Source organism: Paenibacillus sp. JMULE4 (genome assembly GCF_013337105.1).
GTDB lineage: Bacteria > Bacillota > Bacilli > Paenibacillales > NBRC-103111 > Paenibacillus_G > Paenibacillus_G naphthalenovorans.
On sequence record NZ_SGWF01000012.1, the window covers coordinates 346,029 to 392,282 of the forward strand.

The window sequence follows — 46,254 nt, forward strand, 5'->3', positions numbered from 1 at the left end:
TTCTGATCGGCGCTGCGAATCGGCCGGGCTGTCGGGGCGACGACAAAAGATCCGGTGCCTGTCGTTACTTTCACGATGCCGGGACGGATCGCGCCAAGCCCGACCGCCGCGCACTGCTGATCCCCGCCTGCCATTACAACCGGCGTTCCCGCCTGCAGGCCGAACCGGTCCGCCGCCGCGTTCGTTACATTGCCGGCAATGGTACCCGTCGGATAAGCTTCCGGCATCTTGTGAAGATCCACATTCATCGCCTCGGCAATGGTCCGATCCCAGGCGAACTCGTGAATATTGAACAGCATCGTGCGGGACGCCTGGGTCCAGTCGGTCTTAAATTCGCCGGTCAAGGCGTGGACAAGATAATCGTGGACCGTTAGGAAGCAGGCCGTCCGGGCGTATATCTCCGGTTTATGATTCCGGAACCACATGATTTTGGGCAGTGAAAAGTACGGATCGATCTTGAGTCCCGTCCGCTCATAAATCATCTTTTGTCCCAAGCGTTCTTCAATTTGTTTGCTTTCCTCGATCGGACGCTTATCCTGCCACAGAATCGCATGAGCCAAAGGGATGCCGTTCTCGTCAACCGGAACGATCGTCGCCCGCTGCGTGGCAATGGAGATTGCCCGAACCTTGTTCCATAGCTGCGCGGCCGTTTGCCGCAATTCGGCAATCCCCTGCTCGATCGCCAGCAGCCAGGTCGCAGGATCATGGTCAATCACGGTCGGAGCATGAAACACACTCTGATATTCACGATAGGCCATACCAAGGATTTCCCCGGCCTGGTCTATAAGAATGACGCGCCCGCCGGTTGTTCCGATATCCAGGACGAGCACCAATGGACCGTCGGTCATGTGATGGGTCATACGGGTCTCCTCCGCTTATGCTATAGTTCAACGTGCAGGTATTGCCGGAAGCGATGGCTGCAAGGTAAACCGATGATGATAATCATCTGCATACACCGGAGAGCGGACAAAAAGGGTCATGACCTCGTCTGCTCCCGGTTTCATGACCACCATACGTTTATGATTTCAGTAGGGTAAGCCATTCCTTCACTTTGGGATGCTCCAGAACCTCGGGGTTTTTGATCCAGTTGGCTTTCTCCCCGTCAAGCACCTTTTTCACTTCTTCTGCCAGCAAATAAGGCGATTGAGTCAAAGCGTCCGAAGTCGTTCCGGCAATATGCGTGGTCAGCGTTACGTTATCGAGCGCAAGCAGCGGATGATCCGCAGGAATCGGTTCGATATCGAACACATCGAGTCCGGCGCCGGCAATCTTCTTCTCGGACAGCGCTTGAACCAACGCCTCCGTATCGATCAGCCCGGACCGGGCGCAATTGATCAGATAGGCCGTAGGCTTCATCATGGACAGCTCCGCATGGCTGACGAAATGATGGTTTTCCTCGGTCAATCTCGCGTGGATGGAGATAAAATCGGATTCGGCAAACAGCGTTTCCTTCCCGACCAAAGTCACGCCCGGCATATCGACGGATTCCGCTTTGACGTATGGATCATACACCAGGATTTGAACATCGAATCCGGCCAGCTTCTTTGCCACCAGGCGTCCGATATAACCGAAGCCGACGATACCGATTTTTTTGCCTTTCAGCTCCGGAATGTAATCCGAGTTGCTGAACACCTTCCGCCATTCCCCATTCTTGATCGACAGATGCGCACGGGCGATGTTTCTCGACTCGCTCAGCATCAAGCCTATGGTAAAATCCGAAACGGCCTGTGCATTTCTGCCCATGACATGGACGACGATAATCCCGCGCAGCGTAGCCGCTTTCACATCGACGTTCTCCGTTCCCGCCCTTGCCACGCCGATCAGCTTTAAATGATCAAAGGCATCCATCCCGTCGGCAGAGAAGGGTCCGAACAAACCGAGCACCATATCGGCGTCCTTGTTCTCTCGAAACACCGCGGGAACTTCCTCCACCGCCGGCCCCTGCTGCTCGATGACAAGCCGTCTGTTCTGCAGCCGTCCCCAATCGGTTTCCCAATCCGTCGTAACGATTTCATGGTCCCCCAATAAGCGTGCGGCCTCCGTAAACTGCTTGCCGCTGATCATCGCGTCTCCAAAAGTAAGTATCTTCATGTTGCACCCTCCATTATGTTTTTAATTTGGCCACCGCAAGGCGGGAAAGGTTCACGGCTTCAATCGCATGATTTCCTTTATGCAGCACCGTAATCACGTAAAGGCAATCGATAATCGTCATTTGCACGATTCGGCTTACCATGGCGTCCGGCCGGTAGTTGGTCTCATTCGCACTGGTGACCAGCAACTCGTCTGCGATCTGGGCGATCGACGACTTGCTGAAGCCCGTAATGACGATAATGCGGGCTTGTTTTTCTTTAGCCAATTGGAGCACCTTGAGCAGCCCTTCGCTTTCGCCGGAGTGCGATATGGCGACAATGACATCGCCCTCGTTCATATGGGAGGCCGCAATGGCTTCCATATGAAGGTCGATAATCGGCATCACCGTCTCCCCAAGCCTGAGAAATTTGTGAGCCGCATCGCTGGCCATAATCCCCGAAACCCCTTGTCCGAAAAAGAAAAGACGTTTGGCCGCGGCCATCATGGCGCCTGCACGCTCAATGGCTTCATAGTTAATCAATTCCTTGGTTGTATGCAGAGCGACCATGGTTTGATCGATAATTTTATGAAAAATTTGATCGGCGGAATCCGATAAATCGATCTCTTCATAAATGCTGCCGGCCGCGTTATCGTTTGCATTTTCCTGAACCAGCGCCACCTTGAGCTCTTGATAACTGGCATACCCGAGTCTTCGGTAAAACCGGACTACGCTGGGCTCGCTGACTTCGCTCAATTTGGACAGCTCATTCATGGAAAGCAGAAAAGGCTTCTCCGTTTGGGACAAAATGCTGTAAATCTTTTTCTCGGAATTGGTCATCTCCTTTTCAATGGCTTTGACGCGATGCTGAAAAGTAGCCATACCTGCAGTCCTCTCTTTCAGTATAATGTAGTTTTACTACATTTTTGAACTGATATCAATATATTTTTATTACAAAAAAATCCCCGCCAAAAAGGCTTTGACAATAACATTACGGGCAAAATGAAACGGCCTTAGTCCAAAAAAATTCAGGACCAAGGCCGCTTCAAGGATTTTTATTTGTTGTACATTCCCATTCAGATTAAAGCGCGACCGGGTTCAAGCTGCGAACACGCGGGAAAACCTCCCTCGCAAAGCGTTCCAGCTCGGATTCAAGCGGTTGGAACTGCAGCATAAACAGTTCGACGCCAATCTCGTGAAACGCTGCGATCCGCTCGGCTACCTGGTCATATGAACCGACCAGCCCCGCTGCCGTGCCCCCGTTCGTACCTATAGCCGGATACTTGGCAATCGTTTGAAACATGACTGCTTTCTGGTCTGCATGTCCGAAAAGCTGTTCATTCAGAGGCTGGTCGGCCTTGGCATATTCCCAGGCTTTAGCCAGCTCGGCCTGCGCTTCCTCCTCCGTCTCACGCGCAATGACAAAAGCGGACAGCCCAAAGCGGACGGGGACGCCTTCCCGTTTCCGCCCGGCAACGGAACGGATGAGCCTCTCGACATTCTCAAGCGGCTGCCCGTTAATAAACCAGACGTCGCCCAGACCCGCAGCCAAATCTCTCGCCGGCTCCGGCTCTCCTCCCACATAAATGGCAGGACGCTGCCTTGTTTTCGGTTTCGGGTTCAATTCAATTCCATCCACGTGGAAGTACTTGCCTTCAAAGCTGGTTTTTTCCCCGGACAGCAGCGAACGGACAATCGTGAGCCATTCGGTTCCGTAAATATAACGCTCGTCATGTTCGGCAAAAGGAATGCCCGATTGGAGAAGCTCCGGTTTGTACCAGGCATTGACCACATTGATCGAGAACCGTCCGCCGCTGATCTCCTCGATGCCGAGAGCTTGCTTGGCGAGCACCACCGGGTGGAAGAGCGTCGGCTTTATCGCGGCGATAATTTCAATGCTTGAGGTTAATGAGGCCAGACCGGCGGCTGCGGTCCAGGTCTCCAAAATATCAAATTCATGCCCGTACGGATTGACGATATGCTGGGCTATAAGCGTTGAATCGTAGCCGAGCTTTTCGGCGGACAGCACCAGCCGTTTAGCTCTTTCCCAGGAAGCGTCAAAGGGGTCCTCCGGATGCGTCGTAGCCCCCCATGTTCCATAAACCGGTGTCCATACTCCAAACCTAGGACCTGCAATTCGACTCATATTTTACATCCTCCTATCTTCTCATAAGAATAAAAAATCCATTCTCGCAGCGAGAATGGATTTTCCGGCGTACCGGTCAAATCATATTAATTCAATTGGAATAATTTAAATTATAAAATTGATCCGTTTTTTTGTCAATTCCTTATTTTCCTGTTATCAATGATACGACCTTTCCCGCGTTTACATCGATCAAGCCCCGGTCGGTTATTTTCAAATGCGGGCTGACAGGCAGCGAGTGCGTGCTGATCGACATAATCGGATTATAATGGCGGTATCCGAGCGATTCCATCGCTTGGCACAGCCGCTCCACTTCCTTAGCCACCTGCTCCAGCGGGGCCTCGGTCAAGATGCCGCCGACGGACAGCCGGAGATGGGCCAGCACACGGCCGTCCTCCACTACACAGAAGCCTCCGTGGCAACGGATCACCTCATTGGCCGCCAGCATCATGTCCTGCGGATGATGACCGACGACAAGCAGGTTGTGGTTATCGTGGGAGTAAGTCGTCGCCACCGCGCCGCGCTGGATCGTATCTCCGCCGATCAAACCGTACGCCCGATTGCCAGTCTTGCCGTAGCGCTCGAAGGTAGCGATCAGGCCATAGGGGCTTTCCTGCCATAGGAGCTCCCCGCCCCGGATGTCCACCTCCCCGCGGTGCTCCCGGGTGAACGTCGAATCTTTATTGACCATCATCACCCGGCAGGCATACCGGCCGTCGGCCTCCTCCGTGCGGATCGCGAAATCGGCTTCGGTCAGCAGAGGAAGTTTGACGCTTTCGTAATAATGGGCCGGGAATGCCGGCGGAAACTCCTGCTGCCGGTAATCATCGTTAACATCGAACGCTAGCCGCCCGTTCTTGTACACCTGATCAATGGCGAACTCCCGGATATCGGATACGACCAGGAAATCTGCGATCTTCCCTGGGGCGATCGCCCCCCGATCGTGAAGCCGCATCCTCCTGGACGGGGTGAATGTACTCGCGTAAATGGCCCGCTCGGGGCTCATGCCCATACAGATCGCTTTGCGCACCAGATGGTTCAAATGGCCCCGCCGCTGAAGGGAATCGGCCATGACGTCGTCGGTTACAAAGCAAAAATGCTCCGAGACGTCGTTGGCAATCAAAAAGTCCATCACCTCTTCGCTCATCGATTTTTCCTGAATTTCGATAAACATCCCTGCGCCGATACGCGCTTTCAACCCTTCCACGGTCTGATGCGTATGGTCCGAATCGACTCCGGCATAAATGACGCGCTGCAAATCCAGATCCAGCAGCCTCGGGCAGTGCCCCTCAATGATCAAATCGGGATAATGGCTGCGGACATGCTTCAGAATCCGATTCGTCTTGCTGTCGGGAGCGGTCACGACATCGACGTAGTTCATGATTTCGCCCAAGCAAATGATGTTCTCCGATTGCAGCAGCTCGTCCAATTCGGGAATGTCCAGAGAGCCTCCCGACGTTTCCAGCGAAGTTGCAGGAACCGAGCTGGGGACGGCATAGAACATATCGACCATACAGCCTTCACTCGCCCGGATCATCTGCTTCACGCCGTCCATCCCGAATACATTGGCCATCTCATGGGGCTCGGGCACAATGGTCGTGACGCCGTTCGGGAGGAGCCCGTAAGAGAACGTCCGGGGCGTCACCATCGTGCTTTCGATATGAAGATGAATGTCAATCAGTCCCGGAATCAGATAGCGTCCGCTCCCGTCCATCACCTCATCGCTTTCAAGGTCTTCCGCTCCGCGGGGGCCGATGTACAAAAACCTGCCGTCCGCGACAGCCGCGTTTCCCTGAATGAATGATTTAAAATAACTGTTGTAGATATGAATGTTTTGGATCAGCAGATCCGCTCGCATGCCGGGCACCTCCAAGTTCATTATTTAACCAATACCAGCTTGTCCTTAGGGAATTGCAGATGAACCTGCCGCCCGTTGACATAAGGTAAATCCATTTCTTTGTTGACCGTAAAATTCCCGAGCTCCGTTTCAACGATATATTGTGTAGCTTCGTCCCAGGAATGTGCTCACCTTGACGGTTCCCGTCAGGCTGTTCCCGCCGGAGGAGTAAGCCTCGCCAACGCCGTGAAGGACGATATCGTCAGGACGTATGGCGCCTTTCCGGCCGGCATGCTGCGCATACTTCGGATTCAGAGCGACCGTGAATGTATGCCCGTCCCGGTGCTTCAGCTCAATGTCTCCGCCGCGGTCTCTGCGCGCTTCGAAATCGATAAAGTTGGTAAAGCCGGTGAACTTGGCGACAAATTCGGTTTTAGGGTATTTAAATATGGCGGCCGGTGTATCGAGCTGTTCGATTAACCCTTTGTTCATAATGGCCACCTGATCCGAAATCGAAAAGCACTCCTCCTGATCATGCGAAACATAGACGGTAGTAATGCCGAGCTCCTGCTGAATGCGGCGGATTTCCACCCTCATGTTGATCCGGAGATTGGCGTCGAGGTTGCTGAGCGGCTCGTCAAACAGTAGCAGGTCGGGCTCGATCACCAGCGCGCGGGCGATCGCTACCCTCTGCCTCTGCCCTCCCGATAAAGCTTTGGGCATTCGCTTGTCTAGGCCTCCGAGACTGACAATGTCCAATATTTTTTTGACCCGCCGGTCGATGTCTTCCCTGGGAACCTTGCGCATCTGCAGGCCAAAAGCGACATTATCGTAAACGTTCAGGTGCGGGAATAAAGCATAGCTTTGAAACACAAAGCCAAAATTCCGTTTGCTGACCGGAACCCGGGTGTAGTCTTTTCCGTTAAATATGAATCGCCCAGCCCTGGCTTCCAGGAATCCGGCGATCAATCTCAAGGTCGTCGTTTTCCCGCAGCCGCTCGGACCGAGCAGCGACACAAACTGCCCCTTGTCTATGTCCAGACTGAAATTTTGCAATATATTTTGCTGATCGTAAGCGACCGATACGTTGTCCAGCATAAGCAATGCCATGATAATAGCCTCCGTTATTTTTTTGTAAAATAAGATAATCCCATCAATCGCTCGATCACAAACATCAGCATGGCCGTAAAGATCATGAGCAGCACGGAAATCGCCGCGATCGTCGGGTCAAAGTTATTTTCCACATAAGTCAGCATCTGGATCGGCAGCGTGCTGACGCCCGGTCCCGTCATAAAGACGGAAATGTCCACATTGTTGAACGACTCCAAAAACGCAATGAGTACAGCTGCGATAATGCCCGACTTGATATTGGGCAGCACGATGGTGAAAAAGGTGCGGAGAGGCCCCGCTCCAAGACTATGCGCCGCTTCCTCGACGGCAAAATCGAAATTGGACAAGCTGGAAGCGATGACGCGGATCATAAACGGAAGCATAATGACGGTATGCCCCGCGAACAAGGCCGTATAAATCGGCAGTTGATAAGCGACGATCAAATACTTCAACATGATAAAGCCGAGCACAATGCCGGGGATGAGCACCGGCGAAATAAAGACCGCATTCCAGGTGCCCCTGCCTTTGAAGCTAAACCGGCTTAACGCGTACGCCGCGGGAATGCCCAGCAGAAGCGCCAATACGTTGCCGACAAACGAAACAAGCACGGATATCCGGAAGGTCTTCATGAACATCTCGACTTCAAAGATATGTTGATACCATTTGAATGAAAATCCCTGGGGAGGAAATTTCAGAATTGTGCCCGGTTCAAAGGAAGCCACCCCGATAATCAGCAGGGGCCCGAGCAGAAAGATATAGACCAGCAGCGTAAACAAACCCAGTCCGCGATGGTTCTCCCGCACATCAAGCTACCCCTTCGGATTCAATTTATTGGCGACGGCATTCATCAGGGCGATGACAGCCAATGTCACGACAATCATAATCGTGGCGATCACCGATGCCGAATACCAATCATTCAGCGTAATTGCATTTTGGTACAAAAAGGTGGAGACGACAAGCTGCTTGCCTCCGAGCAGGGCAGGCGTCGTATAAGCCGTCAGGCTGCCTACGAACACCAGAATGCTCCCTACGATCAGACCGGGCACGCTCAGCGGCACGACGACTCTGAAAAAGGCTTTCAGCCTGGATGCCCCCAGGCTCTCCGCGGCCTTCAACAAATCGGGATCGATGTTCTCCAGCACGCCGACGAGAGTGATCACAATCAGCGGCAGAAACAGATGAACCATGCCGATCATCATCGCCGCAGGAGTATACAGAATTTCGAGCGGCTGATCAATCATGCCCAGAGCCGACAGAGAACGATTCAGAAGTCCGTTCTTGCCTAGAATGATCATCCAGCTGAACGAGCGGACGACCGGGCTCGTCAGCAGCGGAAAGATGGCCAAAGCCAGCAGCACTGCTTTTGTACGGGGAGACTGCCTGGAGATGTAATACGCCACCGGGAATCCCACAATAACGCACATTGCGGTTGTCACAAGACTCACCCGCAGCGTCGTGAGCAATATTTTGAGAAAATACGGATCCTTGAAAAACTGCATATACCCGCCGAGCGTAAAGCTCCCTTCCGGAAAGAAGGTCGAACCGATCGTCAGCAGGATAGGCATGAGCATAAATACCGCCAAAAACAATAGGCCGGGCAGCAGCAGCAGATAAGTATACTTTTTTTTCATAAAAAGCAATCCCCTGTTCCGTTCCTTGTTTCGCCGGTACTAGATGCTGCGAAGAGCACGGATAAACAGCCGGAAGAAAGCGCCGGTATCGACTTCCAGGCATACATGGACGTTCGGCTGCTTGTGAAGCCGGTTCTGAAAATCGCAGACCGTCTGCCCGTCGCACAAGTCGCTTCGGGTCTCCACATCCACGTAATAATATCCGGTTGTGACCAGGTCGCGGTTTATGGCTACGCCGACGGCCAGCGGATCGTGCATGGCGCAAGCACGCACTCCGTACCGTTCATAGTAACGCTTCATATAATCTGCCGTGCTCTGCCGGACATAAGCACCTAAGGGAGAGCCGGCCAGTTGCCCGATGTGCTCTTCTGTCAGCAGCGCACGGCGTGTGACGTCCAGCCCGACCAGCGTTAATGAACGAAAGCCCGCATGCATAACGATCTTCGCTGCTTCCGGATCGACGTACATGTTGTACTCGGCGGTGGGCGTCACGTTGCCGAAGCTTTGGACTGCTCCTCCCATGAAGATCACCTCCTTCACGCGATGGACCAAGCCCGGATCTTTCCTGACGGCATGGGCCAGATTGGTGAGAGGCCCCGTCATGACCAGCGTAACCTCGCCCGGAAACCGAACCGCACTCGCGATCATGAAATCGGGAGCAAAGCCGTCCGCAGCCGTTTTCTCAAGCTGCATTGCGGATAACGCGCCGCCTAGACCGTCTTCCCCATGCACTCTGTGTTCAAACACGGCCGGCCGGAACAAAGGCCGGTCCGCCCCCCGGATGACGGGAATCCGCTCTGCCGCATCCAGCAGCTCCAAGATTTTGCATGTATTCTCGGTCGCTTTGGCTAAAGAAACGTTTCCGCTCACTGTGGTAATCCCCAGAATATCGAGCTGCCGGCTGCGAACCGCAAGCACAATCCCGAGCGCGTCATCAATACCGGTATCCACATCCAGGATAACTTTCTTTTGCATAACCGTCCCCTTTCTTCCGCATAAGCTCCCGTCAAGAAAAAACAAGGATACACTGGAAAACCGCATATCCTTGTTTATCCGTTCATTCGCCTTATTGCGTGATTTCCCGGTTCCAACGGTCGGTCCAGGCTTTCAAGCGTTCATTGACGAATTTCATATCCAGCATACGCAGTTTCTCCACAACCTCTATACCATAGGTGATTCCTTGTATTTCCTCCGGTTTCAGCTGCAATGTTTTATTCACCGGAGAATCGACAGCCGCTTTGGCCGCCTTCTCCTGAACTTCCTTGCTCAGATGCCAGTTAATGAACTCTTCGGCTAACGGTTTGTTCTTGCTGCCCTTCACTACATTCACGGTGTTGATTACAGCGTAAGCCCCTTCCTGCGGGGCGATGAACTTCGCGTCCGGAACAGCGGCCTTCAGATCTTTCACGTACATCTCCAAAATCGGTCCCGCGACGATTTCGCCTTGGGCGAACATATTCACGAATTCGGACGTCTTGCTGTAATACTTGACTACATGGGGGTTCAGCTCTTTCAGCTTGGCGAACGCCTGCTCTTCATCGAATGAGGAGGAGCCGGCCACATGCGATGCGGCATCAAGAACCATCGGGCCGCTCGTCGAGGTGATCGACGGCAGCGTCAGCTTCTTGGCCAGCTCAGGACTCCATAGATCACTCCAGGATTTCAGCTCCTTGCCCGCCGTTTTCGGATTGTATGCAATGCCCAGTTGGCCGATCGTATACGCCGGACCGTACTCCTCGCCGAGCGGCGCTTTGGCTATATTGTAAATCTGCTCGATATTAGGTATTCTGCTCCGGTCGATCTTCTCGAACAAGCCGGCTTCAATCGCCTGCTGCGCATAGTAATCCGACAAATAAATGAGGTCCACTTGAGAGCTGCCCTGCTTTACTTTGCTCAAACGTTCCGCATTGTTACCGATTTCAACGACGATTCGGGCATGATGCCGTTTTTCGAACGGTTCGTAGACTTCTTTCTTGAAAAAATCCTCCGAGAAGCCCCAGGTGGAAATAACGAGTTTGGTCGGTTCCCCACCGCCCTCCGACGCCGTACCGCTTGGTTCTTGCTTTTCCGTTCCGCACCCGGCCAGAGCCAGTCCCAAAAGAGATACTGAAATCAGGCCGCCAATCCATTTTTTCTTCACATCCTATTCCTCCCCTTGTTTTATGTGGTTAAATAAAAAAAGGAAAGCGCTTCAGCTAGAAAGAATCTTCTAACCAAAGCGCTTTCCCTTCGTAAACAAAGTCAGGCGTTATCCGTTAGTTTCCGTGGGGTAGCTCCCCTTAAGATATATCAAAAAGGGAACGTACCGGATATTCCGTCAGGATTCGGCCAAAATAACATTCGTGATGGCCCACTGGGTGGCAGGATCATAGTCCCGCAGCACCGCCTCAATGTCCAATTCGAATCTTTCCTCCAACCGTTCCCTCATCTTCTTCTTGTAAATGTTCGACATATAAAAGTCAACTTCATACTTCAAATTGGGGGCTTCTCCCTCCAAAGCTTCCGAACGCGGAGACCGGCGATGTTTGGCTTTGAAAGTGATTATATTGCCATCAATCGATACTTTAAGCGAAATCGTACCGAATCCGAACAAACTCTTGGATACTTCGTTATAAAGATGGGCAAGCTTCTTCTTACTTTCATTAGAATCTATCGGAAGCACGCTATCACCTTCTAAACCAGCATATCACCATATTACCTAAATAAGTAAAGTTTGGCAAGCTATTGTTCGGTTTCTTTTGTTTGTTTTTTTGCATTTCGAACATTTTCGTGCGGATGTTATGTCAATTTCCGAATAAGCCGTTTCTTCGCGGAGGTTGCCCGCCGCTCTGCAAATTTCCGGCCTATACCAACCGGTATACTTTTCCTTGCTGCAATAAACGATAGGCGCCAATGTTTTCACTTGGATTCTCCGGACTGTCACGATATGCCGTGTCCGCATAATGGCATAAGAGCGTTTTACGTTGAAAATCCTCCGGCAGCGTCAACAAATCGGCAATGGGCGTGTGTAGGCTGCGAATGTCTCCTCCTAATGCTTCGGTTTTGCCGAACCATGCATCGTGTATGATTAAATCGCATTCATTAAGCCATGCGATCAAATCAGGATCAAATCCCGTATCCGGGGCATAACCAAGCCTGAAATTGCCAAAGTCGAACCGGAAGGCGAGCGTGCGCGGGATGTGGCGAGTGGTTTTATAGCTGACTTTGAAGTCTCCGAAATCATGGAAATGCGGAATCGGAACCGGGTCAAAATACCAGTCAAAGGCAGCAAGCCCGCCTCCTTCGCGCACAGATGGCTCAAGGGCCGGGCGCAAATGAGTCCAGATGTCTTGAAGCAGCCATTCGGGACCATAGAGTTTAACCGGATTCTCGGTTTTGTAATACTGAAAGTATGCGAGTTCCTCAAGTCCGCCGACATGGTCTGCATGCATATGAGTAATGAAAAGCTCGCGATAACGGTGAAGATCGAGTTTCAGTTCCCCGTGCTTATTGTTAGAATGAAACATTTTTCCGAGATAAGCCGGGCAGTCAATAAAAAACTCACGGCCGTCCACGCTGATGAAGCTGTTCACAAAAAAATGTCGCGCAGTGAAGGCATCTCCAACACCAAGCGGATAAAGGATTACCGAGTTTGCCATATTTACCTCCCTCTCATGGTTGGAAACCATCCATCTCATTCCCGGTCATTGCGGGGTCCCGCTCTGCCCATATACCTGCCTGTCTCATCAAGGAGAAAGCATCTCCTTCATCAAAAAAGCCTTCTTAACTCTCATGAACAGGAGAGAAGAAGGCTTCCATACATATGGTCAGCAAAACGGTGTTATGATTTGCGCCGGACATGCCTGCCCCCGACGTGTCGGGGTTTACCGCCGAATTACCGCATTCGCCAAAACAACCATTCATATATACTTACTATGAATTAAACAGTACCATCGGATGATTAGATCGTCAACACTTTTTTTAAACCGGACTCATAAGACAGCCTGAAAATCAAAGGGATGATCATTGCTTCAATACAGCTAATAACCGTTTGGCATCGCCGGCAGGGGTGTTTATGGTTTCATAAATTTTCAGCGTCACGGGAATTTCCAGCTGATCCGAGCTTACATTATCAAAATTAATGATCTGGCTCCCGCTCATCAACCGGTTTTCTCCTGCCAACGTGTACACCTTGGAGGCTATCCGCGTGCCTTCACTGTTCTCCAGCTGCATATACAGCTTCGGATTGCCAGGGTCTACGATCACCTCATCGGTCGTATGAACGTCAAGGTCCATCTTGAATTTATAATTAAAGGTGTATGCCCGGGTCGTAGGGTTCGCCATCGTAACGGCGGATAAAGACCAGGAAGACAGCTTCAATTCAAAAGGATAGAACGTGAGCAAAGTAGAATCGGCTGCAGGCGGATTTACAGCCACACTGGTTTCAGCAACCGGAAATTTGTACGTTTGCTGCCCCTGCTGCTCCAAAAGACGGAAGGTGAACCGGGCCGCATCCTCGGATAAAGGTACGGTAAAGGTGAACGTGACTACCGTCCCCATTCCGGGCAGCACTTCTTTCACGGAGCTCGCAGTCCGGCTGCCGCTGTATAGGATGCCCTGGGCATTCTGCAGCTCGGCCGTCAGATCAGGAACCGAAAGCGGGCTGCCGCTCGGGTTCTTGAATTTCAGCTGTGCCACCGCCGTCTTGAAGCTTTGTCCTTCATTTTCAAACCAATCCAGACTCATCAGCGACACGCCCAACTGCGGACTAACGGCTTGACTTAGCGAGTCGATGGCAATAGGTTTGCCAAACTCATAAGCCGGCAATGCCATCGGCGTTCCGTAAGATGACGGGAATCTGAAGCCGATCCTTCCGGTATAGTACACTATTGGCGTGCTCTGCCCTTGCTTCAAGAAGCTTTCAGGCGATAGAACATAGAACGCAGTAAGCTGTGTGTTCAGGTCGGTAGTGACCGCGTAATGTAAATACTTCCTCTCGCCGGGATGGAGAGTAACGGGTTCCTGTTCGATCCGCTTCCCGATAAACATCTGTCCCTCCGCTTTTCCCCCGAGGGTAAAATCCGGAACGGTTTCCGTATAACTGCCCGGGTTTTCCACGATGAGCTGCACGATATAGGTCGGCGCTTGTCCTGTAAATTGTCGGTTCAATCGCGAAGCCGTATACTTCAAAGCAGAGGACTCTCCCGGAACGGAGAACGTGACGCCCCAATTCCCCAACAAAGCCGAATCCTCAATGACTGCATCCTTGCCGCGCCATACGATCGATCCGATTGGAGCATCAGCCAGCAGGGTCTCCTGCTTCGGATACACATTCTGATCTACATCAATCCAAAGCAAATCCGTTAAATTCAGCTCCGTTTTCACTTCAATCACGGTCATATAGCTTAATTCCACATAGCTCTGAGGCGGAATCGAATGCGGGTTGCTTGCGCTTGATTGCAGAACGTATACCGTGCCGTCCGAAGCTTTGGCCCGAAGCTCATAATCAGGAATCCGAACCGCTGAGCCCGATGTGTTCTTCAGCTTCACGACAGCGCCGATTCTCCAACCCTCATCAGTCTTTTCCTGCAGTACGCTTTTAACTTGTGCTTGCGTGCTGCCCGTAATGTCGTAGCTTGGCATATCCGTGGTCAGCGTAACTGCTCCTCCGCCGGGTTCATTCGTATTTCTGGAGCCAGGTATATATTGCTGCTTTGCTTCATAAGAAGAGGTAACCAACAGCTCGCGGGTGGCAGCAGAAGTACCTCCGAATGTACCGTCCGTTTCGCTGTCCATAAGCTTTAGCCGGATAGCCAGAGCAGCGTAGCCTTTGGCCCAATCCGAGACGGTCGGATCGTTCAAGCCCGCTGTCGATTTGGCTTCAGCATCTTTATTCAAACCGCGGATCAAAAAGGCGGCGAGCTGCTCCTTTGTCACTTCACCGGCCGGGTTGTACGCATTCTGAGCAAAGCCGTCCGTGAGATTAGCCCCTCTGAGCGCTTCGATATAGGGAAGGGCGTAGCCGTTCGCAGGGTCGTCGGCACTTACGTCGCTAAAGCTGGAAGCCTTCAAGGAAGTGTCCACCTTCAAGCCGAAAATCAACGCAGCGACCTTCGCGAATTGAGCGCGGTTCATTTTGTCTTTTAAACCAAATCTTCCTTCCCCGACTCCATCGAAAATGCCTGCGGATATCATCGTATCGAATTTCGCTTTCGCAGAAGCATCCAAATCCTTTAAATCGCTGAAGTCAGCCGATGACTTCGATGTACCGGCACCGAATGCTGCGGTTGAAAGCATCGAAAACGCCATAGCCGCACTCAATAGAATAGATAACCTTTTCTTCATTTTTGTAAACCTCCCGAAATCACTGGGCCGCCGGCTGCATTCACTTTTTTGCAGCAGGGGCTTTTTTCTTGCCGCTCAGGAAAAACACAAACGGGATGCAGAGAAAAGCAGGTATAGCCGAGAGGTAAAATGTATCGGCGATCGACCTTACCATGGCTTCTCTTTGCATAAAACCGGCCAAGTATGAGGCTGCGGTTCCCGATGCTGTCGCCATATCCACCGCCCAGGAATAAATCGCTCCGGAGAGCATCGAAAGCGTATCATTGGCCGTAATGGAGTCGACAGACACACTGTCGGAAATATGCTGATAATGAAGAATTTGACGGTTGCTCATGATGGCGGCGAAAAGCGCGATCCCCAAAGACCCGGCCACCTGACGGCAAACGTTGGACAGCGGAGAAGCGTTGCCGACCTGCTGAGGAGCCACAGCCATCATGCCGGCTGTGGTCAGCGGCATCATGCAAAGCCCGATCCCGATTCCGCGTATTGTTAAGATAAAATTCAACCAATGATTCGGTGTATCTGTCGTCAAATGATGCAGCTCCATCGTCATTATACCCAGGATAGACAGTCCGACGACACTTAATGGAACAATACCGAACCGGTCCGCCAGCTTCCCGCTGAGCGGCATCATCAAAGCCATGGCAACCGACTGGGGCATCATGAGTATACCGGTCTGCATCGCGGTAAGCCCCTGGATATTTTGCAGGTACAGCGGCGTTAAGAACGTACCGCCCATCATGCCCATCATGACCAGACTGCCCGAAATCACGCTGATCGTAAATTTGGCATTTTTGAAAATTCTCAAATCGAGCACGGGCTGCTCCACACCAAGCTCGACCCAGAGCAGCAGCAAAAAGCTGAAAAAGGCGATAAACAGCAGGCTGACGATGTACAACGATGTCCATCCTTCCGCTTGGCCCTTGCTTAAGGCCAGCAGCAGCGTTCCAAAGAATATCATGGAAAGCACCGCGCCGGTCGTATCGAATTTCAACCCTCCTTCACGCGGTGTGTCTTTCAGCAGGATCTTTCCGAGTATAACGGCAAGGATACCGATAGGAATATTGATGAAAAACAGCAGACGCCAGCTGTAGTATTGAATCAAATATCCGCCGAACGTCGGCCCGAGTGCGGGAGCTACCATGGCGGCCACGCCCCACAGCCCGATGGCGGTACCGACCTTATCTCTAGGGAAGTTCGAATAAATAATGGACATCCCGATCGGCATAATAAATCCGCCGGCGAAGCCTTGAAGCACACGGAATAAAATGAGCGTGCTGTCGCTCCACGCAAGCCCGCAAACGACCGACCCCAGAGTAAAACCGGCAACGGAATAGATAAACACGGTTTTATTCCCGAATCGCGCCCCCAGAAAGCCGCACATGGGAATGACCATGGCGGAAGCCAGCGTATATCCGGTGATAACCCACTGGATCGTATTGATATCGGAGCCGAACACCGCGACGAATTTATTCATCGCTACATTCATCAGGCTGCTGTTAAGTACAGAGACAAAGGTGCCCAGCACGATGGCGATCAGTGCAAACCACATCCCGCTATCTCCCGACTTTTGTTGTTGATTGACCGCCGATGCATCGGCCATAGCTGCAAGCACCTCCTATTGAGCTTTCACCTTGGTGCCATCCGCCAGCTTATCCCCGGGGTTCACGACAATTTGTCGGTCTCCCTTGAGCTTGTCATTCGGCTGCACATAAACCCAATCCTGATTTTTTTCTTCCGTTTTCACTTCTACGAGGCGAGCCGTATCGTTATCCATAATGAACAGATATTCCTTGTTCTCTTTTTTCACGATGGCGCTTTTCGGCACCTCGATCCGGTTATCCCCGGCACCATCAATATGGACTTCGGCCACCATACCGGCAAACAGCAGGCCGTCCTTGTTATCCACCTTTACTTTGACCGGGAATGTATTGCTGTTCGGGTTAGAAACGGGACTGACAAACGAGATCGTACCCTGGAACAATTGATCCGGTATGCTTTGAACCTTCACTTGTACAGGTGTCCCTACGTTTACCTTGGAAATTTGATTGTCCGCTACGCTCAACTCCACTTGTACCTGATCCATATTGACCAGGGAGATGATCGGCACCCCTGCCTGAGCCATCTCGCCCGGCGATATGCTTTTCTTCACGACGACGCCGTCGATCGGTGCCGTAATCGTTGCATTGTTCAGGCTGCTGTTCGCCAGCTCCAGTCCCGCGTGTAACCGGTCAACCTCCGCCTGAAGCGCTTTGAGCGTATTGTCCGTAGGCCCGATCCGGGCCTGTTCGAGCTTGGCCTTGGCCGCCTCTACCTGGGCCGCCGCCGATTTTTGCGCGGCCTGCGCCTGCTCGTAGCCCGCTTTGGCTTTCTCATAATCGAGCGTACCCTTATCCAGTTCCTCCTGCGTCACGCTTGAGCTGCTGTCAAACATGTTCCGCAGGCGGTTATAGGTTTTGGTGCTCAGGTCCAAGGCGGCGCTGGCTTGCTGCAGGGCAGCCGTGGCTTGTTCATAAGCGCCCTGCGCCATTTTCACGGCGCTCTCCAGCCCCTGTATCTCCTGCGTGCGGGCTCCTGCCTGCGTATCGGCCAGCTTCGCCTCCGCCGCGGCCACGCCGGATTGGGCTTGCCTCACTTGCTGAAGCAAGTCGTCCGTTTCCAATTGGACCAGCACGTCGCCTTTTTTCACTTTATCGCCTTCCTGCACATTCACCCCGGCCACTTTGCCGGATACCTTCGATACGATTTTGATATCTTGATCGGGGATAATTTTACCGCTTAACCCCGGATCCGTGAATTGACCAAGCTTGATGACCTTTACCGGCACACTCGCGGGATTCGCACCGCTTGCGTCCGATGTATCGCTGCATCCCGGCAAAATTCCAACGAAAACCGTTGTAAGAACCGTTGGAATAAGCCATTTATGTATTTTTTTCATGGATAACTAACCCCTTTTCAGTTGCTTTTCAAATGAATTTTGATCGTAGTACTCATGCCAGGCGATAAATCCAGCCCCAGCTGATCATCAATTGAAATTTTGACGGGAATGCGCTGGGTTACTTTGGTAAAGTTACCGCTGGTATTCGTTGAAGGAAGCAGCGAAAAGGTCGAAGCCGTGGCCTTGCTTATTTCTTTCACATGACCCGTCAACGGTTGGCCGGGAAACGTATCGACGCGGATATCTACCCTTTGCCCTTCATGGATTTTATAAATCTCTGTCTCCTCGATATTGGCTGTGACGTACAATTGTCTCTTATCCACCACCATAGCAACGGTTTGGCCCGGAGAGGCGACTTCTCCCGCCTTGACCAAGGTTTTGATCACCGTGCCTTCAATAGGGGATCTTAGTGCCGCTTGATCGAGGCTGCTCGTAGGCAAATTATTGCTGTCCTGCTGTCCGATAATTTGGTCGGCCATCACATGATCTCCTTCATTCACTTGCAGCGATATGACCTTCCCCGTAATGCGGGGCATGACTTTGTAAATATCTCCGGCAAGCCTTGAATCTTCGGTTGAGACATAATTTTGCCCTTCATACCAGAAGTAACCGCCGATTCCCCCTCCAACGACCACCAGGCACGTTAAAATAACATACAATACCGCTTTGCGCTTCATGTCTTCTCCCCAACCTTCATTTCTATTTGTTTGTTCAGCAATCTGATAGATTTCACAATCATGTTCAGTTCATGCTCCGGCAGCCCGCTCAGGAGCTCGGTATAAAACGTTTCCTGAAAGATCGTGTTTCCCGCCATTCTTTCCTGAAGCTTATTCGTTTTATAGATCCAAATGATGCGGCGGTCCCGATCATCCCTTTCGCGCCGAATCCAACCGTCCCGCTCCAGCCGGTCAATAATGCCCGAAACCGTGCTGTAGGAAAGCTGCACCGCATCAACAATCTGTCCAATCGTCTTGGGCTGCTGATAAATTTGATGCAGTGTCATCCATTGGGGAGGCGTTATGCTGTCATCTCTCATCTTCTTGCTTAAGATTTCATTGTGGCTGCGAATTAAATCTTTCAGCAGCTTGACGATCTCACCCTCCAGACCCATGGGTACACCCCCATTTAAGTTGTCGTTTTCATATTACATAAATCATTAAAAATGATACTTATAAATATTTTAAGACTATATATTTCGTGTCACTAAATTTTTATACATGAACTATATCAAAAAAAGCAGGCATTGGAAATCCTTAAATACAGGCATTTTTCCCCGAAAAGATGCATTCAGGCGATTCATCCCGTCATTTCCTCACAGAATGACATTGTGTCACCTTTTTGTTGAGTATCATTACTGTTAAACCATGGAAAAGGAGGGGCAACAAAATAAGAGGCCTCGAAGGCCTCTCATTCGGATTGATGCTCTATTGAATGATCGTGATAATCGATAATCCGAGGATGGCGACAATTAACAGGTGAATCCCGTTGGCGCGAACCCCTGCGGCAAGCCCCGTAATGCCGGACAGCCGGCTTACCAGCAAATTCAATGGGTTAACCGGACTTAGTACGGCTGAGGTGGACCAGGCGAGCATCAGCAGTATCGCAAGCGCAATGGGAGTCGTCCCCAATGCCTGGGCATCCATTTGGGTAACCAGCGCGGTAACGATCACCATCGGATGAATGCCTATGAAGGCAACGACAACGACAGTAACAATAATCGATATCTCGAAAATAAAAAACGACTGTTGGGCCAAGCTGATCAGGGCCCATTTCATCCCGCTTCCGAAGGCGGTGCCCTGCAAAGCGTTTCCTAATAATCCTGCGCTGGTAAACAATAGGATTTCATTATTCATAATGGGCACGGACCGGTCTCGAAAATCAGCCAGTTGGGTGCGCAATAGACTCCATTTTCCGGTTATGATTACCCAGCATAAAGGAAAGGAAATGGACAGAAGGCTCACGATGACAAGCATCGACCAATGGGTCAGCGTTTCCAGCAGAAAGGTCATACTCATCAAAACCGCGACAATCAAACCCAATCGAACGAGCTTTCGGCGATAGGTGCCGTCTTTTGATTCTTCCGCGGACGCCGCTTCGGCGAAAGGATCCGGGCTTAAGGGATGACGTTTGGACCAAAAGGCAAAGAGCACATTTCCAATCAAGATAAAGAGCAAGGCAAACCCGATGCCATAGGCCATGTATTCGATGGTCGGAATTTTCAAGTAATAGAGAATCAAAGCGACGGATGCATAATACGGCGACCACAGCATAGTCGTCGAGAAGCCCACTAAATAGCTTTTGGCAAGCATCACGGGAGGAAGCTTCAAGCCTTTAAGCAGTTCATCGACGATGCGGATCGAACCGAGGTTCAGAATCGGCCCCAGGACAAACAATACGCTCGTGATTCCCGCAAAAAGCTTACGGGGATGATGCAGCAATCCCCGAAGCAGCGTATCGATAGCATCAAAATATCCCCCGAGCTTTAACGGAATCGAAAGCAGCGGCACCAAAATGACGAGCGTAAGCAGAGGAAGATTCATCGATATGCCTTCACTGACTCCGTCGATCCCCCTCCCTTTTTGAAACTCCAGAACGATTCCGGTCATCAGCATGCAGATCCCAAACCATCGCGGCACGGGATCCGCTTTGGTAGCGCTTCCCAGAAAGGCGGCAAGCGCCATAAAAATGACCAGATACTCCAGCCATTGAACGTGAACAAAATATTGAATGAGGAATAGTCCGCACATGCCCAAAATCAAATAACTTCGCACCAGGTATTTCGCCTCCGGCTTTCAGTAAGAAAAGCTCCATATATCTTAAGAAAAGCCGGTTTCTTCTGTCAAGAATCCCGGCTTTCGGTGATATGTGTTAACTCAAAAGAATCATGCTTTCACAAATACGGTTTTGATGGACGTATAAAATTCAATGGCCGCCTGACCTTGTTCCCTGGAATGGGAGCTGGATTGTTTCATACCGCCAAACGGCGCTTGCAGCTCAACCCCGGCCGATTCCGCATTAATGCGGACCAGGCCCGCATCCATCTCTCGAATAAATGATAACATATTTCCAATGTTTTGTGTGAAAATAGAGGCGCTTAATCCATATTTTGTATCATTCGCCACTTCCAGCGCTTCTTCTATAGTATCCACCTTGATTAAAGCAAGCACCGGACCGAAAATCTCCTCCTGCGCAATGACCATATTGCGATTCACATTTTCAAACACGGTAGGCTCAACATAGAAGCCATTTTCCAGACCGCCGCCGGTGATCCGCTTTCCGCCTGCAAGCAGTGTGGCTCCTTCCTGTTTCCCCTTCTCGATATAAGATAATACGGTGTTTAATTGATTTTCACTGGCGCAGGGCCCCATCCATGTATCGCTGTTTAATCCGTCGCCAACCTTGATTTCGTTCACTTTGGCCAGCAGCTTTTCTTTAAATAGGTCATAAATTTTACTTTGTACGATGACACGGCTGGTGGCCGTGCATTTTTGTCCCGTAGAGCGGAGACCGCCGCTGACGGTGGCTTCGACGGCCAGATCGAGATCCGCATCCTCTGCCACGATCACCGGGTTTTTGCCTCCCATTTCAAGCTGATACTTGGCTCCGCGGGCAACCGCACCCTGAGCTACAAGCTTACCGACTTGATCGGAGCCCGTGAAGCTGATCCCTTTAATATCCTTATGATCAATGATGCCCTGCCCAATCACGGAGCCGGCGCCGGTCACCATATTGAGCACGCCTGCCGGTAGGCCCGCTTCGGCGAAGCACTCTATCACTTTAGCAGCCGTTACGGCGGTTTCCTGCGCAGGCTTGAACACTACGGCATTGCCATAAATCAGTGCGGGCGCGATTTTCCAGACCGGAATCGCAACAGGGAAATTCCAAGGCGAAATAATGCCTACCACACCGAGAGGAACACGATTCGTAAACATCAGCGCCTCACTGTCGGTGGATGGAATCACATCGCCTACCTTGCGCATGCCTTCGCCCGCATAATAACGGAGAATCGCCACGCCTCTGGCCGTTTCGCCTTTGGCTTCGGGAAGCGATTTGCCCATTTCTCTTGTCATCGTTTCGGCAATGTCGTTGAGTCGGGCTTCAAGAATATTGGCCGTTTTGAAAAGATAATCTCCTCTGGCGGCGCCTGAAAGCTTTCTCCATTGAACCTGAGCTTCCTTCGCCGCTTGGACTGCCCGATCCAAATCGGCTGCCGTCGATTTTTGAATATAGCCTACAATTTCCTGCGCATTGGCGGGATTCGTACTCTTATCCACTTCACCGGACGAAGAAGCGGTCCAGCTTCCATTTATATAATTCAAATAAGTATTCGTTGTTGTTTTCTCTCCTATAGTCATCTGTATTCCAATCCTTTCTATGGCGTTCATAGGTAATGACGAGCAATTCTGGCAATTCTTAGTCCACTAAAGTCACATTGGCACCATAACGCCGGGCCGCACTTAACAGCTCGTTATGGATTTCACTAGACAATACGATCCCGTTTTTCCGGGCTTCCTCGGCTCTTGCATATTCCAGATCTCCCGGCATATAGACTTTATCAAATCCTTTGGCTGGTGCGCTCTCCCGGGTTTCGCGCTCTTTTTCCGCCATGCGCTCAAGGAAGGTATCAAGAGGCATCATTGCATTGACATCGAGGGCGGCAAACATATGTCCCAGATTTTGCGGAACCGGATCATCATAAAAGCGCGGGATTTGCGATCCGTACAGAGCCCCGGTCAACACGCCCGTTAAAATATCAACCATAATGGCCAACCCGGACCCTTTGGCTCCCCCGAAAGGCAGGAGACTTCCTTTTAGCGCCTCATGAGGATCGCTTGTTTCCCGTCCGTCGACGGTAATGGCCCAATCCGTCGGAATCGGTTTGCCCATCTTGGAGGCTAGGGTGATTTTGCCTCTGGCCTGGTTGCTTGTAGCCATATCCAGCATAATCGGCTTGCCCGATGGAGACGGCACGGCAATGGAAATCGGATTCGTTCCCAAAGTAGGCACCTTGGAACCGAACGGAACCATGACAGGAGAGGTATTGGTCATCGAGATGCCGATCATTCCCTGCGCTGCAATTTGAGCCGTCCAATAGGCTGCTGTCCCGTAGTGATTCGAATTCCGGACGCCAACCCAGGAGCTGCCGTACTCCTTCGCTTTCTTAACCGCTACGTCGACGGCTTTCTGGGATACGATCTGGCCCCAGCCGTTGCCCGCGTCAAGCAGTGCGGTTGTCGGCGTTTCGGAAACGACGGTGATGTTCGTTTCCTTCGTCACCAGGTTATTGTCCAGTCTGACCAGGTAATCGTTCAATTTGGAAACACCGTGAGAATGAACGCCTGTCAGGTTGGCGTGAACAAGAGAATCTGCGATAATTTCCGAATCGCGCTCGGGGATACCGGCTGCGGTCAACACTTGTTTACAAAACGCCGTCAATTTTTCCGGAGATACTCGAATGTCGGACATGGTATACTCATGCTCCTTTATTTGCTGGATTCTATTGCTGTTTTTTTGGGAAACCGATCTAACGCATGCTTCAAGATAACCTCCAGCTGAGCGTAATGCTCTTTCTCTACGGGAATCAGGGGCGCACGTACCCTGCCGCCGACGGGTAATCCCATGATCTCCATACCGGCTTTGATTAGGGAAACGGCATAGCCTTTTCTTTGTTTGCGAATGTTGTTGATCGGGAAAATCACTTCTTTATACAGCTCGTTCAGTAAAGCTTGATTGTTTTCTTGGACTGCGCTATAAAACATTCTCGAAATGTGAGGTATATAGTTCGAAATCGCCGATGAATAGGAAGTAAAGCCCAACGGAACATAAGCCGGGTACGTCACTTCGGCAAACGGCATGCCATTGATCCAGCTCAGGCGGTTTCCTAAGGTCTGAACGAACTCGATGTTGCTCTCCATCTTCCCGACACCGTCTTTGAGTCCGATGAACTGGGGAAGCTCGGCTAATTTCGTCAGGGTACCCAAAGACAATACGGCATTGTCGCGTTGATAAACAATGGCATTCAGATCCGTAGATTCGATAATGGTCTTAAAGTATTCGTATAATCCGGATTGTTCTCCGTTGATTAAATAAGGAGGCAAAATTAAATATCCGTCAGCCCCTTTGGCTTGTGTGATGCGCGCCAATTCGACGGCCTCTTTGATGTTTCCCCCGACGCCCGTGTATACGGGCACTTTTCCCCTGCTCAGCGAAACGGCGATCTCAACAATCGCTTCATACTCGCTGCGTGTCAGCGACTGAAACTCTCCCGCTCCGGCCGAAACGTAAATTGCATCCAGCCCTCCGTCAATCAAAAAGGTAATGTTTGCGGCTAATGCCTGTACATCCAATTGATCGTTGTCTTTAAAGGGGGCGACGGGAAAGCCCAGAATCCCTTTGATTTGATTGGCAGGTTTACTCATCCGTGCTCCATTCCTCTCCATATATCTGTTGTTATGTTATGGTCTGAATCGAAGGCGATCTCCAAAGGTTCGCCTAATACTTGTATGCGGGGATCTCCCTTCATATCCGCCAAAACCGATTCGGAAATCAAAATATTTTCTAATTCCAATGTATTTTTGATCCATACCACCCTCGGATTTTGAAGATCGATATGGTAACACGTCCTTAAAGCGGTGCTTATGGCTTCCCGGTCATTGGACATAATGACGGGAATTTTGGCGGAATCCAGAATTTTGGATGTAATGACGTTGGCGTAGGTGTAGCTCAGATTGATCTGTTCAAAAACCCGTCTGGTGATCACATCGGCCACCCCGATTCCGCAAGCATTCCCCTTCGTTTCCTTTGTCAGGCCGCGAACGAAAATCCGTTCAATTTGAGGCGCGTTGAATTGTTGCGGTGCTTTCGATGCGGCCCGTCCTGTGATGTTAGGATCCATTCCCGAACCGCTGATGTTTTTCCCTATTTCATTGACCATAAGCAGATCGACTTGTTCCGGTACAATCCTGGGCATATACTTTTTGGCTTGAATAAGCAGTTCTTTATCTTTAAGTATGAGCTCATCCGGCGTGACCGCTTCAATATGCGCGGTCTTGTCGTAAGCATTCTCCAATACTCCAACCCCAAAGGCGATCAGGGCATGCTTCAGATAGACCTCAGCTATTTTGGGCAGCAATACGGGCATTTCAGCCAGCGGATGCTGATGGATTGCCAACGTCCCCTTGTGCCGGCCCAGGCCGATCGCCATCATTTTCAGCAATCCGCTTTCATGATCCCCTTTAAAGCTCGTATGAGGCTTTACCCGATTGATGAAGACAATGGCATCCGAACGATAGGAGGCTTCATCCAGATAAATGGGGGTGCCGTCATCCAAGGTGCCGATCTGAACGACATCCATGGAGTTCAGGATGGGTACTCCCATGCTTTCTTCCGTAACGCCCAACTCCGCCAGCATCTTGATCTGGCCTTCTGCGGTTCCTCCTCCATGGCTTCCCATGGCTGGAACAATAAACGGTTGGGCTCCCCATTCCTTCAGTTGATGAATCAGTGTAACTACCAGTTTGGGAAGGTTCGCAACTCCCCTGCTTCCAACGCCTACGGCCACACGGGACCCGGCTTTAATTGAATTTCTTATCGCTTCTTTGTTCAGTTCCTTTCTCAGTTCGCCTTCAATATCATTGATCGTTGGCGCGTCAAAAACTTGACGTACAGGGATCATTCTAGGAAGCGGAACGAAATTGCTTAATTCACCCGTCAACATTGGTTTGCACCCTTTCGTCCGTTACATAATGAGGGTATATCATCTCATATGCCGATGACATACCCTGTATCCTATAATGCCGATTACTTGATCAGGCCGATCTTCTTCGCAACATCCCCGGTGGATTTATACGTTTCTTCGGCAATCTTCTTGAAATCCTCCGGACCGCTATAGGCCGGCGAAATTCCGATCTTTTTGAAGTCCTCAATGACTTCAGGGTCTTCCAAAGCCTTTTTGAAGGCGTCATGCAAAATGGTCACGACTTCTTTAGGCGTCCCCTTCGGAGCGACAATACCGGTCCAAGCGTTGTACCCGGTATAACCTCTTTCCGCAAGCAAAGGTGCATCCGGAATCGCATCCGATTTGGTGGTTCCGATATTGGCCAGAATGCGCAGTTCCCCGGAATCCACTTGCGGTTTGGCTTCATGAACTTGTACAACCGCGCCTTTCACATGTCCGCCAAGCAGTGCCGTAATGGCAGGCGCAGCACCGTCATAAGGTACATGCTTCAATTTAAGATTATCCTTGAGTGCAACGGCCTCCAAATTCAAATGCTGCGTATTCCCTACGCCCGGAGTGGAATAAGTAAATGCATTCGGGTTATTTTTGACATAATCAAACCACTCATCAATCGTTTTCCACGGCGCATCCGCTTTCACAACCAATACGTGAGGTACAGAGTTTGCGATTAAGATCGGTTCAAAGCTGTCAAAGGAGTACGGTGTTTTACCGTAGTTCGGCTGAATGGACAAATTACCGATCGTCGCCATGGAGATCATATAGCCGTCGGGCTTGGCTTGAGTAAGTCCGGTCAACCCGATCGTGCCGCTGGCCCCCGGCTTATTTTCGACTACAACGGTACCTTTGTTCGGAAGATATTTAGAAACGGCGTTTGCAAGCGTGCGGGCCGTGATATCCGTACCTCCGCCAGCGGCATAGGGAACAACCAGCTGAATCGGTTTTTCAGGAAACTTGGACTTCGGAGCTTCAGCGGTGTTGTTGGATGCGGCCGGCGCAGGATCCGTACCCTGAGTCGAGGATGCTCCTGTACCGCACCCTGCCAATAAGGAACCTGCGAGTGCTGCTACAGACAATGCGGAGAGAATCGTTTTGTTTCTGCTTTTCATTTGGAATGGCCTCCCTTTTCATGTTTCCTGTCTGCCCATCAGGTTTGAAGTATTCGCTTTTTTTGTGTATACTTCACTTGGAATTGTTTTTTTATATCTTCTTCACCTCCTGTTACATGGTGTCAGCCCGCACGACTGGACACCATGTAACAGGAGGTGCTTTTTTATTGCCACTGCTCTTGTGAAAGCTTAACTTTCTAGGCCTTGCTTTCTTTTCTTTGCTTTAAAATTTTTTTCCTTACGTAGTCCAAATGTCGGTACATTTGTGCAAAAGCTTCGGACGGCGATCTCTTTTTCAATGCCTCATAAATGGCTTTATGATGTTCAACCGCAACATCCCGTTCTCTAAATTTGATGTTTTTACTCATCCGGTCAAAAGCCATCAAAAGGGAATCGATCATGCCTTCCAGAATGTAATTGTTTACGCTAAAAGCAATAATTCGATGAAACTCTTTATCCACTTGAGAATAGTCCCCCGGATGTTCAGAAAGAGCCTTAATCGTTTGGTTGAGCTCATCAAGCTGCTGATCTGTGATTTTCTCCGCAGCCATCGCAATCATACCAAGCTCCAATGCCATCCTGGCCTCGATAATGGATGGCAAATCATCTCCGGCCAGAGACAGCATATTCGTATACGGTTTACTGCTGATTTTTTCAGAAAAATACGTGCCGTCCCGCGTTTTTCTGTGAATAATCCCCAAAGATTCCAGGGAACTCATAGCCTCACGCAATACAGGTCTGCTGACTGACAGCATTTTCGTCAGTTCCGTTTCGGGATAGAGCTTATCCCCGGGCTTTAATTGCCCGGAGGCAAGAAGTTGAATGATCCTGTCAGCCACTTCTTTGGCCAATGTTTTGCGAGGGACAGAATCCAGCACGATTTCTTGTTTTTTCTTAATCAATTCATTCCACCTTCCTTTTTTATTTGCCATATTTTAAAATTGTATGACAAATAAAATGAAATTACAAACATTTCTTTACATTTCCACGTCGCTGGCCAGCATGCCCTTCTTATTCTTTATGCCTGCATAAACGCTGAAAATAAGAATAATAAAAGAGATGGACAGCAGTACAAGTGAAATCGGTCTGGAGAAAAATCCAAGAAAACTGCCTTCAAATAAAATCATCGATTGCAGCAATGAGCTTTCCAGCAATTGTCCAAGAACAAAGGTTAAAACAATCGGCGCCATTGGGATATCGAGCTTTTTCATGAAATAACCCAATACTCCGAAAATCAGCATAACCCACACATCAAACAAGCTGTTATTTACACTGAATGCGCCCAGAATGGCGACTGCAAAAATAATCGGGTATAACAGCTTCGCGGGAATCAGGGCAATTTTGGCCCACATGCCGGCCAAAGGTAAATTTAAAACCAGCAAAATCAGATTCCCGATGAACATGCTGGCAATGATTCCCCATACGACGTCGGGATTGTTTTGGAATAACGTAGGGCCGGGAGTTAAACCATGCATGATAAAGGCTCCGAACAATACGGCAATCGTAGGAGAGCTCGGGATTCCTAATGTGAACAGCGGAATTAAGGCCGCTCCGCTGTAAGAATTGTTCGCTGTTTCCGGCCCGGCAACCCCTTCGATGGCTCCTTTGCCGAAACGTGACGGATCTTTTGCCATTTTTTTCTCAAGAGAATAAGACAGGATCGCCGGTATGACGGAGTTCGAGCCCGGTACAAGTCCTACCAGGAAGCCTAACCCGGTTCCTCTTCCGATCGCGGACAGCGTCCGCCTCCATTCGTCACGGCGGGGAAGCAGCCCTTTTACTTTCGGCGGAGCTTCCAGTTTGGTGATATTCTCCATGCCAATCATAATTTCGGAAAGACCGAACAATCCCATGGATATAATGACAAAATCGATCCCGTTCATTAAATTCGGCTCGTCGAAGGTAAACCGGATGGCGCCTGAAACGACATCCATGCCTATGAGAGCCAGACACAGGCCCAAAAGCGCGGAAATGATTCCCTTCACAATGGATTTTCCCATAAGTCCAACCACCGTGATCAGCCCCAACAGCATGAGGGCAAAAAATTCCGGAGGACCGAATCTTAACGCGAATTGAGCTAAAGGCGGCCCGATCACCACGAGCCCAATGATGGAAACGGTTCCGCCGATAAACGAACCGATACCGGCAACCCCTAAGGCAGTCCCCGCTCTTCCCTGTTTGGCCAGAGGATGCCCGTCCAGACACGTAATTACCGAAGCCGCTTCCCCCGGTGTATTGATCAGAACGGAGGTTATCGTTCCGCCATACATTGCGCCGTAATAAATGCCCGCCAGCATAATGATGGCCGAAACCGGCTCCATGGAGAACGTGACCGGCAATAAGATCGCCGTCCCTGTAGTCGGGCCCAATCCAGGCAAAACGCCGACCAGCATCCCGATGGAAACTCCGAGTAAACAATACAGCAGGTTCGACCATGTAAGCGCTGTTTCAAAACCTTGTAATAACTGCATCAATGAATCCATTGAATCCTCCTACCATCCCAAGGCATTCACCGGAAGCGGGACCCCGAGAAATATGTGAAATACTACAAATAAGCATAAGGAAATCGCTATGGAGATCATAAGACCCGAATACCATGTAAATAATCTCCTCAGGATAAAAAACAGCATGATCGTACAGGCCAGAAGAAAACCTAAATATTCAACGGTCAAAAGAAAAAAACAAGTGAACCCACTAAAGTGACGACATTCCATAAACCGCTTCCCGTCGGAAGAATTTCTGAAAAAGCAATTTTTTCCTTGAAAGAGCTTACGATATAGGATAAAGAGAAAATGCCTAATCCTCCGCTTAACCAAAGCGGAAAAAACCCAGGACCGGGACCCGTGTCGGTGTAATAATCCAATTGAAGAGACTGACAAAAAATAACGGCCGAAAAAAGCAGCATCAGTAAGCCCATGTAAACGCTGGCATTATTTTTTACCACGCAATCACCCCCCTAATGTTTTGGTTTTTAAGCGTTTTCACCACCAACTAAGTCATATTGTAATACAAATTGAATAGTAATACAATACGTTTTTTTGCGTGATAGATTCATTGAAAACCCAAAGAAGCGCCGCAAGTTTGCAGCGCCTCGGATGATTCTCCACGTTCTCCACTTTTATTCATGCCCATGTAAGGCAGCAACCTTTTGATAAAAATCTTTGACCGATGGGTATAAGCTTCGGAGCCAACACTTCTATAGTCAATGGAATCGAATCCGATGTAACCGACGATTTGATTCGTTTGACTTCACCGAGCAACTTGACCGGCCTGCCCAGCTTAACGATCCCTTGCGGATTCAGCAATGGACTTCCCGTCGGCTTGCAGCTCATCGGTAAGGCATTGGATGAAGGCACCCTTTTAAAGGCCGGATATGCATTCGAACGCACGAACGAACTTCGCTTTACAAAGCCTATATTCGCTTCGGCCATGAAGTTGAACTAAGCCGAACTCCCCGTTTACAGCCTGCCCCGCAAATCATTCCCCGCTCAAAAAGATCGCCGGCCATTCCGATAACGGAATAGCCGGCGATTGTCCAACCTTCATCGGGATTGAACCGATTCGTTCAGATCCCCGATAAAGGTTATTGCGTTAAGATGATTTCAATCGGTATACTCTGGACTCATAGGGCCTCAGCTGCCATTCATCGCTTGGATCCGCCTGCTCCCGGTAATTCGCGATCAACAGCTCCCTTGGATATGAAATGACGGATGCAGGAAGCTCACAGACGGCCGGCTGATCCGAGATATTCAGAACGACAAGCCATTTCTCGCCGCCGAGCTCGCGCAGGTAAGCGTATATTTGCTCATGATCCTCAAGCAGCGGCTCATAGCTTCCATAAACCATCACTTCATGAGCTTTTCTCAGCTGAATGAGCTTTTTGTAGTAATAAAACACCGAATTCGGATCGGCCAAAGCCGCAGCCACGTTAATTTCCTTATAATTGGGATTCACCTTAATCCATGGCGTACCGCTCGTAAACCCGGCGTTCTCCGAATCGTCCCACTGCACGGGCGTTCTTGAATTGTCCCTTGACAGATGAAGCAGACTTTCAAAGACTTCTTTGGGATCTCTTCCCTTCTCTACTTCTTCCCTATATTTATTTTTCATCGCGATATCGTTGTAATCGTCAATGGAATCGAAGCGGACGCCGGTCATCCCGATTTCTTCCCCTTGGTAAATGTACGGCATCCCCGGCAGCGTATGCAGCAGAGTCGCGAAGCATTTGGCGGATTCCACACGATACGTCGTATCGTTGCCGAATCTGGTAACGAGTCTGGTGTGGTCATGGTTATTTAAGAATTGCGAATTCCAGCCTTTTCCCCACATGCCATCGTACCATCTTTTCTGAATATCCTTGAACCGCAGCATGTCCCAATGCGCCATATAATCGCACACTTCAAAATGGAACAAGGTATGCAGCTCGCCGCGGTCTTCTCCAACGTAAAGCACCCCGTCCTCCGGAGTCACAAACGGAATTTCCCCCACGGTAAAAATATCGTAATGCTTCAAAACCTTCTCATGCATCTCTTGGAGATATTCATGGATCCCCGGATTATTTCCCAAATAAGAAATGTTGTCGGGATTCTCCGCATCAGGAAAACCAGCCTGTTTGGCGAGAAGATTTATGACATCCATCCGGAATCCGTCGATTCCTTTATCCAGCCAAAAACGCATCATGTCGTAAATTTCTTCCCTGACCTTCGGGTTTTCCCAGTTTAAATCAGGCTGTTCAACGGCAAAAGAATGGAAATAATATTCCCCTGTCTTTTCATCATATTCCCATGCCGAAGGCGTAAAATACGATCTCCAGTTATTAGGCTCCTTCCGCCAGATATAATAGTCTCTTTTCGGATGATCCTTGGACGATCGCGATTCCACAAACCACGGATGCCGGTCGGACGTATGATTCACGACCAAATCCATAATGAGCTTCATGCCGCGGGCGTGAACCTCTTGGAGAAGTCTGTCGAAAGTATCCATGGTTCCTGCTTTGGGCATAATGGACCGGTAATCGGAAATATCGTAACCGTTATCGACATCAGGAGAGCCGTAGCACGGATTCAGCCAAATGACATCGGCGCCAAGCTCGCGAATATAATCCAACTTTTGAATGACTCCCTCTAAATCCCCATAGCCGTCTCCATCGGTATCATAAAAGCTTCTCCAATACACCTGATAGACGACCGCTTCTTTCCACCATGTTTTTTTCATGCTCCCACTCTCTCACTTTGTTTTACTTCGATGAATGAATCAGTGCAAAGCCGGACGTATTCTCCAGTATCTCAACCTTGACCGGGTCCGAACCGCTCCGGCTTCGGGTTACCTTCAAAGAAAGATGCCCCGCGCCAATAGGAATATGCTCGGCCAGCAGCTCGTCAATCATCTCCGGCAAAAACGGATCGATACGGATCTCCTTCTTCAGCGCGTTCGGGTGTAATCCGAGCAACGCCTGCATAAAAACAATCGCGGTCCCGGCCGCCCATGCTTGCGGAGAGCAAGTGGTTGGATACGGTACGGGATACCCGAGCTCCGAGCCATGTCCGCAGAACAATTCGGGCAGACGCTGATATTCGAAGAACCGGGATGCCGCAAGCAGGCTTGAGATGACCTTACCCGCTTCTTTCTTATAGCCCAAACGGCTTAACCCGAGCAGAATCATCCCGTTATCATGCGGCCATACGCTTCCATTGTGGTAGCTCATCGGATAGTAGCCCGCGGCTTCCGTACTCATCGTGCGAATGCCAAATCCGCTGAACATGTCATCGGCAACCAGGCGCTTGGCGATCCGGTCCGCACGGGAGGCAGCCGGCAAACCTGTCATTAATAAATGTCCCGGATTGGATGTCACGGATTGGACTTGCCGCCGGTCCTTGTCGAGTGCGATGGCGTAGAAATTCTCATTCTCCATCCAAAAGGCCTGTTCGAACCTCGCCCGGAACGCTTCGGCATCTTGGTCCAGCTTCTCTGCAAGCGCCATTTCACCCATCCGTTCAAAAATCGGCGCCAAGCTTTTCTTGGCCTGATAGACGTAGCCCTGCACCTCGGCCAAAGCGATCGGCGATCTCGCATACTCTCCGGAGGCGTGAACGATCGAGTTGCTCGAATCCTTCCAGCCCTGGTTAGGAAATCCCTTTTCCGCTTCCTGGTGATAAGTTAAAAAGCCCGAGCCCGCTTCGATTCCACGGTCAATCCAATCGAGCGCGCGTGCAACGTTCGGTTTTAATTCCTCAACGATCGAAAGATCCCCCGTCCAACGAACATATTCACCTAATAATACTAAAAACAAAGGTGTGGAATCAACCGATCCATAATAAGGGCCGAAAGGCGACTGATGCGTATTCACCAGTTCTCCAAAGCGGATTTCGTGCATGATTTTTCCGGGCTGCTCGTCCCGCCAAGCATCCACAGAATCCCCTTGGTAGGCGGCCAATGTTCTCAGGGTTCCCTTGACCTTCTCCGGATTTAACGGGAGCATGAACAAAGAGGTGATGAGACTGTCTCTTCCAAAGGGTACCGCAAACCAGGGCAGCCCGGCCACAGGCGTTTCTCCATATCCGACGTCGGTCATTAACATACGCAAATCCTGTACCCCGCGCCGGTATAAACCGTTAAACACATCGGCATTCGTCGTTACACGGGACGTCTCGCGGTACCATTGTTCATATGACGCTTCGAGACGCTTCAATCCTTCTTCAAAGGAAAGAAGAACAGGCCATTTCTGCTCCAATACGGGAATGATGAAGAAGCAAATCCGCTTTATTTCTTTGGGTTCCAATGTCATGGAATAATGAACAATACCGTCGGCATCCACTTCCGACTCGTTCTGATCCCAACGGATGCAGGTCTCTCTTAGCATGTCATCCGCGCCTTGGTAACGGATCGATAAGGTCCGCTCACCCGTGACCTTTCCGATGATCTTCCCGACTTCCCCTGTTCGGTACTTCCGGACAATGAACATATCCTGAAAATCGGCGTCGAAGGCAGCCGAGAAATCAAAGGAGACGGCTTGGGGAAAGAAGTTCGTTAACGACACTCTTTCATACAATACCCCGTCGTATATAAAGCGCTCCCGATGAATTTCAATGGCTCCCTCATCCTTTCGATCCTTCATTAACCGAATGGATGCGAAGTAGCTTCGATTAGCCGATGATGAAAGCAGGGAAGGCTTCTCGCCATCGACGAACAGTTCCATCCGGCTTAAGAACCGGGTATCTTTCGTGTACAGGCCATAACCGTTTTCATTATTTTCCGTGAGTTCTCCATTTTTATCCGTCAGAAAAAACAAGTCGCCTTCTTTAATCACACTGTATTCCATGGACTAAGCCTCATTCCGTATGAATTTATTGACGATGATAACCAGATTATGAAATCCTTCATCCGATTCTGTCCCTGGTTATCCTTTGACCCCGGAGCTGGATATGCCCTCCATGTATTGCTTCTGGAAGAAAAAGAAGAAGATCAAAATCGGCAGCATAGATAAAACAACCCCCGCCATGATCAGCGGCGTATTTTCAAAAAACATATCTTTCACGCTGTTGAGCCCCACCACGAGCACATATTTATCCGGGCTGTTAGCCAAGGTGCTTGGGATCAGGTAACTGTTCCAGGTCCCTGCAAACGCCAGGATCGACATCGTAATGAGCGGGGATTTGGCCAAAGGATACACAATGCGCCAGAAAGCCCCCATTTTCGTCAATCCATCCAGCCTTGCCGCTTCAATGAACTCGTTCGGTACGCTGATAAAAAATTGTCTCATCATGAAAATGTACAGACATTGATACAGAAACGGAACCGTTAATGCCGCAAAAGAGTTTAACCAGCCAATCTGCGCCATATTAACGTATACCGGTATCAGGATCATGTGATAGGGAACCATCATGGTGGCCACGACAATCCAATAGATGATTTTTTTTCCCGCAAAATCCAGCTTCGCAAGAGCAAAGCCGGCCATCGGATTAATCATCAAATTCCCGATAATGACGATCCCCGTCATAATGACCGTATTCAAGAACCATTTGGGCACGTTGTAAGCCTCATTCGTAAAAAATAATTTGTAATTATCCAACGTCCAGTTCGAAATTCCCGTTATTTTATTCACGTACTGCATCGGAACGAAAGAGGTGTACAACGTATAGGCGAAAGGCAGGATGAACATGCATCCAACGATCGTAATGACGGCATAAATGCCCAGCAAAGTGAATTTTTTATTGATCTGCACCAGTGTCACCCCTTATCGTCCAACCATTTTTTCTGAAGGAAGGTAATGATCATAATAATGAAGAAGAACAAGACAACCGCGGCGCTTCCGTAGCCGATGTTCATATAACGGATACCATGCTGATAGAAATAAGTAACGACCGTACTGGTTGCTCCGGCAGGCGAGCCTAACGCCCCATATCTGGAAATCGCGGCAATCTGGTCGTAGATTTGAAAGCCTAGAATGGTAGCGACGGAAACGACGAAAAACGTGATCGGCTTTAAATAAGGAACCGTAATATAACGAAATTGAGCCCATTTGGATGCGCCGTCCATTTGACCCGCTTCATATAAATCTTTAGGAACTTCCTGGAGCGCGGACAAATAAACGATCATACTGAATCCGCATTGTTGAAATATAAACAGAATACTGACGAATAGAAGGGCATAGTTCGTATCGGCAAACCAGGTCACATTCCCGAAGCCAAACAGAGAGAAAAATTCGGTAACGAAGGTCCCTTTTTTAAACAGCATCATAAACACGGTCGTAATCGCAATTTGAGAGGTGATATAAGGGATAAAAAAGACCGTTCTAAAAATGCCTTTTCCTTTGATTTTCTGGTTCACCAGAATCGCCATGAGCAATCCCAGCAGCGTTTGAACCGGTACGGCGATCACAACGATCTGCAGGGAGTGAAGTACCGCCCGGTAAAATTCAGGATCGTTCAAAATTTGAATATAGTTTTGTAATCCGATAAATTTGGCTTTGTCTAAAGCCGTGAAGCTTACCTCCTGAAAACTTCTTACGAAGGACTGCACGAATGGATATAAAAACCACCATCCCCACAGAACCAGGAACGGTAAGCTGAACAGCCAGCCGACAACCATATCCGAATCGGCAATCGTACGAAACCATGACTGCTTGGGGGGGCGATTTCGCCCTATACTTACGCTTCTATTCTCATAGGAAGCCATCATGACCCTCCTGAATTCTCAAAATTTGGTTAAAAAAACCGATTATAAAAGTGTTCCCGTTTCTCGGACGGAAACGGGAACGGATGGACTATTTAAATTGTTGCTGAACGCTGTCGAGGATCTCTTTTGGCGATTTATTCGTTCCGCCCAGAATCGATCCCTCCAGCTGTTTAACCAGCTCGTCAATGAATTTCTTGGTTTCTGTCGGATAATTGAAATCGGTGCTGTACTCAAGAGCAGGCTCCACCGCTTTGAACTCCGGATTTTCTTCAAAATATTGAGCAGAAAGACTTGGAATGGCCGGGTTAAACCCAAGCTTCAAAAATTCCGTCTGCGTCTTGTCATTCGTCAAATAGTAGGCAGCTTGCAGGGCCGCTTCCTTGTTTTTGGCATCTTTTAACACCACATAGGCATCCGAGATCATGGTGCTGCCCTCCACCGTTCCTTTCGGTACCGGCACGGCTGCATATTTCAGATTCGGATTCGCGTCTTTCAAATATCCTTTGTACCAATAACCGCCTGTAGTCATGGCCGCTTTGCCGTTAGCAAAGACCTCTCCATCCCATCCGTAACCTAACGACTTCGGAGTTACGGCTAAGCCTTCTTTATACATATCGAAGATCTTCTGCAAGGCTTGAACGTTTTCCGGGGAGTTGATCGTTTTTCCGCCGCCCCAATCGCCGCCGTAGCTTTTCACGTAGTTCGTAATGTGATAGGCGTCCAGATTGATGGTAATTCCATATACATCGTCGGTCTTCAATTTTTTTGCGGCAGCTTCTACTTCATCCCATGTTTTCGGATAGTCGCCAAGCCCTGCTTTTTTCCACAGGTCTTCGTTAATAAAGAACATGGCCGGCATACTGATATTAGGAATGCCATATTGTTTTCCGTCTTTTTTCCAGATATCCAATGAAGCAGGCGTGAAACGATTCATATCGATGCCTGCGGCAGGAATCAGCTCATCCAATGAAGCGAACAAATCTTTACTGATATATTCATTGGCCCCTTCGTTGGAGATTTTAATGAAATCCGGCGCTACGCCGGCCGCAATTTCTCCGGGAAGGATGTTCCAGAATTGCTCGCTGCTCGGATACTGCTTAATTTTCAGCTCAATATTCGGATAGGTTTCCGAGATGGAAGCCGCAGCATCCTGATATACTTTCAGGTCCTGGGCCGCTCCCCAAAATCCCATCGTGATCGTCGTTTTCTTTGGAGTATCTCCCGCTTGATTGCTGCTGTCATCGCTGCCGCATGCCGCCAAACCGGCGATCAATATGAAGGATAACAGCATAATACCCGTAAGCCTTTTCATCATATCAACTCCCCCAAATCATTGTTTTATCCTTAATGCTAATTTGATGGTAACGAAATTGGGGCAAAAAAAAATTAATCAAATGATGATTAATTTAACAAAATGTACTTTCAATTGTAGTTCATTGTCAGGAGGATGGCTTTTTATTATTATTTTTTACTTTTCTTTAATAAAATCAAACCTTTTCTTTCCTGTATTCTTTCGGAGCCATCCCCACGTATTTATGAAAGACGATCGCAAAATGAACCTGACTGTTGAAGCCGACCAGCTCCGCCACCTCATATATTTTGTACCGGTAATCCTTTAACAGCTCTTTGGCTTTCTCAATGCGGATTTCATTAATATAATCAAACAGCCCTCTGTTCACTTCTTGTTTAAATAGTCTGCTTATATAATTGGCGCTGACATGGAAATGATCACCGAGGCTTTTCAGGGATATATTTTCTTTATAATGGGTTTCGATATACTGCATGATATTGCGGATCAGCGGGCTGTACTCTTTATTTTTTTGGGAGATCCGGGCCTCCAGTTTTTCATTAAACCGCGCGTGATAGTAAGATGACAGTTCATTAAAATCCTCAATTTCCTCCAATAGGTTTCCATTCTCCAAATATTCCTCGCCGTCCTCCATCATAAACAGCAAGCCCTGATAAATTTTATGGACATCCTTTTCGTTCATACACTCTTTATTTTGCAGATACTGCTCCCATTCCGCTAAATTAAGCGCGAATTCATCGTACTTCTCTTCCTTTAGCCCGTTTTTCATGGCTACAATATAATGATTGACCTGTTCAAGGGATGCTTCCATCTCTTCGTTTCGATTTTGATAATAAAACAGCGGGTCACTTGGATGATAAAACTTCCGTTCCAATGCCTGCTTGGCTTGTGCAGCGGCTTGTTTACCCTCCTCATAAGTTTGAAATATGTCACTAACCCCAAAAACCGTATCGATATTCACAAACCGCTTCAGAGAAGAACTGATCAGATAGACGATATCGTTCACATGGGCAAAGGAGGCCTGCATGCTCTTGATTTCACTATGGCTTACGAAGACGGCAAACAAGTTGTCCTCGATCTGTACAAATTCCACTTCTTTCTCTTTAGACAGGAGCTCGGATAAAATATTCGAAATCGTATTGGGCAGTATAGCTGCATTATCTTTCGTATATCGTTTTATGACCTGCGCATACTTTTTGATGCTAAACAATAGAACATACATGTTGCCTTCCTTTAATCTCGTTTGCCGGATCCCCTCTGTATTCCCATGAAGCCATGCTCGAAGGATGACGTCTTTGGCATGAGGCGAGTGGTTTAGAACGTCATCTGCGGCATGCCGGTCGCTTTCCATCTCCTCCTTTATTTTTTGCAGCGCGCTTTCGATTTCAAGTTCATTCATACCGGGCTTATGAAAATAATCCGATGCCCCCAGCTTCATGGCTTTTTTGACCAAAGTGAAGTCATCAAAGCTGCTTAAGATGATCACCTTGGCTTCAATTCCGATTTTTTTCATTTCAGCCAGCACTTCAAGGCCGTCTTTTTTCGGCATTTTGATATCCAGGATGATGGCATCCGGCTTTCGTTCCAGAATCAGCTTCATGGCTTCTTCGCCGTCAGCCGCTTCGCCCACGATTTCCATTCCGCCCGCTTCCCAGCGGATGGCCGATTTAAGTCCGATTCGGACCAATGGTTCATCATCCACAATTAAGACTCTCATTCAAACTCACCCGATTTTCCATTCTTAATGACGGGAATCACGATTTTTGCTGTCGTTCCGCTGTTCTCCCCGCTTGTGATCCATAAACCATAGCCTTCCCCGTAATGAAGCTCTATTCTTTTGCGTATATTTTTGATGCCGATCGAATTCATCTGATCCGCCGCACTTCCTTGTTCAAGCTCCTGCTGCTCCGCCTTGGACATCCCTCTTCCGTTATCCGTCACGAGCATGATGATGCGGCCTGCTTCCTCATTGATTCGAATCTCCAGCTTCCCTTTATACGGAATTTCATCGAACCCGTGAAAGATTGCATTTTCGACCAAGGGCTGGAGAAGAAACTTCAATGTCTTGTATTCAAGTACATTCGGATCGATGGCATAAAAAACTTCAAATTTATTCAGATAACGAAAGTCCAGAATTTTCGTGTAGTTTTGAATAAATTCGACTTCCTCCCTGATGGTGACGTAATCGCTCTCGGTTTTGGCCGTAAATTTAATCACCGAGGAAAACGCGGTCAGCGCCTCTTCAATCCCGGTTGCCCCCTGGATCTTGGCCATCCATTTGATAACATTCAAGGTGTTGTACATAAAGTGGGGCCGGATTTGCGATTGCAGCGCTACAAGCTCAAGCTGCCGCTTTTCTTGTTCTTCCTTATATATCCTCTGAATCAGCCTTCGTATTTCCTTTAACATGCGGTCAATAGTGATGCTGATTCTGCCTACTTCCCCATGCTGAATGTCGATGGCGACGTCCAGGTTCCCCTGCGAGACCAGCTTCATTTTCTCATTTAAAACCGAAAGGGGCTTCGTGATGCTCGTAGCGACATAAATCGAAGCAACGATGGACAATCCAAGCAGCAGGATCAACGAAATAACAATCGTTCTTACGATAATATCCACAAAACCAAACAATTCATCCTTCGGAATCAGCGTAACGGCTTTCCAAGGGGTGATGGTGGAAGTGGAAGTAATTAAATAATGATCTTTGCTCTCTCTTGTTTCTTGTTCCTCTCCGCCGATGCCCGCCATATCCTGGCCCAGCACATCGGCTGAAGGTTTGCCTATCTCGCTGCTGTTTTTGCTGTACACTACATTTTCATTTTCATCGATCAGGTAGAAACGGGTATGCTCCGTAAATTGAATGTCACTCCATAATGTTTTCAGTTGATCGACCCCGATGTTCAACAGAATCAGCCCGAGATTTTCTTTCGTATAAGGGTCCATGATCGCCCGGCCGATCGAGACAACAGGTTTTTCATGAAAAGACAGCAATTTTTCGGGATGAATGCCGACAGGAACATATCGTCCCTTGTTCTGCAAAATGTTTTGTACAAACGGTTCATGATAAAATTCATGCTCCAAATAATGATGATCCATGTAATCGTCGTTGCTTCTGCCGATGACGATATGATTTTTGCTTTGGTAAATCACAACCGATTCAATCAAATCGGTATAGAGCAGCATGCTGTTTCTAATAATCCCGCCCACCGTTTCAAAATCCTTCTGCCTTTCATACAGGGGATAAGGATACGCGGTATAATCCTTGCGCATAATTTGAAAGATGCTCGGATCATGCTCGGGATACATCGCCAACCGTAATAATGGATTTAGAGAGCTGTCCATATTTTTCACAATTTGCTTGTTATTTTCTACTGCCGCGTCCAAAATCATACTCCGATTGGAATCCACATACAGCCAGGACAAGGTCCCGCCGATGATCACAAAAGGAATCACAATAAAGCATGAAAAAACAGCAATAAGTTTATTTCTTAAACTTACATTTCTTAATTTATTCCTGAAGCCGGTCATCCGATCACTCTTTTTCACTTCAATCTATACTTTCATTATACCAGATTCACCTGACCCGGTAACTTTCGGGTAAACCTATCGTTAATTTACCAAAAAGAAAGTAAAAAATACGATCCAAGCCTCTTCTGAGCATGGATGGGTTCCAAATCCATTCTTCATAAGACAAAAGGTTCGTCCCGCCGAAGCCATTTTGGTTTGGCTTCAAGGTTTTTGTATAATGAGCGTATATCTGAACGTTCCAAAGGAGCTGCAAATGTCGAATCGCAAATGGAATCTGGGAATTCTCCTTCTTTTTATCCTGTTCGCCTGCCTGCTTTTGAGCTTTTTGTTATCTGCGCTGCGCATCCGCGAGCTGGTTCAGCCCTTAAAATCGGGTGGTGTGGTTATAGACACACGGCATGTCGTGTTAATCTCCCAAGAGCTGGACAATCCGTTCTGGCGGGCCGTAGAGCAAGGAGCAAAGGAAGCGGCCGCGGCATACGGAATGACTCTCGAATATATGGGGCCGTTCCGAATCAATCCGGCAGAGCAGATCAAGCTGTTGGAGAAATCGATTGCCGCCAAAGCCGACGCAGTATTGATCCAGGGAATCAATGATCCTTACTATCGGACGCTGATTGACAAGGCCATGAACCAAGGAATTCCCGTGATTACCGTGGATACGGATGAACCGGGAAGTCGGAGACTGTCTTATGTAGGCACGGATAATCTGGAAGCAGGTAAAAAAATGGGCGAGCTTGTTGTACAAGCGGCGGGAGGTCAGGGCAGTATAGGTGTACTGCTCGGTAAAGCGGAGGCGGACAATCAGCGGATGCGGCTCGAAGGCTTCCGCTCGGTCATCAGCCGCTATCCGGAGCTTGCCATTGTCGATGTGCGCTCGTCGAATATCTCCCGGCTCCAGGCGGCGGGACAAACGGAAGAAATGCTTCTGAGTCATCCCCAAATCCGGTATCTGGTCGGTTTCAGCGCGCTGGACGGACCGGGAATGATGGAAGCTGTCGAACGTGTCAGTCCGCAGGGAGTGAGTATTTTCGCATTCGACGATTTGGAGGAAACAAAGGAAGGCATCCGGCAGTGCAGGATTGTGTCGACGATTGTACAGCAGCCTCATGAAATGGGATATCATGCCGTATCGATGCTGAATGATTATTTCCAAGGAAATAATTTGCAACGGCAGCATTATACCGCGATCGCTGTGCTCGACCGGAATACGGCCGGTAACGGTGCCGGAGGAAGCTGCCGATGACCATTCGACAAAAATTGCTGGTGTTTATTCCATTGCTGGTGCTGCTGGCCAATTCGGTCACATTCTTTTTGTTTGAGAGCGGAAAAATCGTGCGGCAAAGCTACGATGTAATGATGGACCGCATCCTGTTATATAAACAATCCGCTCAGACGTCCGAGGACACGCTCAGGCTGCTATACGGCTATCTGGTCAACCCCGGCGGAAGCAGCGGAGCCGAACTGGGGCAAATGCGGACCAAGCTGCAGCATATTCGCGCCGATTTTCTCGCAAAAACAAGCCCCTCTCTCCCTGCTTCGACACTGACGGGCTACGTGCATATGCTGGACACACTTCTGGAGCAGGAGCAGGCCGCACTCGCCGCAGCGGAAGCCCAGTTGCCGCGCGCCGCGCTGGACCACTACGGGGAGGCGGAGAAGACGACCGGTTTTATCCGTGAGGAGGCGCAGCGTCTCGTCGATTTGGAGCTCGGCTACTATCAGCCGGTCTACAAGCAAATTCAAAATGAGAATGCGCTCATGAACCGTTTGGGCGCGGCCGTCTTCGTCATCAATACGCTGTTGAGCATCGTGCTTGCGGTCTGGATTTCCCGCAGCATTACCGTTCCTGTCGGCCGCCTTGTCGATATGGCCAAACAGATGTCCAAGGGAAACCTGCCTGTAGATCCTGCGCCAATTCGCTCGAGCGATGAACTGGGATTATTATCGAATGCCTTTAAGCAAATGTCGACCGATCTGAAAACGTTGATCGAAAAAGACAAAGAAAGTCTGGAAAAAGACCGGTTGGTCAAAGAATTAGAGCTGCAGGCGCTGCAAAGCCAGATAAACCCCCACTTTCTGTTTAATTCGCTCAACGTGCTCTCCAAACTGGCTCTGCTGGAAGGTGCGGAAAAAACAAGTGATCTGATCATCTCCATGTCGAATCTCCTGCGCTATAATTTGCGCAATCTCGATCAGCCGGTCACCCTTCAGGATGAGCTTGAAAACGTGAAGGAATACATTACGATTCAAAAGGCCCGTTTTCGGGACCGGATCCGCATCGAGATGGATATCGACGAATCCGTGCTGCAGGAGCCCATTCCCTCCCTGACGCTTCAACCCATTGTAGAAAATGCGTTCGTACACGGGATTGGAGGCATGGAGAAAGGAGCCGTCATCCGTCTTCACATTGTGCGTGCTCCGGAAGGTATACGTATCACGGTATCTGACAACGGGAGCGGAATGAGTGAGGAAGTCAGACAGGCATTACTGCGGATGGAAGCGGAGAGCGATAAAAAGAACTCTGCAGGCATCGGAACCCGAAATGTGTTCAAACGGCTGCAGTTATTTTACGGACAGCAAGCGCTTGTCGACATTGATAGCGAGCCGGGAAAAGGAACAACGGTGACGATGATCATTCCCTATCGAAAGGAAGGTACCCCAAAACATGTATCGGCTATTGATCACGGATGACGAGGATTTGGAACGGGAAGGACTGGAATGGATCATTCAGCATATGCTGCCGGATACATTCCAGGTTATCCATGCCGAGAATGGCCGGATGGCTATAGAGCGGGCCGAGGAGTATCGTCCGCATATCGTGATGATGGATGTGAATATGCCCGGTATCCAGGGGCTGGCGGCCATACGGGAAATCAAGGAACGTCTTCCGGATACGAAGTTTGTGCTGGTCACGGCCTATGATTATTTTGCTTATGCCAAAGAGGCGCTTTCGCTCGGCGTCAAAGAATACCTCGTCAAACCGGTTCGGCGCGAACAAGTGGTTAAAACGCTCGAACAGCTGGTCGGGGAGTTGGAGCTGGAGAAGCGCAAGCGAACGGATGAACTGGAACTCAGGCACAAAGTATCGCAGCTGCTGCCGATGGTAGAAAATGAGCTGGCGCTCATGTTCATGGTCGATCAAATTTTGGATACGGGCGTCGAGGAGTTGTCCGATTGGCTCGACTTTCCTCTCGATCAAGGCTGTGCGGTCGTGGTCGCTTTTCCGGAGGACGTTTATACTCTGGACAAGAAGAAGATATACGATATTATCCGCAGCTACGCCAAGACGCATGGAGCGACCTGCATTGTCAGCTCATTGATTGACCGTCATATGGCGATTTTCATGCGAAAAACACCCGGGATCCAGGATGACCAATGGAAAGAGGAAACGAAACGGTATGGAGAAAAGCTGTGTGCTTTGGCTGATCGTCAGCTCGATTTGGCGGTTTCAGTCGGCATCGGAACAGCCCGGAACGGGGCGGAAGGACTGCGCAAATCTTATTTTGAAGCGGTTTTTGCATCTACCTATTATGAACACGGCGGAACGGTATGCCACTTTGACGAGTTGAAGCATGGAGGCGGCCATGGAATCTCCGAGCGGGAAAAGTCGCCTTTAACCATGGAAACGCCTCACCGCTCCTACGTCATTTCCGCTTTGCAGCGAATCCGTGAAGAACGCGAACAGCAAACCTTGACCGTTCTGGAAAGAGCCAAGAACTATATACAGGGAAAATACACCGAGGATCTATCCCTTGAAGAAGTGGCGGACTTCGTCCATCTGAATCCCCATTATTTCAGCAAAATATTTAAACAGCGGTTTGGAGAAACGTTTATTGATTTTGTCACCGGTTTGCGAATTGCTAAAGCCAAAGAGCTGATGGCTTCGGATCATTTGAGCCTTAAGGAAATCTGCTTTATGGTAGGGTATAAAGACCCGAACTATTTTAGCCGGGTCTTCAAAAAATCACCGGCGTTACGCCGACCGAGTATCGCGGCCAATCCAGATAAGGCTTCATCTTAACGTCCATGTCTATTACGCATGGATTTTTTTATGTTTGCAGGACAAGAATGTGCTAGTTTTTCATCAAATCACGAAAAAAAGCGGCTCGTGCAAATTAAATGCGGAAAGACCACAGATTAGTGAAGGTGATTTCTCCCTTAGTCCAAAGCTCCCCATGATATAATGAAGTTCGTTTCTGAACAAGAGACAAGGTCAAAGTCAAACCAAGGGATATATAAAAAACGGAATGTTGGAAGGGAGATAAGAAACTTGGAATTGACGATCAACAAACCGAATGAACAAGTGAGCATAAAGTTTGTAACGCTTGTTTCCATGGTTGCCGCCTTGGGTGGTTTATTATTCGGATTCGATACGGCTGTGGTATCCGGTGCGATTGGTTTTATGGAACAAAAATTTCACTTAAACAATCTGCAGGTCGGCTGGGCCGTTTCCAGTCTGATTATCGGTTGTATTGTCGGAGCTGCAGCCTCCGGTGTGCTGAGCGACAGCTTTGGCCGGAAAAAAGTGCTGATCTTCGCAGCGATTCTTTTTATCATCGGCTCGATCGGCTCCGCTATCCCGGCAACTTTCACCGGTTATATTGTTGCCCGGATCATCGGCGGAATCGGCATCGGTATTACATCCACCTTATGTCCGCTCTATAATGCGGAAATTGCACCCGCCAAATACCGGGGACGTCTGGTCGCACTGAACCAGCTGGCCATCGTTACCGGCATTTTTCTTACGTATTTCGTGAATTTGTGGATTGCCGGATCCGGAGACGAAGCTTGGCAAATCTCCACAGCTTGGCGGTGGATGTTCGGCGTAGGCGCCATTCCCGGATTCCTGTTCCTGGTTCTGCTCTTCTTCGTACCTGAAAGCCCCAGATGGCTAATCAAGCAGGGAAGACCGGTAGAAGCGCTGCCGATTCTGCTGAGGATTCATGGCGAAGATTTGGCCAGACAGGAAGTATTGGATATCAAGGAATCGTTCAAGCAGGAAAGCGGATCGATCCGGCAGCTGTTTAATCCCGGGCTGCGGATCGCCTTGATTGTAGGGGTAGGGCTGGCTATTCTTCAGCAGATCACAGGAATTAACGCCATTATGTATTATGCCCCCGAAATTTTCAAAGCAACAGGCGCAGGTACGAATGCCTCGCTGATCCAGACCATTCTGGTCGGTTTGATCAATTTTCTTTCCACCATTCTGGCCTTGTGGCTGATTGACAAAGTTGGGCGCAAAGTACTGCTGCTGGTCGGTTCGTCCTCAATGACGCTGTGCCTGCTTGTTATAGGCTTGGCTTTTCACACGGGTAATACCTTCGGGCCAGTGGTATTGATCTTTATTT

At 49.4% G+C, this 46,254-nt stretch carries 35 protein-coding genes and 3 pseudogenes (1 of these 38 cut by a window edge); 5 read left to right on the forward strand and 33 right to left on the reverse strand.

Annotated elements, in window-relative coordinates:
* From EXW96_RS11285 to EXW96_RS28520, 26 genes and pseudogenes are all read right to left on the reverse strand, one after another.
* Positions 1–860, reverse strand: partial view of an FGGY-family carbohydrate kinase gene (locus EXW96_RS11285; protein WP_174350568.1) — the 5' portion only. The gene continues 724 nt to the left of window position 1, outside the view; 860 of the gene's 1,584 nt are visible here — the first part of the coding sequence; its start codon is at positions 858–860; its stop codon lies off the left edge, out of view.
* Between the two features lie 157 nt (positions 861–1,017).
* Positions 1,018–2,091: a 2-hydroxyacid dehydrogenase gene (locus EXW96_RS11290; protein ID WP_174350569.1), complete on the reverse strand. Its 1,074-nt coding sequence runs from the start codon at positions 2,089–2,091 to the stop codon at positions 1,018–1,020.
* 13 nt (positions 2,092–2,104) lie between these two features.
* Positions 2,105–2,950, reverse strand: coding sequence for a MurR/RpiR family transcriptional regulator (locus tag EXW96_RS11295; protein ID WP_174350570.1), 846 nt, complete (start codon positions 2,948–2,950; stop codon positions 2,105–2,107).
* Positions 2,951–3,149: 199 nt separating this feature from the next.
* Positions 3,150–4,214: an LLM class flavin-dependent oxidoreductase gene (locus EXW96_RS11300; protein WP_174350571.1), complete on the reverse strand. Its 1,065-nt coding sequence runs from the start codon at positions 4,212–4,214 to the stop codon at positions 3,150–3,152.
* 142 nt (positions 4,215–4,356) lie between these two features.
* Positions 4,357–6,069 (reverse strand): adenine deaminase, encoded by a 1,713-nt coding sequence (locus EXW96_RS11305; protein ID WP_174350572.1) that lies wholly within the window; start codon positions 6,067–6,069, stop codon positions 4,357–4,359.
* 20 nt (positions 6,070–6,089) lie between these two features.
* A pseudogene (locus tag EXW96_RS11310) lies at positions 6,090–7,158 on the reverse strand (ABC transporter ATP-binding protein).
* 14 nt (positions 7,159–7,172) lie between these two features.
* Positions 7,173–7,961: an ABC transporter permease gene (locus tag EXW96_RS11315; RefSeq protein WP_174350573.1), complete on the reverse strand. Its 789-nt coding sequence runs from the start codon at positions 7,959–7,961 to the stop codon at positions 7,173–7,175.
* A gap of 6 nt (positions 7,962–7,967) precedes the next feature.
* Positions 7,968–8,789, reverse strand: a complete 822-nt coding sequence (locus EXW96_RS11320; RefSeq protein ID WP_137670638.1) for an ABC transporter permease — start codon at positions 8,787–8,789, stop codon at positions 7,968–7,970.
* A gap of 39 nt (positions 8,790–8,828) precedes the next feature.
* Complete coding sequence (locus tag EXW96_RS11325; RefSeq protein ID WP_174350574.1) at positions 8,829–9,764, reverse strand: nucleoside hydrolase; 936 nt, start codon at positions 9,762–9,764, stop codon at positions 8,829–8,831.
* Between the two features lie 91 nt (positions 9,765–9,855).
* Positions 9,856–10,929 (reverse strand): ABC transporter substrate-binding protein, encoded by a 1,074-nt coding sequence (locus tag EXW96_RS11330; protein ID WP_174350575.1) that lies wholly within the window; start codon positions 10,927–10,929, stop codon positions 9,856–9,858.
* Between the two features lie 177 nt (positions 10,930–11,106).
* A complete protein-coding gene (locus EXW96_RS11335) occupies positions 11,107–11,451 on the reverse strand; it encodes a hypothetical protein (RefSeq protein WP_054817573.1) in 345 nt (114 codons plus the stop codon).
* 181 nt (positions 11,452–11,632) lie between these two features.
* On the reverse strand, positions 11,633–12,427 hold the full coding sequence (locus EXW96_RS11340) for an MBL fold metallo-hydrolase (protein WP_174350576.1): 795 nt from the start codon (positions 12,425–12,427) through the stop codon (positions 11,633–11,635).
* Between the two features lie 364 nt (positions 12,428–12,791).
* A complete protein-coding gene (locus tag EXW96_RS11345) occupies positions 12,792–15,113 on the reverse strand; it encodes an S-layer homology domain-containing protein (protein ID WP_174350577.1) in 2,322 nt (773 codons plus the stop codon).
* A 40-nt stretch (positions 15,114–15,153) separates the two neighbouring features.
* The gene (locus tag EXW96_RS11350) at positions 15,154–16,716 is read right to left on the reverse strand and encodes a DHA2 family efflux MFS transporter permease subunit (protein ID WP_137670635.1); all 1,563 of its coding nucleotides are present in this window, start codon (positions 16,714–16,716) and stop codon (positions 15,154–15,156) included.
* 15 nt (positions 16,717–16,731) lie between these two features.
* On the reverse strand, positions 16,732–18,051 hold the full coding sequence (locus tag EXW96_RS11355; RefSeq protein ID WP_074728091.1) for an efflux RND transporter periplasmic adaptor subunit: 1,320 nt from the start codon (positions 18,049–18,051) through the stop codon (positions 16,732–16,734).
* Positions 18,052–18,068: 17 nt separating this feature from the next.
* The gene (locus EXW96_RS11360) at positions 18,069–18,728 is read right to left on the reverse strand and encodes an HlyD family secretion protein (protein ID WP_062406300.1); all 660 of its coding nucleotides are present in this window, start codon (positions 18,726–18,728) and stop codon (positions 18,069–18,071) included.
* The gene (locus EXW96_RS11365; protein WP_174350578.1) at positions 18,725–19,162 is read right to left on the reverse strand and encodes a MarR family winged helix-turn-helix transcriptional regulator; all 438 of its coding nucleotides are present in this window, start codon (positions 19,160–19,162) and stop codon (positions 18,725–18,727) included. Before EXW96_RS11365 ends, EXW96_RS11360 begins: the two co-directional genes overlap by 4 nt.
* Before the next feature lie 313 nt (positions 19,163–19,475).
* Positions 19,476–20,822, reverse strand: a complete 1,347-nt coding sequence (locus tag EXW96_RS11370) for a hypothetical protein (RefSeq protein ID WP_174350579.1) — start codon at positions 20,820–20,822, stop codon at positions 19,476–19,478.
* Between the two features lie 111 nt (positions 20,823–20,933).
* Positions 20,934–22,406, reverse strand: coding sequence for an alpha-ketoglutaric semialdehyde dehydrogenase GucD (gene gucD, locus EXW96_RS11375; protein WP_062406296.1), 1,473 nt, complete (start codon positions 22,404–22,406; stop codon positions 20,934–20,936).
* A gap of 58 nt (positions 22,407–22,464) precedes the next feature.
* Positions 22,465–23,517: an Ldh family oxidoreductase gene (locus tag EXW96_RS11380; RefSeq protein ID WP_137670633.1), complete on the reverse strand. Its 1,053-nt coding sequence runs from the start codon at positions 23,515–23,517 to the stop codon at positions 22,465–22,467.
* Positions 23,518–23,534: 17 nt separating this feature from the next.
* Positions 23,535–24,470, reverse strand: coding sequence for a 5-dehydro-4-deoxyglucarate dehydratase (kdgD, locus tag EXW96_RS11385; protein ID WP_062406293.1), 936 nt, complete (start codon positions 24,468–24,470; stop codon positions 23,535–23,537).
* Complete coding sequence (locus EXW96_RS11390) at positions 24,467–25,768, reverse strand: nickel pincer cofactor-dependent isomerase, group 22 (RefSeq protein ID WP_174350580.1); 1,302 nt, start codon at positions 25,766–25,768, stop codon at positions 24,467–24,469. Before EXW96_RS11390 ends, kdgD begins: the two co-directional genes overlap by 4 nt.
* A gap of 83 nt (positions 25,769–25,851) precedes the next feature.
* Positions 25,852–26,895, reverse strand: a complete 1,044-nt coding sequence (locus EXW96_RS11395; protein ID WP_062406289.1) for a Bug family tripartite tricarboxylate transporter substrate binding protein — start codon at positions 26,893–26,895, stop codon at positions 25,852–25,854.
* Between the two features lie 197 nt (positions 26,896–27,092).
* Positions 27,093–27,797, reverse strand: a complete 705-nt coding sequence (locus EXW96_RS11400; protein ID WP_174350581.1) for a FadR/GntR family transcriptional regulator — start codon at positions 27,795–27,797, stop codon at positions 27,093–27,095.
* A gap of 75 nt (positions 27,798–27,872) precedes the next feature.
* A complete protein-coding gene (locus EXW96_RS11405; protein WP_171005947.1) occupies positions 27,873–29,378 on the reverse strand; it encodes a tripartite tricarboxylate transporter permease in 1,506 nt (501 codons plus the stop codon).
* Between the two features lie 9 nt (positions 29,379–29,387).
* A pseudogene (locus tag EXW96_RS28520) lies at positions 29,388–29,812 on the reverse strand (tripartite tricarboxylate transporter TctB family protein).
* 251 nt (positions 29,813–30,063) lie between these two features.
* On the opposite strand from EXW96_RS28520, the gene EXW96_RS11420 reads away from it, so the two are divergent.
* Positions 30,064–30,339, forward strand: a complete 276-nt coding sequence (locus EXW96_RS11420) for an amidase family protein (RefSeq protein ID WP_062406281.1) — start codon at positions 30,064–30,066, stop codon at positions 30,337–30,339.
* A 147-nt stretch (positions 30,340–30,486) separates the two neighbouring features.
* Here the strand turns inward: EXW96_RS11420 and EXW96_RS11425 are convergent, their stop codons facing one another.
* The 7 genes from EXW96_RS11425 to EXW96_RS11455 form a co-directional block, all read right to left on the reverse strand.
* Positions 30,487–32,109, reverse strand: coding sequence for a glycoside hydrolase family 13 protein (locus EXW96_RS11425; RefSeq protein WP_174350584.1), 1,623 nt, complete (start codon positions 32,107–32,109; stop codon positions 30,487–30,489).
* A 22-nt stretch (positions 32,110–32,131) separates the two neighbouring features.
* On the reverse strand, positions 32,132–34,213 hold the full coding sequence (locus EXW96_RS11430; RefSeq protein ID WP_174350585.1) for an amylo-alpha-1,6-glucosidase: 2,082 nt from the start codon (positions 34,211–34,213) through the stop codon (positions 32,132–32,134).
* A 78-nt stretch (positions 34,214–34,291) separates the two neighbouring features.
* Positions 34,292–35,116, reverse strand: coding sequence for a carbohydrate ABC transporter permease (locus EXW96_RS11435; protein WP_062406276.1), 825 nt, complete (start codon positions 35,114–35,116; stop codon positions 34,292–34,294).
* A gap of 5 nt (positions 35,117–35,121) precedes the next feature.
* A complete protein-coding gene (locus EXW96_RS11440; protein ID WP_062406274.1) occupies positions 35,122–36,069 on the reverse strand; it encodes a carbohydrate ABC transporter permease in 948 nt (315 codons plus the stop codon).
* An 88-nt stretch (positions 36,070–36,157) separates the two neighbouring features.
* Positions 36,158–37,384, reverse strand: a complete 1,227-nt coding sequence (locus EXW96_RS11445; RefSeq protein ID WP_139170810.1) for an ABC transporter substrate-binding protein — start codon at positions 37,382–37,384, stop codon at positions 36,158–36,160.
* Positions 37,385–37,556: 172 nt separating this feature from the next.
* The gene (locus EXW96_RS11450) at positions 37,557–39,095 is read right to left on the reverse strand and encodes a response regulator transcription factor (RefSeq protein ID WP_174350586.1); all 1,539 of its coding nucleotides are present in this window, start codon (positions 39,093–39,095) and stop codon (positions 37,557–37,559) included.
* The gene (locus EXW96_RS11455) at positions 39,092–40,765 is read right to left on the reverse strand and encodes a sensor histidine kinase (RefSeq protein ID WP_309225077.1); all 1,674 of its coding nucleotides are present in this window, start codon (positions 40,763–40,765) and stop codon (positions 39,092–39,094) included. The genes EXW96_RS11450 and EXW96_RS11455 overlap by 4 nt, the downstream gene beginning before the upstream one ends.
* Positions 40,766–41,156: 391 nt before the next feature.
* Between EXW96_RS11455 and EXW96_RS11460 the strand changes: the two genes are divergently transcribed.
* The 4 genes and pseudogenes from EXW96_RS11460 to EXW96_RS11475 form a co-directional block, all read left to right on the forward strand.
* Positions 41,157–42,149: a sugar-binding protein gene (locus tag EXW96_RS11460; protein ID WP_174350588.1), complete on the forward strand. Its 993-nt coding sequence runs from the start codon at positions 41,157–41,159 to the stop codon at positions 42,147–42,149.
* Complete coding sequence (locus EXW96_RS11465; protein WP_174350589.1) at positions 42,146–43,597, forward strand: sensor histidine kinase; 1,452 nt, start codon at positions 42,146–42,148, stop codon at positions 43,595–43,597. The genes EXW96_RS11460 and EXW96_RS11465 overlap by 4 nt, the downstream gene beginning before the upstream one ends.
* Positions 43,572–44,914 (forward strand): annotated as a pseudogene (locus EXW96_RS11470) (AraC family transcriptional regulator). The gene EXW96_RS11465 and the pseudogene EXW96_RS11470 overlap by 26 nt, the downstream one beginning before the upstream one ends.
* Positions 44,915–45,089: 175 nt before the next feature.
* Positions 45,090–46,254: sugar porter family MFS transporter (locus EXW96_RS11475; protein ID WP_174350590.1), on the forward strand; the 1,165-nt coding region annotated here is incomplete at its 3' end.

Excerpts from the sequence above, each read along its gene's own strand:
- EXW96_RS11290 (WP_174350569.1), bottom strand. The coding sequence starts at position 2,091 with ATGAAGATACTTACTTTTGGAGACGCGATGATCAGCGGCAAGCAGTTT.
- EXW96_RS11350 (WP_137670635.1), bottom strand. The coding sequence starts at position 16,716 with ATGGCCGATGCATCGGCGGTCAATCAACAACAAAAGTCGGGAGATAGC.
- EXW96_RS11465 (WP_174350589.1), top strand. The coding sequence starts at position 42,146 with ATGACCATTCGACAAAAATTGCTGGTGTTTATTCCATTGCTGGTGCTG.
- EXW96_RS11325 (WP_174350574.1), bottom strand. The coding sequence starts at position 9,764 with ATGCAAAAGAAAGTTATCCTGGATGTGGATACCGGTATTGATGACGCG.
- EXW96_RS11430 (WP_174350585.1), bottom strand. The coding sequence starts at position 34,213 with ATGGAATACAGTGTGATTAAAGAAGGCGACTTGTTTTTTCTGACGGAT.
- EXW96_RS11360 (WP_062406300.1), bottom strand. The coding sequence starts at position 18,728 with ATGAAGCGCAAAGCGGTATTGTATGTTATTTTAACGTGCCTGGTGGTC.
- gucD (WP_062406296.1), bottom strand. The coding sequence starts at position 22,406 with ATGACTATAGGAGAGAAAACAACAACGAATACTTATTTGAATTATATA.
- EXW96_RS11320 (WP_137670638.1), bottom strand. The coding sequence starts at position 8,789 with ATGAAAAAAAAGTATACTTATCTGCTGCTGCTGCCCGGCCTATTGTTT.
- EXW96_RS11345 (WP_174350577.1), bottom strand. The coding sequence starts at position 15,113 with ATGAAGAAAAGGTTATCTATTCTATTGAGTGCGGCTATGGCGTTTTCG.
- EXW96_RS11300 (WP_174350571.1), bottom strand. The coding sequence starts at position 4,214 with ATGAGTCGAATTGCAGGTCCTAGGTTTGGAGTATGGACACCGGTTTAT.
- EXW96_RS11405 (WP_171005947.1), bottom strand. The coding sequence starts at position 29,378 with ATGGATTCATTGATGCAGTTATTACAAGGTTTTGAAACAGCGCTTACA.
- EXW96_RS11460 (WP_174350588.1), top strand. The coding sequence starts at position 41,157 with ATGTCGAATCGCAAATGGAATCTGGGAATTCTCCTTCTTTTTATCCTG.
- EXW96_RS11440 (WP_062406274.1), bottom strand. The coding sequence starts at position 36,069 with ATGGCTTCCTATGAGAATAGAAGCGTAAGTATAGGGCGAAATCGCCCC.
- EXW96_RS11365 (WP_174350578.1), bottom strand. The coding sequence starts at position 19,162 with ATGGGTCTGGAGGGTGAGATCGTCAAGCTGCTGAAAGATTTAATTCGC.
- EXW96_RS11425 (WP_174350584.1), bottom strand. The coding sequence starts at position 32,109 with ATGAAAAAAACATGGTGGAAAGAAGCGGTCGTCTATCAGGTGTATTGG.
- EXW96_RS11295 (WP_174350570.1), bottom strand. The coding sequence starts at position 2,950 with ATGGCTACTTTTCAGCATCGCGTCAAAGCCATTGAAAAGGAGATGACC.
- EXW96_RS11390 (WP_174350580.1), bottom strand. The coding sequence starts at position 25,768 with ATGTTGACGGGTGAATTAAGCAATTTCGTTCCGCTTCCTAGAATGATC.
- EXW96_RS11445 (WP_139170810.1), bottom strand. The coding sequence starts at position 37,384 with ATGATGAAAAGGCTTACGGGTATTATGCTGTTATCCTTCATATTGATC.
- kdgD (WP_062406293.1), bottom strand. The coding sequence starts at position 24,470 with ATGAGTAAACCTGCCAATCAAATCAAAGGGATTCTGGGCTTTCCCGTC.
- EXW96_RS11450 (WP_174350586.1), bottom strand. The coding sequence starts at position 39,095 with ATGAGAGTCTTAATTGTGGATGATGAACCATTGGTCCGAATCGGACTT.
- EXW96_RS11395 (WP_062406289.1), bottom strand. The coding sequence starts at position 26,895 with ATGAAAAGCAGAAACAAAACGATTCTCTCCGCATTGTCTGTAGCAGCA.
- EXW96_RS11355 (WP_074728091.1), bottom strand. The coding sequence starts at position 18,051 with ATGAAAAAAATACATAAATGGCTTATTCCAACGGTTCTTACAACGGTT.
- EXW96_RS11305 (WP_174350572.1), bottom strand. The coding sequence starts at position 6,069 with ATGCGAGCGGATCTGCTGATCCAAAACATTCATATCTACAACAGTTAT.
- EXW96_RS11380 (WP_137670633.1), bottom strand. The coding sequence starts at position 23,517 with ATGTCCGACATTCGAGTATCTCCGGAAAAATTGACGGCGTTTTGTAAA.
- EXW96_RS11420 (WP_062406281.1), top strand. The coding sequence starts at position 30,064 with ATGGGTATAAGCTTCGGAGCCAACACTTCTATAGTCAATGGAATCGAA.
- EXW96_RS11340 (WP_174350576.1), bottom strand. The coding sequence starts at position 12,427 with ATGGCAAACTCGGTAATCCTTTATCCGCTTGGTGTTGGAGATGCCTTC.
- EXW96_RS11455 (WP_309225077.1), bottom strand. The coding sequence starts at position 40,765 with ATGATTTTGGACGCGGCAGTAGAAAATAACAAGCAAATTGTGAAAAAT.